Raw genomic sequence first — 56,460 nt, forward strand, 5'->3', positions numbered from 1 at the left:
GGCCGCGGGGCTCGCGCCGCTTCTGGGCAATTCGAGCTTCATCTCGAACGGCGCGATCTGGCGCCACCAGCGCCGCATCATCGACCCCGCTTTCGAGGGTGGCAGGCTGCGTCAGGCCTTTCCGCAGATCCTCGCCGCCTCGGATGCGGCCGTGGCGCGGCTCGGGCCTGCGGCCGACGGAACCCCCTTCGACATCGAGCCCGAGACCGCCCATGTCGCGGCCGATGTGATTTTCCGCACGCTCTTTACCCTGCCGATCGAGGACGAGACCGCCAATGCCGTCTTCTCGGCCTTCCGCACCCATCAGGATGCCCAGCCGATGGTCAATGCGGGCGGGCTTCTGGCGCTGCCGCGCTGGCTGCATTTCCATTCGCGCCGCACCAAGGCAAGCGCCGAGCGCATCCGCGGCCTGATCGCGGGGCTTGTCGAACAGCGGGCGGAGCGGATTGCGGCAGGCGATGCGCCCGACGATCTGGCGACCAAGATCATGACGACGCCCGATCCCGAAACCGGCGCGCTTTTCACCCCGACGGAAATGGTGGACGAGGTCGCGACCTTCTTTCTCGCAGGGCACGAAACCAGCGCCTCGGCCTTGGCTTGGGCACTTTATCTGCTGGCGCGCAGCCCCGAATGGCAGGACCGGCTTGCGGCAGAGCCCGAGGTGCGCGATTTTTCGCGATTGCGCGACATTCCCGCCGCCCGCGCGGTCTTCCGCGAGACATTGCGCCTCTATCCGCCGGTCGCCATGACGGTGCGCACCACCACCCGCCCAGAGACCCTGCGTGACCGCAAGGCCCCCAAAGGCGCGCAGCTCGTGCTCTCGCCGTGGCATCTGCACCGCCATGAACGTCTGTGGGAACAACCCGACGCCTTCGATCCCGCCCGCTGGGAAACCGAGAACGGCAAGACATGCCAGCGCGAGGCCTTCACCCCGTTTTCGGCGGGACCGCGCGCCTGTCCGGGGGCGGGATTTGCGATGATCGAGGGGCCGTTGATCCTGTCTGCGCTCGTGCGCGCCTACCGGATCGAGCAGGGCACGGCAGAGCCCGTGCCGGTTATGCGTCTGACGCTGCGCGGCAAGGACGGGATCAGCCTGAGGCTGACCCCGCGCATTCGCGCCTGAAGCCGGCTTTGTCTTAAAGCCGGTAGATTTCCGAGAATTTCGTCTCGAGGTAATCGAGCAGCGACAATTCGGTGATCGTCGTGCCGATGGCGCGTTCGACCAGATCGCGCGGCTCGTACAGCCCGCCGTGACGCTGGACGTTCTCGCGAAGCCATTCGACGCCCGGTGCGGCATCCCCACGCGCGAGCGAGGCGTCCAGCTCGGGAACCGCTTCGCGCATCGCCGCATTGAGGCAGCCCGCATAGACATTGCCCAAAGCATAGGTCGGGAAATAGCCGAAAAGCCCCACCGCCCAATGGACATCCTGCAAGACGCCATTGGCGGGACGGTCGACAGCAACCCCGAAATCCTTGAGGAATCGGGTGTTCCACGCCTCGGTCAGATCCTCGACGCCCAAACGGCCCGAGACCAGATCGCGCTCCAGATCGAAGCGCAGCATGATGTGGAGGTTGTACTGGATCTCGTCGGCCTCGGTGCGGATATAGCCCGGCGTGACACGGTTCACCGTCGCATAGAAGTCGTCGGCATTGGTGATCGAGAGATCATCGAAAGCATCGGACATGCGCTGATGCAGCCAGCCGGTAAAGGCGCGGCCGCGCCCCATCTGGTTCTCGTAGATCCGGCTTTGGCTTTCGTGCACGCCCATCGAGACCCCGCGGCCAAGCGGCGTGAAGGAGTAATCCTCGTCGATGCCCAGCTCGTAGCTCGAATGGCCGGTCTCGTGGATCGCCGAATAGAGGCAGTTGAACGGATCGGTTTCGACCACGCGGGTCGTGATGCGGCTGTCCTGCCAGCGCCCCGAACTGAAGGGATGGACCGCGAGATCCATGCGCCCGCGGCTCCAGTCATAGCCGAAAGCGGTGGCGCATTGGCGCGCGATCCGCAGCTGGGTCTCCTGCGGGAAATCCCCGCCGAGGGTCTTGGGCTGGAAATCCGCACCCAGAACATCGTCGCGCAAAGCGACGAGGCGCGGACGCATCGCGTCGAAAAGCGCGGCGATCTGGGCCTGTGTCGCGCCCGGCTCGTAATCGTCGAGCAGCGCGTCGTATAGATCGCCGCCATCGGCCAGAGCGGCAGCCTCTTCACGCTTGAGGCTAAGGACGTCATGCAGCGTCGGCAGGAAATCGTCGGGCGCATCATTGGCGCGGGCATCGGCCCAGACGCCCTGCGACAGCGAGGTGACGCGGGCGAGCTCGGTCGCCAGACGCGCGGGTATTTTGGTCGCGCGCTGGTATTCGCGGTCGATCAGATGGACAATCCGCTCTTCGACCGCATTTTGCGGATCGGCGGCATCAATCCATTCCCCCAATCGCGGATCTGTGCGGCGCTCGTGCAGCACAGCCTCGATCGCGGCCATCTCCTCGGCCCTTTGCTCGGTCGCGCCGCGGGGCATGACCGTCTCCTGATCCCAGCCGAGACGCTCGGCAATTGCCGAAAGGGCCTCGGTCTGGCGCTGAAAGGCCAGCAGATGGTTGAAAGCGCTCATCGAATATTCCCCCTGACCGAAGTTTCGTAAGGATAGCACGCATTGAAGCGCGCGCGAATGATCAGCGAGAAGAGCGCGACCGCGCCCACCTGATGGGTCAGCGCCAGATGCAGCGGCGAGGCATGGACGACGTTCATGATCCCCAGAGCGACCTGCAGCAGCACCATCGCCATCATCAGCGCATAGGCGTTGCGCGTCACCGGATGGGGCGACTTGCGCGAGCGCATGAAGACGACCAGCGCGAAGACGAAGACCAGATAGCCCAGCATGCGGTGGATGAACTGCACGAGGCCGGGGTTCTCGAAGAAGTTGTGCCAGAGCGGGCTCAGGTCAAAGGCCGAGGCCGGAAACCATTCGCCGCCCATGGTGGGCCAGCCGGTGAACTGGCGGCCCGCGTCGATCCCCGCGACCAGAGCGCCGTAAAGGATCTGGAGGAAGGTCAGATGCATCAGACCCGTCGACATGCGGAACAGCTTGTCCTCGCGCGCGCGGCGGGCGCGGATCAGCTGCGCCTCGGGGCGCGACAGCAAAAGCCCGTACCAGACGATCAGGCCAAGAATGACGAAGGCGATGCCCAGATGGGTCGCCAGCCGGTAGGAGGCGACGCGCACCAGCTCGGAACCCGCCAACCCCGAGGATACCATCCACCAGCCGATCGCGCCCTGCGCGCCGCCAAGCGCACCAAGTCCCAGCAGCTTGCCGGTCCAGCCTGCCGGAATGCGGCGCGTGACCAAAAAGCCGAAAAAGCCCACGGCCCAGACCAGACCGATCAGGCGGCCCAGCAGGCGGTGCGACCATTCCCAATAATAGATCTGCTTGAACTCCGAGATGGTCATCTCCGCATTGACCTGCTGGAACTGCGGGATTTCCTGATATTTCTGGAATTCCTCCTGCCAGGCGGCGGGATCCATCGGCGGGACCGCTCCGGTCACGGGTTTCCACTCGGTGATCGAAAGGCCCGAGCCCGTCAGGCGCGTCGCGCCGCCAAGCGCGATCATTGCGGCGACCAGCACGAAAAGCACGATCAGCCAGGCGCGGATCGCCTTGCGGGCCCCTTTGGGGGCGGTGTCGATCATGCCGCCGACCGGCGGCTGGCTTACATTCGGGGTCTGGTCGGAAACGTCCTGAAAGACGGGTCGCTTTGCCATTGGGGGTCTCTCTCAAAGATCGCGCCGGAGCCTGGGGCTTGCGGCGCAAAAGGTCAATTGCGGCGGATGAGCTGGCGCAACATGCCGTGGAAGATCTGCGCATCGGCACGGGTCAGCGGCATGCGCGCCCAGAGGTTGCGCAGGGTCAGCTTCATCCCCGGCGCTTTCTCGGCCGGAAAGAAGAAGCCGGCCTCGTCGAGGCGGTTTTCCCAGTGATCGGCGAGTTTCTCGATCTCGATCCGGGTGGCGGGCACTTCGGCATCGGGGCGCCGGCCGTGGGGTGCGGGCTGGTTGGGCAGACGGTCGCGGCTCCATTCGTAGCCGGTCAACAGCACCGCCTGCGCCAGATTGAGCGAGGGAAAATCCGGGTTGACCGGAACGGTGATGATCGCATTGGCGCGGGCGACATCGTCGTTTTCAAGGCCGGCGCGTTCGGGGCCATAGATCAGCGCGACCCGCTCGCCACGCGCGTCGCGCTCATGGGCGTCGGCCATGGCGGTTGCGGGGGTGAGCACCGGCTTGGTCATCTCGCGACCGCGCGCGGTGGTGGCATAGGCGTAATCGATGTCGAACATCGCCTCCGCCAGCGTCGGAAAGACGCGAGCTCGATCAAGCACCTGCCCCGCCGCCCCCGAGGCCATTGCGACCGCCCGCGGATTGGGCCAACCGTCGCGCGGCTCGACCAGGCGCAGCTCGGTCAGGCCGAAGTTCAACATGGCGCGGGCGGCCGCACCGATATTTTCGCCCATCTGCGGGCGCACAAGGATGATGACTGGTTCCATATGCCGCGCCATACGCCTCAACAGCAGCACTGGCAAGCGCGGCAAGCCTGCGCTATCTGCTTGTGACGAGTTTACGACCGGGGTGAAAGCCATGACTGAAGAAACCATTGCACCGCAGCTTTACCTGATCACCCCGGTGGGTGCCGCGCCCGAGACGCTCGGACCGGTTCTGGCCGAGGTGATGGACCGCTTTCCCGTCGCCTGCCTGCGCATTCCCGGTGCGGGCAGCGAGGAGGAACTGGGCCGCATCGCCGATCTGGCCCGAGAAATCGCCCATGCCCGCGACGTGGCGGTGGTGATCGACGATCACGTCGAGCTGGCGGTGCGCCACGGCCTCGATGGCGTCCATCTGACCAAGGGCCCGCGCAACCTGCGCTATGTCCGCGGCGAGCTGGGCGCGGATGCGATCATCGGCGTCTTCTGCGGCAATTCGCGCCACGAGGGCATCAGCGCGGGCGAAGGCGGAGCCGATTACGTCAGCTTCGGCCCCGTCGGTCAATCGGCCCTCGGCCAGGGCGAGCTGGCGGAGCTCGACCTCTTCGGCTGGTGGTCCGAGATGATCGAAGTACCGGTCGTCGCCGAGGGCGCGCTGACGCCCGCCTTGGTCCAAGCGCTCTTCCCCGTCGCCGATTTCATCTCGATCGGCCCCGAGATCTGGTCCGCCGAGGATCCGGTCAAGGCCCTGACCGAGCTTTGGGGCTAAGCCGGTGATGCGGGCAGAGCCGTCCCCTGCGGATGCGCCCTGCCTGCCCGCCTTGCCTGTCGCCCTGCCGCCAAAACACCGCTCCAGCGGCCCCGCCCAGCAAAGGCGGGCCGCTTTTGCTTTCCGCCCCTTCGGGGTTGTCTCTTGCTCTTGACCGAAACCCGCCCTAAAGCCAAACCATGACCCAGCATCAGCGCCTTCTCATCATCGATTTCGGCTCCCAGGTGACGCAGCTTATCGCGCGCCGCCTGCGCGAGCTCAACATTTACTGCGAAATCCACCCGTTCAATACGGTCGATGACGCCTTCCTGCGGGACTTCGCCCCGCAGGCCGTGATCTTGTCCGGCGGACCCGGCTCGGTTCCCGCCGAGGGCAGCCCGCGCGCACCCGCCCATGTCTGGCAAATGGGGGTCCCGCTGCTCGGGATCTGCTACGGCCAGCAGTTGATGATGGACGCGCTCGGCGGCAAGGTCGAAAGCGGCCTTCATGCCGAATACGGCCGCGCCTTTGTCTCGCCCGAAGCCAGCCATAGCGACGACACGATCTTCGCGGGCCTTTTCGACGGCGGCAAAGAAGAAGTCTGGATGAGCCACGGCGACCGCGTGACGCAGATCGCCGAAGGCTTCGAAGTCATCGGCACCTCGCCCAACGCGCCCTATGCCATCGTGGCCGACAAGGCGCGCAACTTCTTCGGCGTCCAGTTCCACCCCGAGGTGCACCACACCCCGAACGGCAAGCGTCTTCTGGAAAACTTCACCAAACTTGCAGGCTTCACCGGCGACTGGACCATGGCCAGCTACCGCGGCGAGGCGATCCGCAAGATCCGCGAGCAGGTCGGCGACAAACGCGTCATCTGCGGCCTGTCGGGCGGCGTCGACAGCTCGGTCGCGGCCGTGCTGATCCATGAAGCGATCGGCGACCAGCTCACCTGCGTTTTCGTCGACCACGGCCTTCTGCGTCTCAACGAGGCGGAAGAGGTCGTGACGATGTTCCGCGACAACTACAATATCCCGCTGATCCATGCCGACGAATCCGAGCTGTTCCTTGGCGCGCTCGAAGGCGTCACCGACCCCGAGGTCAAGCGCAAGACGATCGGCAAGCTCTTCATCGACGTGTTCCAGAAATACGCCAATGAGATCGACGGCGCGGATTTCCTCGCCCAAGGCACGCTTTACCCCGATGTCATCGAAAGCGTCAGCTTCGCGGGCGGCCCTTCGGTCACGATCAAATCGCACCATAACGTCGGCGGACTGCCCGAGAAGATGGGCCTCAAACTGGTCGAGCCGCTGCGCGAGCTCTTCAAGGACGAGGTCCGCGCCTTGGGCCGCGAGCTTGGCCTTCCCGCCAAATTCATCGGCCGCCACCCCTTCCCCGGCCCGGGTCTCGCGATCCGTTGCCCGGGCGAAGTGACCCGCGAAAAGCTCGACATCCTGCGCCAAGCCGATGCGGTCTTCATCGACCAGATCCGCAAACACGGGCTTTACGACGATATCTGGCAAGCCTTTGTCGCCATCCTTCCGGTCCGCACCGTGGGCGTGATGGGTGACGGTCGCACCTATGATTTCGCCTGCGCCCTGCGTGCGGTGACTTCGGTCGACGGCATGACGGCGGATTATTACCCCTTCACCCACGAATTCCTCGGCGAGACCGCGACGCGGATCATCAACGAGGTCAAGGGCATCAACCGCTGCACCTACGACATCACCTCGAAGCCCCCGGGCACGATCGAGTGGGAATAAGCGCCGCGAAAGCAGCCGATCTCCATTAAAAAAGGCCGCCGCAACCTTCGGGTCGCGGCGGCCTTTCTTCATCATGGAAATACCCTTGTCGGGCCAAGGGCGAAACGCAGGCTAGCGCTTGCTGCGCGCGGCCTGGTCGCTGTCGTCGCTGACCGTCAAATGCCGCAGCCCGTGGGTCACATCGGTGCGCACCGCCAGCCGCAGGCCGGGCTCGTCGCCCGCGCGCAAGGACGCGAGAATCATGCGGTGGTGGCGCGGCGGCTCGTTGCGGCGCACGCGGCCGTAAACCGCCCGCATCGTCGGACCGAGCTGAAGCCAGATCGTCTCGAGGATAGCCAGCATCGCCGGCGCCTGCGCCCGCAGATAAAGCATACGGTGGAATTCGAGATTGCTGCGGATATAGCCCACGGCATCATGGCGCTCGGCCGCCTCGCCGATCGCGGTATTGATTGCGGCCATCCGCTCGATCAGCGCGAAATGCGCCCGAGGCAAGGCGCGCGAGGCCAGCTCAGGTTCGATCAGGGCACGCAAGGCCGCGAGCTCCTCGATCCGCTCGACCGAAAGAGCGGGCGTCGTCATCCGCCCCGAGGCCGAGAGCGTCAACGCCCCTTCGGCAACCAACCGCCGCACCGCCTCTCGCGCGGGGGTCATCGACACACGGTATTGCGCGGCAATGCCGCGCAGGGTCAGCGGCTGCCCGGGCGGCAACTGACCGATCATGATCTGGGCGCGCAGGCTGCGGTAAAGCTTTTCATGCGCATGAGGTTCGGAGAGCGTGGTACTGGCCATGTTGGTTTGTGATCACAACCCGCAAGCGCCGTCAATCCCGCATCACGCGCAATGGCGGGCTTACGCCGTGAAGTCCCAGGCCTGAAGCTCGTGCCCGTGCTCGCGCAGCCATCTGCGCTGAGGCGCGTAACCGGGTTTGAGACGCTCGCAACAGGCCCAAAATGCCGCCGAATGATCCATGTGGCGCAGATGGGCGACCTCATGTGCCGCAACGTAATCGAGCACCTCCGGCGGCGCCATCGCCAGACGCCAGGAAAACATCAGCCGCCCGTCATGGGTGCAGCTTCCCCAGCGCGAGCGGGTATCGCGCAAAGACAGCGCCGCGAAGGGCCGCCCGAGCCGGCTTGCATAGCAGTCGCATGCCGCGGCAAGCTCGGTGCGCGCCCGCTGCTTGAGCCAGGCCGCAACCACGACGCCCGCCGGCCGCCCCTCGGGCACCAAAAGCCGCAACCCATCAAGACGCACCAGACGGCCCTGAGAAGGCGTGACGGTCACGGCAAGGCCCGCAACCGGCAGCAAGGCGCCGTGGCGCACCACAGCGACCTCGGGCAGGCTTTCACGCATCCGGCGCAGCCATTCGGCGCGCGACTGGGCAAAGGCGCGCCCCTCGGCCAAGGGCACGCGCTCGGGCAGCGTCAGCACCACGCCCCCGCCCGCCCGTACGACGCGCAAGGTCATCCGCCGCGCCCGCCCCGAGCGCTTGACCGCGACCGGAATATCGCCGTCGACCATGATCGATGCCTGCTCTGCGCCCATGCCCGACCCCCTTCGTTTTTCCGCTCTTTCAGACGAACAAACCAGCCCGCATCTTGTCAACGGCGCGGCGATGGTTATCTCTCGTTTCCGGTCCGGTCGCTCTTTCCCTTCGGGGAGTTGGCTCCGGTCCGAAAAGCCTTTGACACCCTGCGCCAGCTATGGCAGGGGACATCAGATTTACCTATCCCCGGCTGAAAGAGAATGCCATGCCCAAAGAGGAGTGGGGTACGAAACGCCTGTGCCCGCAATGCAACTCGCGCTTTTACGACCTGAATCACGACCCGATGACCTGCCCCGCTTGCGGCGCGGTATTCACTGCCGATGTGCTTCAGGCCGGCCGCAGCCGTGCGCTGATCTCGGAGAAAGCCGCCGCGCGCGATGACGACCAGACCGATGTGGTCGATGATGAAGATCTCGATGACGACACCGACGGCGGAGATCTCGATGATGATCTGCTGGACGATGATACCGACGATGGCGATGTGTCCCTGGACGACATCGCGGATGTCGGAAGCGACGACGAAGACTGATTTGAAGGGGCCCTGCGGGGCCCTTTCTTTTTTCTTAACTTTTCTTCCGGAAAGTGTTTTTTCGCTCTTGCGGCCCCCGATCACTCACCATATACACCGCCTCACACGGAAGACGACGCTGAATGTAGCGAAGACGACCGAGACCTCCGGTGGGGCCATAGCTCAGTTGGTAGAGCGCTTGAATGGCATTCAAGAGGTCAGGGGTTCGATTCCCCTTGGCTCCACCATTTATACATGTGGCAAGTGCCAGATAGTTCTTCCATTAATGACAGAGATTTTTCCATTTTATTGGAAATTTTACATTAGTGGGGAAATTCGAAGCCGGTAGTGAACAGCGCCAGATAGTTGCTCCATTTGGGAGCGCTGGTCTTTCAATTTTGTTGGAAGATCAACCCGAGTGATTAACGGAGCTTGCGCCAACGCTGTGCCTCCGACTTCTAGTCATAAATGACTGCGAGCTTCAGCTGGGGTTAGGTCAACCTGTCCCGTGTGGTCAATGCTAGATGGACACTGAGAGGTTGCCCATCTGTTATCCCCTCCGCTACTGATGGGTAATTAGGGGAATAAGATTCGATGGCGTCTCAAAATAATAGTGGCAGTGATCTTGGGTTCGAAGCAGATTTGTTTAAGGCGGCCGATAAGCTGCGCGGAAATCTGGAACCTTCGGAATACAAGCATGTCGCGCTTGGTCTAATTTTCCTCAAGTATATCTCTGAGGCGTTCGAGCATCACCGCGCCAAGCTGGCGCAAGAAGAGTTCGCCGATCAGGAAGACCCGGAAGAGTATCTCGCGTCCAACGTATTCTGGGTGCCTCCGGAAGCGCGGTGGGAGAATTTGCAGGCCAATGCGAAGCGCCCGCAGATCAATTTCACCGATGTGAACACCGGCAAAGAGCGGGTGGGCGACATCGGCAACCTGATCGACAACGCCATGGACGCCATTGAGCGCGCCAATGCTACCGTGCTCAAGGACGTGTTGCCGAAGGAGTATGGCCGCCCGCAACTCGACAAGACGATGCTGGGCGAACTGATCGACCTATTTTCCAAGGTCGGGATGCACAGCGCAGACGGCAAATCGAAAGACCTGCTCGGCCGCGCCTATGAGTACTTCATCAGCCAATTCGCCGGGGCCGAGGGGCGGCGCGGTGGCGAATTCTTCACCCCGCGCTCCGTCGTGCAGACCATCGTGGAGATGCTCGAACCGCATCATGGCAGGGTTTACGATCCCGCCTGTGGCTCTGGCGGCATGTTCGTACAGTCCGAACGGTTCATTGAAAACCATCAAGGCCGACGCAGCGATATCGCCATCTATGGCCAGGAGCGCAACCACACGACGTGGAAGCTCTGCAAGATGAATCTAGCGGTACGGGGCATCGATGCGGACATCAAATGGAACAACGAAGGATCGTTCCTAAATGATGCTTTCCCCACGCTGAAGTTCGATTATGCGATGGCGAACCCGCCATTCAACATTTCGGATTGGTGGCAGCCCCAGCTTGAGGGTGACGTTCGCTGGAAGTACGGCACACCACCCGCAGGCAACGCCAACTTCGCGTGGTTGCAGCATATCCTCCACCATCTTGCCCCGCGCGGCACGGCGGGCGTGGTGCTGGCTAACGGCTCGATGTCATCCCAGCAATCGGGCGAGGGTGACATTCGCAAGGCGATGATCGAGGGGGATGTGGTGGATTGCATGGTCGCGCTGCCCGGCCAGCTTTTCTACTCCACGCAGATTCCCGCCTGCCTGTGGTTTCTGGCCCGCGACAAGAGCGCGAATGGCCACCGCGACCGGCGCGGAGAAATCCTGTTCATTGATGCCCGCAACTTGGGCCATATGGTGGACCGGACCCGGCGCGAGTTTTCGGAAAGCGACATCGCCACGATCACCGGAACCTACCACAGCTGGCGGGCCAAGCCGGAAGCAGGGCTTGGTAAATATCAGGACATTCCCGGATTTTGCCGATCAGTGAAGTTAGAGGAAATCCGCAAGCACGGACATGTCCTCACGCCGGGACGCTATGTCGGGGCGGAAGATGCAGAGGATGATGGCGTGCCGTTTACAGAGCGCGTCGCTTCTTTAACTGCGATGCTTGAGGGTCAGTTTGACGAGAGTGTGAGGCTGGCTGGGATAATCCGCAAAAAGCTGGTGATGGTGCGCGCTAATGATTGAGACAGCATGCAATTACAAAGCAATAGCTCAAGTGGACCACTGACATGGCAACTGACTTACGCCCACTTCGGTTGGGCGATTACTGTCGCAAGATCGGCAGTGGAGCCACACCGCGTGGAGGTAAGGACGCTTATTTGCCGTCCGGGCCATTTTCGCTGATTCGAAGTCAGAATGTTTATAATGACCGGTTTTCTGTGTCTGGTTTGGCTTACATCTCCCAAGAGCAAGCTAATGCGCTAAAAGCCGTTGAGGTTCTTGCGGGCGACGTTCTCGTCAATATCACCGGCGATAGCGTCGCACGTGTTTGTCAGGTTGACCCGAGCATTTTACCCGCCCGCGTAAATCAGCATGTCGCCATTATTCGACCAGACAATGAAAACATTGACGCTGGATTTCTCCGCTACTGGTTTGTGACGCACGAAACGCAAAATTCTTTGCTGGCACTGGCGTCTGCAGGGGCAACCCGTCCGGCTCTCACCAAGGCCATGCTGGAGAATTTAGAGGTCCCCCGCATTGGCATCTATGACCAACGTGCCATCGCATCTGTTCTTTCAGCACTGGACGATAAGATCGGACTCAACCGGCGGATGAATGAGACGCTGGAGGGAATAGCGCAGGCGATCTTTCGGGATTGGTTTGTGGATTTCGGCCCTGTCCGGCGCAGGGCAACTGGCGAAGCCGATCCAGTGGCGATCATGGGCGGCCTGACCCCAGACCCCACCCGCGCCGCCGAACTCGCCCCCCTCTTCCCCGGCGCCTTCGGCGATGATGGCTTGCCGGTCGGCTGGAAGGCCGGAACGCTTGATCGGCTGGCCTTGGTCAATCCCGAAAGCTGGAAAACCAAGAACCACCCTGCGCAAGTCGAGTATGTCGATTTGTCGAACACCAAATGGGGGACCATTGAAGCTACCGCCATTCTGATGTGGGAGGCGGCACCAAGCCGGGCGAGGCGGATTGCTCGCACTGGCGACACCATTGTAGGGACCGTGCGCCCCGGCAACGGTTCATATGCCTACATTGGCCGCGACGGCTACACGGCGAGCACGGGGTTTGCAGTGCTTCGCCCCAAGCAAGCCATTTTTACAGATGTAGTCTACGTTGCTGCCACGGCAGCGGACAACATCACGAGGCTAGCCAATCTGGCGGACGGGCACGGTGGCGCTTATCCAGCCGTGAATCCTGATGTGGTTGCGGCCACGTCCTTCCCTGTCGTTCCCGACGATTTGTTGGCCGCATTTTCGACCTTGGCCAGCCCATTGCGGGCCAAGGTCGAACAGGCAAAGATTGAAATCCGTACCCTTGCCGAAACCCGCGACTATCTCCTGCCCCGGCTGATGTCCGGCGCGGTTCGTGTCGCGCCCAAGGTTGAGGCCGGTTGATGGCCGATCCGTATTTCCGCTCGCTCCCGCTATTCCCAACCTATGCCGTTGGCGATGTCGGCATCGACGGACTGGTCCCTGCCTGCCGGGTGGAAAGCTGGGAAGCCTTTATCGAGGCGATGCGCTCGCCCGATCACAACAAGGCCAAGGGCGAAATCGTGTATCGCGGGCAGGCCGGGCATAACTGGCATCTCTCCTCCACGCTGGGCCGCGTGTTTGATGGCGGCGCTGTGCCTGCCGAACATCAGGCTAATCTGTTGAGTCAGTTCCGGCTCGCGATGCGCGGGCGTGGGCTGGATGTCAGCAATCTGGACGAGCAGGAAATCTGGGCCTTTGGTCAGCATCACGGCCTGCGCACGCCGCTGATCGACTGGACAAAGTCGCCCTATGTCGCGCTGTTCTTTGCCTTCGATGAGCCAGACGTCGAAGGCGTGGACAATGCCTCCCGTGCAGTGTTCTGCCTGAACATGACCGCCATTCGCGCTGATGAGAGCCTGTCCGAGATCATTTTCGAACCAACGCACCATGAAAACGCGCGGCTGGTTAATCAGGCAGGGCTGTTTACGATCACGCCCAGCGGCAGAGATAATCTCGTGACCGCTATTCTGAATGAATTGACCGAGAACGAGGTGATTGACCCCAGCGACCCGATGGACGTGGCGCGGTTTATCTCGAAAATCCACATCCCGAATGAACATCGCGTTGAGTGCCTGAACACGCTGCGCAAGATGAACATCCATCATGCGAACCTCTTCCCCGATCCCGGCGGTGCATCGAAATACTGCAACGATTGGCTTTCGCGCGTTATCGAGGAAGAGCGGCGTGGTGAGTTGGAAGCTCAGGCGCTGGAACAGCGGCGACTGCAAGCGCAGGCTGAAGTGCAGGAGCGAGAGCGTGAGGTTCTTCCTGTCCCGCTCGATCCACGCGTAATAACAGATGGCGAAATTTCAGTTGAAGTCATCACCGACCTTCTGCAAAGCTCTTTGGGCCATGGTGATGAGTTCCCTGCCGAATTGCTGGCCGGATGGGCTCAAAAAATCATCAACCTGTATGAGCGGACGGCGGGAACTGATTGGCCCGAACGTGATGCCGCGCGGGCGAGCCTTAAGCTCGAATTTCGCAAGTTCTTATTGAGCAACAGTGTGAATAAGTCTGTCGCGGAGACATGCGCGCTGCACCTACTGGATCTATTCGAATCGAACTGGCGGAAAATTAACAATCGACCCCGTCAGCAGAAGGGGGCTGGTTTCTTTAGAATCCTTGAATCTTCGGGAGGCGCAAGTTGAGTATTACCGAAGATATCGTTGAGTTGGCAGCCATCGAAACGCTAGAAGAACTCGGTTGGTCTTACCTCCACGGTTCCGTGATCGCGCCTGATGGCATTGCGCCAGAGCGCCGATCCTTCGGCGATGTCATCCTGACTGGCAGGTTGGAAGCTGCGATTGCCCGGATCAATCCCGATGCGCCAGAGGCCGCACGCGACGAGGCGATGCGCCGTGTCCTGACCGGCGAATTGCCTTCGCTAGTCGAGGAAAACCGGCGCATCCACAAGCTGCTGACCGAAGGCGTCAATGTCGAATTTCGCGGGGGTGACGGTAAGTCCGCCATCACCAAAATCTGGCTGATCGATCTTCGCAACCCGAACGCCAACGACTGGCTGGCAGTGAACCAGTTCGTCGTGGTTGAGAACAGGACCAAACGTCGGCCGGATGTGGTACTGTTCGTCAACGGTCTGCCTCTCGCCGTACTAGAGTTAAAGAACGCCGCTTCGCAGAACGCGACAATTGCCGACGCCTACAACCAATTGCAGACCTATCTGCACCAGACCCCCAGTCTGTTCAACACCAACGCGGTACTGGTGACGTCCGATGGTATGGAAGCCCGGATCGGATCGATCACCGCCGACGCCGAACGTTTTATGCCTTGGCGGACAGTGGACGGCGAGGACTTCGCCCACCGAGGCACGCCAGAGTTGGAAACCTTGCTTCGCGGTGTATTCACCCGCGAAAACCTGCTTGCACTGATCCGCGATTTCATCGTTTTCGGTGACAAGGGCGAAGGTCCGTTCAAGATCATCGCTGGTTATCACCAGTTCCACGGTGCGCAAAAAGCCGTGCGGCAAGCGGTCGAGGCAACCCGACCGGACGGGGATCGCAAGATTGGTGTCATCTGGCACACACAAGGCTCGGGCAAAAGCCTTTTGATGGCGTTCTTTGCCGGACTGGCGGTGAAATCGCAGGCGCTGGAGAACCCAACGCTGGTTGTCCTGACGGATCGAAACGATTTGGACGATCAGCTTTTCGGTACCTTTGGCCTTTGCCGTGATCTGATCCGCCAGAACCCAGAGCAGGCGGATAGCCGCCAGGACTTGAAGCAACTCCTCGACAAGGCAGCGGGCGGCGTTGTGTTCACCACCGTGCAGAAATTTTCGCCGGAGCGCGGGGAAGAGAGTTTTCCGCTGTTGTCGGATCGGCGTAACATCATCGTCATCGCGGACGAAGCCCACCGCAGCCAGTATGGCTTTGAGTCCAAGCTCAATCGGGACACCGGGCTGCGTCGCTATGGCTATGCCCATTACATTAGGCAGGCGATGCCGAACGCTTCGTTCATCGGCTTCACCGGCACCCCGATTGAGGCAGCCGATATCAACACCCCGGCCATCTTCGGCGAATATATCGACATTTACGACATCAGCCGCGCCGTCGAGGACGGCGCGACGGTGCCGATTTTCTATGAAAGCCGCCTTGCCCGCATCGAGTTGAACGAGGACGAAAAGCCCCTCATAGATGCCGAAATCGAGGCGTTGATAGAAGATGCCTCGCTAACCGAAGCCGAGAAGATGAAGGCGAAATGGTCTGCTGTGGAGGCGTTGGTCGGGGCCGACAAGCGGTTGTCACAAGTTGCGGAGGATATGGTCACGCACCTTGAAGCGCGCATTGAGGCGATGAACGGTAAGGCAATGGCGGTTTGTATGAGCCGCCGCATCTGTGTGTCGCTTTATGATCGCATTATTGCCCTTCGCCCGGGATGGCATTCGACCGATGACGACAAGGGAGCGGTCAAGATCGTGATGACCGGGGCGGCTTCCGATCCTCTCGACTGGCAGCAGCATATAGGCGCTAAGAAACGGCGGGACGACCTCGCCAATCGGGCGCGCAACCCTGATGATCCACTGCGGCTCGTGATCGTCTGTGATATGTGGCTGACCGGCTTTGACGCGCCGTGCATGAACACGATGTACATAGACAAGCCGATGCGCGGCCACGGCTTGATGCAGGCGATTGCCCGCGTGAACCGGGTGTTCAAGGACAAGCCCGGTGGGTTGGTGGTGGATTATATCGGCGTTGCGCAGAACCTGCGTAATGCGCTCGGCCAATATACTGATTCCGACCGCGACAAGACCGGGATAGATGAGTCAGCTGCCGTTGCCGCAATGATGGAACGGTACGAGGCCATCTGCGACCTGCTCCATGGTTTTGACTATCTCCCCGGCATCCAAGGCCAGCCACGCGAACGCCTGAGCTGCCTTGCCGGGGCAATCGACTGGGTTCTGAAATGGCAGGAGTCCCAGGCTGCACGGCAGAAAACGGATGAGAATAAGAAGCGGGCGCACCGCCGTTTCATGGACATGATGCTCCAACTGTCGAAAGCCTACGCCCTTGCGTCCGCGAGCGACGAGGCCCGTGCAATCCGCGACGAGGTTGGCTTCTTTCAGGCAATCCGGGCAGCATTGGCTAAAACTACGGCGACTGGAAAGATCAGTGAAAAAGATCGAGTTTTTGCAGTCCAACAACTCGTGGATCGCGCCGTGGCGTCGTCCGAGATCATCGACATCTTGAAAGTAGCCGGTATCCAGTCCCCTGACATCTCCATCCTATCCGACGAATTTCTCATGGAAATCGGTGCAATGGAGAAGAAGAATCTTGCATTGGAAGCCTTAAAAAAGCTGCTCAACGGCGAAATCGCCAGTCGCTCAAAAACTAATCTGGTCGAGAGCAAGGCGTTCTCGAACCGATTGGAGGAATCCGTCGCGCGATATCACGCTGGGGCTATTTCCGCCGTCGAGATGATCCAGGAACTGATCGAACTCGCCAAGGACATGAAGGCCGCTCGCACCCGTGGTGAGGAAATGGGCCTCAGCCAAGAAGAAGTCGCGTTCTACATGGCGCTCGCGGAAAACGAGAGCGCGGTAGAAGCCATGGGCAACGAAAAGCTGCGCATCATCGCCCATGAGCTGCTGGAGCAGTTGCGTAGCAATGTTACTGTCGATTGGCACCAGCGAGAAAGCGCACGAGCCCGCATGCGAGTCTTGGTGAAACGCATTCTAAAAAAATATGGATACCCGCCAGACCTCGCTGACGAAGCTATCCAAACAGTTCTCGCTCAAGCGGAAATTCTACTGAGAGAGATTACAGGCTGAGGTTTCCTCTCTGGCGTTTCGCTTCGACCGTTTCTTTCCCTCGTGCGGGCCACTGTTTCCGCACCCGTTCGCCGTCCTCGATGTTGGACTTTTCGGCCATCTTGAGCAACGCGGCTTAGATGGTGGTGCGGTCTTCGCCTGAACTCAGGTTTCAGGTGCAACTGGCTGCCATCTGCTAAGAGCATTAGCCTAGCCGAAATGGCTGCTGGATTTCGTACTGCTTTTAGAATGCTGAACCAGCATCAGGGGCTGTCTGTCCGTCTTTTACCACCGAAACAAATACGGTTGCATAAACTCACCGCACCTCACCCCTGCAGATCGGGCACATAAATTTGCTTTAGTGGAAGGAGCGTCCGGTATCGTGGTGAAAGCTGAGAGTAATTTTCAAGGATCAGCTCAACGAACTGCTCGCCATCAATCAGGCGCAGCTTAGGTCGGTTGCGCTCAAGCTCCACAGATTGCCGGCTGAACGAACCTAGGCCGATAAATAACCCATATTCGCCTTCACCTAATGTGCCGAGCAGCTGATCTACTTCTGGACGCGGAACTTGGTCGGTCTTGCGTTTGCACTGGACCTTCAGAATGGGCGGTTCAAACCCGAGCTTGTCGCGATGGGCGATCACGTCGACGCCGCCATCGCCTGAACGCTGCGTGACGCGGGCGGTGTACCCCATGCATTCGAGCAAATGCGCGACAAACTCCTCGAACTCATAGCCCGACAGCTTGGTCATGATCTGGCGGATGATGAAATCGCCGGTTGTCAGCTCCGCTTGCTTGGATACGGCGACTGTCGCCGTATCGTCGTCCTCAATCTCTACTGCCGGTTCGTTCACCGGGGCATCGCCTTCAGGTACCGCTATGCCCAGCTTCGTAAGGAATGCGTCAGCACTGCTTTGGATCAGGAACACCGTGATGAACGCGCCAATCTCGTTGAGGACGCTTTGCCCGAACTCATTTCGGGGAAGGTGCAGCAGCCACTCGACGCCCCGGTGATTGGGATAGTCATCGGGGTCGTCAGAAAAATGTTCAAAAGCGCCGGTGAACCTGCCGACATTGACCATGCGGTCGTGTTTCGAAGGATACACGACGATGTCGCCTGCCTTCATCTCGTGGGTGAAGCGAAAAAGGATGCCTGCATCGACAGGCCGTGAGCCGACTTTCTTGTCCGGGTAGTACTGAGCCAGTGCAGCCTTAAGGGCGTCCCGATCCGCATATTGCCTCAGGTCGCCCAAGGCCGACCAGCCGATTGCGACATATCCGCCGTCCACGGGGCGGCTGCCGACATGCTCGCCCATATGGACGCCCCATACCCGTGGATTCTGGTTCAAAGTGGCACCTCAAAATATCCGTTCAATCAACGGCTTCTGGAGCCGTGCCGCAAGCAAAAACATGATGGTAGCCAAACTCGCACTCGCCCCCAGCGGCGAAGTTCACAACAGCCATCTCCGAACGATTTCCTTTTACTGGAAGCTCACGCCATGTGATTTGATCGTGCTGTACCCGACTGGAGGATAGCAATGGCGACCGAAACTCACGCAGACCGCCAAGAATTAGACGATTGGGCAATTTACGGCCCAAAGGACCCAGAAATCAGTCGATTGGTGGCGCGTCTGGTTCTCGACCATGGATTGCGCGTCCGTGACGTCGAAGCACTTATCCTTGTCATCTTGCAGGAAAAGATTGCTGCCGAAGAGGCCCGTTAATCGCGAAATGGCGAGCCGTTCCACGTTACTCGGTACAACCCTGTGTTGTTTCGGGCAGCCAAGAAGATCAAAGCTCCACGCCCTGTCGCGCTGTTCAGGCGCCGAGTAGCATGAAGGTTTTCCATGGCTGTCAGATCCACGTTGCATCCCCAACCGGCATCGGAAGGGGTATGACTTCTGACGCCTGATGAGGAAACCGCCCGAACTGGTGGCCTTTACGACGTGAAACCCGCTCGGTCGGGTGACGATCACCTTCTCCGACGAAAGGCCCGAAAACCAGAGCGTTCAAAGGTCTGCCCCCGCAGTGAGAACCGCGGCGGCGAAGTGGCCCACGAAGGCGTGCAGCGTGAACTCTGCCGTTGATCGCGGACACCGTCCCCACCAAGCACGGCGCGGCGCGAAGGGGTCTCAGCCAAACGCACGTCAGCCCAAGCCACCCATTCAATCTAAAAACATATTGTATCCCAATGTGTTAGTGAACAACCCGCTTGATTCGGCGAATCGCTCCAGTAACAGTAAGCGGGGTGATTCGCGGAGCTCGTGCGAGGCCCTACTAGTCTAAAGCGGAGTGACGATGACCGTTAACCTAGCCCGCCATGCCGACATTCGAAAACGATTGGGAGCGCTCGGCTTGTCCCTCAGCGCTCTCGCACGTGAGGTGGGGGTGACGCCGGAAACGGTCACGATTGTCAGCCAAGGCTACCGTAGGTCGCGGCGCGTCGAGAAGCAAATTGCCGCTGCCTTGGGCACGACGCCAGAGCAACTGTTTCCCGAACGCTATTTGTCAGAGGAGGGCTTAGCCTACCGTCGAATGGGAAAAAGGCCCTCCTGGTGGAACAGGAAGGCCCTTCAGAAATAGGTGTCGATTGGTACCGACCCTTCTTCTTTCCCCCGAGACGCAGAAAAAGTCAACCCGTCGGAGTGGTTCCGGCGGGGTAGGTCCCTGCATACTTATGAGAAGGCGGAAACGCTGCTTCTTCCGCGCCCATCGGCGACGGTCTGGAAGTTCGCACGCTCCGAAACCATGATGAACAACACACTGATCTACCGCAGCCCTGATCCGAGCCGCGCGAGCCGCGATGTCATACGGCGTTCCAGAGCGAGCCTTCGCGGCAGCATGATTGCCAAAGTGCCAGCGTTCCCCTACCCGCGCGTCATACAGTTCGAGAGCATGCTCGAATATCGGTTCCTGTGCATGACGCTCGTGCGTCCCGACATCCACGATATTTTGGAACAGCCCCCTGCGATTCATTACCGGCGTGGGGATGGTAGCGACGCTTCCCATGTTTTCGACTTCGTCGTGACCCTGAGCAGCGGCGAAAGGATCGCCATTGCGATCAAGCCTGCGGATCGGGTGGTCCAGCGCGATTTCGTAACGGAGCTCGGTTGTGTCGCGGCCGCGATGCCCAAACATTTCGCTCACAGGGTCAAGCTGATCACCGATGAACAACTCAACCGGCGAGCAGCCGCAGAGGCCGCGCGGCTGGTCATGCGAAGCCGCCCCCAGCTGACGGAGGTTGCGGCATGACGCTACGCCTCCGACTATCACGCTCTGACCTGCTGAACATCGACAGCGTTCCTTATCGCCCTCTGGAGACGGAGGGAGATATCGTCATCTTGGAACGTGCTGACCAGCCCGGCATCACTCAAGCTTTCACTCATGCAAAAGTCTCTGAACTTTTGAGGTCGTCGGGCGCGCGCTATCAGCCGGGCTACTTCGACTTCGCACGCAGCCGCATGTTGAGAGACAGCCCTGTCGAATTGATCAACGAGCTTGCCCCAAAGGTTCAGTCTAGTCTGCTGTGGAAAAGCGCAATCTGCAAAGCTTTCCTGAAGTTGGCTGACGAGAAACGTGCTGTCCGGACTTACGCGTCAGTCTCGAAGGTGAAAGGGGAGCTAGAGCTGATCGTTCGAGAACAGGAATACAAAGCACCCGGCACTGGCAAGCGCGCGGGGAGCGAGATCATTTCTCGCAAGATGCCTTGTTCCAAAACTATTCTCAAATGGGTGAAACGCTATGAACAGTCGGGCTATAGTGCCCTGGCGCTTCTGCCAAAGACCCGTTGTAGCGGCAATCGCGACGCTCGCTGGTGTCATCGCACCGAGGCCATGGCCTCGGACGTCATCGAAGTCTTCGCGAACACACAACGCCCCTCCAAAAAGCAAGCCGTCACTCAGGTTCAGCGTCGTATCAAGACCGAGAACGGCCGCCGTCTGGGCGATGGGCTGCCACTGCTGACTATACCATCGTCCCGCACCTTGCATCGCCGTCTTAAGGAAGCCGACCCATACTACATCCACGCCCGCCGCTGGGGAATCGACGCCGCCAATCGCAGGTTCAATCTTTCCGAAATAGGCGTGGAGACGCTGTTCCCCGGCGAGCGGGTGGAGATGGATGAAAATCGGCTCGACGTGATCACGTTGCTGACGCTGTCTGGCATGCTGGACCAGTTACCGATTGAGCAAGTCGAACGGCTAAAGGTACGCCGGTGGATCTATGCGGCGAAGGACTGTGCAACAAAATGCATTGTTGCCATGCGCCTTGCAACCACACCAAATGCACAGGATGCCGTTCAGACCCTGCGTGACGTGCTACAAGATCGTACGCCCTATGCCTCGGCTGCCGGTTGCGAAAGTGCGTGGGATCAGGTCTCTGGTATCGGGGCAATCGTTACTGACCAGGGATCGGCTTTCATTTCTGCGGAGTTTCGCTCGGCTGCGGAATCGCTTGGAGTGACGATGCATCTTCCTCCAGCCGGGCTGCCGCAGATGCGTGGCAATATGGAAAGCTTCTTCCGCACCCTCGGGCACAAGCTTATGCCGCTTCTATCGGGGCGCACCTTCTTCAACCCCGTGGAGCGTCGCGACTATCCGTCCGAGCAGTTGGCCTGCCTTGATGATGATGACCTTATCCGCATTCTGCTGACCTTCGTGGTAGACATCTATCACAATGAGCCACACGGGTCCTTGAAGGGGGAAACTCCTGCGAATTGCTGGAAGCGGCTGGCCGAAGAACAAGGATTGCTGCCAGTTCCAGATGGCCTGACCCTTAGAAAGACCTTCGGTCGGCCCCTCACGCGCAAATTGCGCCGCGATGGGGTGCTGTTCGCCGGACTGTCTTACAGCTGTAGCGCGCTGCGTGAGGCATTCTTGCACTCACCCGAGCGTGATGTGGAGATCCGCGCCGATTTGTTTGACCTAGGCTGGATTGCGGTGAAGGTCGGGAACGGGTGGCACCCGGCCAAATGCAACCACCGCGGCTTCGATGGTCTTCGCTACACCGATTGGCAGGAGGCCAGCCGCGCGCTTCGCCTTCAGCATCGCCGTGCAGCGGCGCTGTCCGAAGATGTTGTGCAGCGCGCCATCACTCGGATTTCGGAGACAAATCGCGCAGCAGCGCTGCGAATGCAGCTCACGCCTTACCACATCACCGACGCCGAGATCGCACGAAACGAAAAGGCCCTGCATTTCTCGCTGACGTCATCAGCAGAGAGTTTGGCCATCGCTTCGCGCACGGGAGACCCCCTTACCGACGGCATCGACATCTTTCCACACGATGCGGCGAACTTACCCATCGCCAGTCCGAACGACCAAGTCCTTCCGTCAGCGTCGCTTGGAACCCATCGCATCGCCGCGTGGAAGCTCGACGATGAATGATAAGCGCCAAAGCACAGCCGAAACAATTGCTTCCTTGCGGGCTCAATTCATCCGACATGAGCGGTTTGACCCCCTGCACGCTCGCTTCCAGATGCTGCTGGAAAAGCGCCTTGCCGATCTTTCGGCAGGGCGGACTGCTGACTCTCACGGTATTGCGCTGTCAGGCGCGTCAGGAACAGGCAAGAGCTGCGCTGCATCTCAACTTCTCGCGGGGGCGCGAAGGCGCCTTGCAACGTCCTCGCTGCCGGAAGCAACGCTCATCAGCCTCCGCGTCCCCTCCCCTGCGACACTGAAATTCATGGGGCAAATGATCCTGCGGGCCCTTGGCTACAGCCTCTCGTCAGAACGACAGGCTTGGTACATTTGGGACCTCGTGCGACATCAGCTGAAACTTCGGCAAGTGCTTTTCCTGCATCTGGACGAAGCTCAGGATCTGAGTTCTCGGGGCACGAAGGTCGAGTTGAATGCCGTTGCATCCATGCTGAAGACGCTGATGACCGATCCACATTGGCCGGTGGGCATCCTTCTGTCAGGCACGGAAGAATTGGAACGCATCTTGAACCATGATCCGCAGTTGGCGCGGCGCATGAGTGCAATACATTTCGCGCCTTTGTCGGCAGCGGCGCATGCGCGGGATACGGCGGGTCTCGTCGAAAGTTATGCTACTCGTGCAGGTCTCACCGTAGCACCTGACGCCCAAGGCATCGATATGGCCGAACGACTGATCCACGCTGCCGCATTCCAATTTGGCTTGGTGATCGAAATTATCATCGCGGCATTGGAGGTCGCCCTTCTTGCTGGCAGCGCGGTTCTTTGGGCAAACCATTTCGCCTTGGCTTTCGAGGAGCGCTCTTCCTGCTCGGATGCCTTCAACCCTTTCATTGTTGGCGATTATCATCGGATTGATGCCCGCAAGGTCTTCACTCGGGAGGATAACTGATGTCCTACGCAATGAGTCTTCCACTAGTCGTTGACCCTATCGCAGGCGAAAGTGCGACATCGCTAGCCTCCCGCCTTGCGAAACTGAACGGAGCACCCCGGCTTATCGCCTTCTGCTCGGACTTGGGTATAAGCCATCGTCGCCTTACCAACGGGGAACCCGCCGAGATCGAGCATATTGCGGCTCTGGCCGGACAAGCGCCAGAGCCACTGCTGTTCTGGACGCCTCAGCATTTTGGGCCGGGGTGGTTCAATCTAGGCTGCGCGCGGATTAAGTTCACCGCGTTCTCGCGGTCTCTGACGCGTGCATGCCCTACCTGTCTGCAAGCAGCCGACTTGCGTGATCCAAGTTTTCAGGCTGGCCATCGTGGCCTTTGGCAATTGTCGAGCATTCGGGGCTGTACGATCCATAGCTGCGCTCTGGTCACACTTCCTGCCCCGGCGGCCAACAAGGATCTCTATGATTTCGCTCGTCTTGCGGAGCGATACGTCCCCGCGGCCGCGTATCGCATCCCGGAGGGTGACTGGGAGTTAGAACGCTATCTTATTGATCGCGTAACCAAAGAAGCAGGTCATCGCTGGATCGACACTTTGCCCTTCCATGTGGCCTCCCAGGCGGCAGACAACCTCGGCGTCCTTTTGACGCTTGGCCCCGATACCAGCCGAAGGGGCATCAGCGATCAACAATGGATAGCATCCGGCTCTGCCGGATATCGTGTGCTCGCCGAGGGGCCCAATGCGCTTCTGCACGCATTGAGAGACATGAAGCGCGGCCACGTCAACGATGCCGGACGCTACCTCGCGCGTTATCGCTTCTTTTTCGATTGGCTACGCTACCGTGACGATGATCGAAGCTTCGACAGCCTTCGCGATCTGGTCCGGGAGTTCGTCTGGACGAACTTCCCGGTCGCAAAAGGTGCCAAGGTTCTGGGACAAGAATGCCCTCGCCAGTTTGTACACTCGCTCTCCACCGCCGTCACGAAGACGGGAATCACGAAACGCCAATTGGGCCGCCGACTTTGCGCGTTGGGACTGGCGCGCCAGAGCGGCGGTGAACTGGGTTTCGACATCCATGATTACATCGCAGACGAGGTAATCATAAAGATCGCCTCCGAGTTCTCGGGCGTGGTGAACGCGACGGAGGCAGCCGCCTTTTTAGGGATCAAGTGCTTCATGCTGACACAGCTGACCAGATCCGATCTTATCCGAACGTACGCCTCTGATGAAAAAGCGCTTCCTCTCTATGAGACTTCTACGCTTACCGATTTCATGGCTAGTCTCGAGCGACTTCGCGAACCCGGCCTTCCAGAGAACGGTTGGCTGGAAATCCCAACAGCCGCGCATCGCGCCAAGATCACCACCGCCACGGCGGTTTCGCTGATCTTCCTGCACATGCTCCCGCTACGCTGTCCTCGCCGCGAGATTTCAGGATTTCGGGATCCCCATGTGGATGTGGCAACCTTGCGCGAAGCCATCAGCCTTCCCGAAGAAGGCGCAGTTCATCCAAGGCGCGCGGCGAAGATTCTTGATGTGCCAGCCGCCACCATCGCAGCAATGCTGCAACGCGGGCACTTGGACAGTATTCCCGTTCCTCGGCCTTCACCCGGTCCACCGGTCCTCTACGTTTGCCCCACCGCCGTCACGAGTTTTTCGAATTTCTTCGTGACGAAGAACCAAGCTATGCAGCAGATGAGCGGTCGACATACCCCTGCTGTGATTGAGCAACTTCTGGAGGAATACCGAATTAACTTTAGCACAACGACGGAGCCGATTTACAGAAGCGACGTGCTTGCAGAGATTTGAATAATGAGATCACCGGCCTGATGGTCGGTGTTTTTTTGACCAAGCGCTGGAAGAACTACGTGGCAGAAATGGAAGGGGAAGTGTTCAGTCGAGAAAAATGACGGCTGATTTTACTCCGCTTTTTGCCGTCTGAATGGAACAACTATCTGGCACTGTCCAACATGCTCGGCATGTATAAACATCATTCACAACGAAATGATTACCAACGCGCCTCGCGCCGGAAGCAAGCTGTGATGCTACAGTTTTTGCACCATACGACGCTGAAGCAATGCACGATGCCGCAATCGCTTGGGTGCCATCCCCGGGAAATCAAGTAGCCATCAGCGGCAAAGGTGATGGCGATGGTGCCGCCTTTGCCGTCAAGGCTTCCAGACTTACAGACTTACAGCGCAGAACGGAAAGTGCCGTGGACTATCGGTTCGGTTTGCGCTCGCTCGCTTGCCGACATCCGTCCGTTTTCTTTTGCCGATTCTTTCAAGGAAGAATCGAGCTTTGTCTTGAAATCTTCGCGACGACGAAAAAGCCCAAGCATTCTGACCCCCGAGTCCAAAATCAGACCAGGCTCAAGGCCCATTGATTTCAGTCTTCTGGCGTGATGCAGGCTCCGCAAGGAGCTCTGACCGATGAGCAACCTTTATTGGCTGAGCGACGCGCAAATGGAGCGCCTCAAGCTGTTTGAAGGGGAAACAGTCCCCCAGACTGTTTTCTGATCCTCTCTGGGGCGGAACCGGAACAGGGTTTGAAAACCGTCCCCACCCACAACGGAAACCGCGCCGCAAAGGATTGAAATAAAATAAGGAGATATAGATCTGGCGATCCCGGGAGGATTCGAACCCCCGACCAGCCGCTTAGAAGGCGGCTGCTCTATCCAACTGAGCTACGGGACCGTCGAGGCAGTCTTGGACCAGCTTTGCGGCCAAATCAACCTCCCCTCTGCATCAATCGAGTGCGAGGGTCATGAAAACGCTGTTGGGATCCTCTCCGTAGCCTTCAAAGGGCGGACATTCGCGAAAGCCCGCGCGGGCATAGAGGGCGCGGGCCGCGATGAAGGTCGGCTGGATGCCTGTTTCAAGGCTGAGGCGGGCAAAGCCTTCGGCGCGGGCATGACCGATCAAAGCCTCGAGCATCCGGCGCGAATGGCCGCGGCCGCGATCCTCTGCAAGGACATGCATGGACTTCACCTCGCCATGATCGGGTGCGATGCGCTTGACCGCCCCCATCGCGACCGCGCGGCCGTGGTCGCGGATGGTGTAGAAGCCGATATCGGGGTGCTCAAGCGTCTCGCGCGGCATCATATGGATCGATTCGGGCGGGGTATCGGCATGCATGTCGATGGTGTGGCGCTCGAAAAGCAAAGCCAGATCTTGCGCCAAAGGCGACTCGCGCGTCGTCGTCAAATTCTCGGCCATACCCTGCCCCTTTACCTGATGGCGCCGGTTTTCCAGAGAATGCCGCGCTTGTCGAGGGCCGCGCCCGCATTTCCCGCAACCCGCCCCCTGCCGGTCACGAGGCTTCCAAAAGCCCGAGCAGCGGCGGGGCTTTACAGCGCCTTGGAAACACGCAGACTTTAGCCCAGATCTTACCCTGCGGGCTCTGCCCGCCCCTTTCGCGGCAGGCCCCATGACCGATCTCCCGACCCTCGATGCGCTTCGCCACCGTGACGCCACGGATGTTCTGGCGGCTTTCCGATCCGAATTCGTATTGCCCGAGGGCATGATCTATTTCGACGGCAACTCGCTTGGCCCCGCGCCGAAAGAAGCGCTCTCGGAGCTTGAACAGGCCGCGCGTCAGGAATGGTCGCAAGACCTGATCCGCAGCTGGAACTCGGCGAACTGGTTCCAGCTTCCGCTGGAGCTGGGCGACCGGATCGGGGCGATCATCGGTGCGGCGGCCGGTCAGGTTGCGGTCAGCGACAGTACCTCGATCAATATTTTCAAAGCCCTGAGCGCCGCTCTTTCTCTGCGCCCGGGACGCGGCACGATCCTTGCCGAAGCCTCGAGCTTTCCCACCGATCTCTATATCGCCGAGGGGCTGGTCGCCACGCGGCCGGGCCTGACACTGCGCCTCGAAGGGGTCGACGGCGCACGGATCGAAGAGATGCTGGACGACGATGTGGCGGTCGTTCTGCTCAACCATGTGAATTACCGCAGCGGCAGCCTGCTCGACATGGCGGCGCTGACGGCCAAGATCCACGCGGCGGGTGCGCTGGTCATCTGGGACCTCTGCCATAGCGCGGGCGCGGTGCCCATCGAGCTGGATGGCGCGCATGCCGATTTCGCGGTCGGATGCAGCTATAAATACCTCAATGGCGGCCCGGGCGCGCCGGCCTTTCTCTATGCCGCCACCCGCCATCATGCGGAGCTCAGCCAACCGCTTTCCGGCTGGTGGGGCCATGCCCGCCCCTTCGCCTTCGAGACGCGCTACGACGCCCATCAGGGCATTGCGAAATTTCTCTGCGGCACCCAGCCCATCCTGTCGCTGCGCGCGCTCAAAGGCGCGCTCGCGATGTGGGAGCGGGTCGATATGGCGGCGCTGCGCGCCAAAAGCCAAAGCCTGACCGATCTGTTCATCGCTTTGGTCGAAAACCGCTGCGCGGGCCACGGGCTTGTGCTTCAGACGACGCGCGATCGCGATCTTCGCGGCTCTCAGGTCTCCTTCTCCCATCCCGAGGCCTATCCGGTCATGCAGGCCCTGATCGAGCGCAATGTGATCGGCGACTTCCGCGCCCCCGACGTGCTCCGCTTCGGGTTCACGCCGCTTTATCTGAGCCATGAAGATGTCTGGAACGCGGTCGAGATCCTGCGCGAGGTGCTGGACTCCGGCATCTGGCGCGAGCCGCGTTTTGCCGCCCGCAGCGCGGTGACCTGATCCGAGGATCGCCCCTCAGGCCGCCAGCCGCTCTTGCGCCACTTCGGCGATCAGGCTGGCGGTTTCCTCCATCAGCCGTCCCATGGAAGAGGTCCGCCGCCAAAACAGACCGATGCGGCGGCTGACATTGCCGTCCTCGAAAGGCAGAACCTTCATCTCGTGCTCGCCGCCCTGACCGGCATTGCCGGCAAGGGCCGGCAAAAGGGTGATGCCGACACCCGCCACCACCATCTGGCGCAGGGTCTCGAGGCTTGTGCCGCGAAAGCCGCTGCGCTCGACCGCGCCAGACAGCCTGCAAAGCTCGAGCGCTTGTTCGCGCAGGCAATGGCCCTCCTCGAGGAGCATCAGGCTTTGATCGGCCAAAGCTCCGGGGCCGACCGATTTGGCCGAGGCAAGCGCATGATTGCCCGGCACGGCCAAAAAGAAAGGCTCGCGGAACAAGACCTTGCCGGTCAAATGGCTATCATGGACCGGCAAGGCCAAAAGCGCGGCATCGATCTGGCCCTCGACCAGACGACGCACCAGAAGATCGCTTTTTTCCTCGGTCAAAAGCAGCTCGACATCGGGAAAACCCGCGATGAAGCGCGGCACGATATGAGGCAGAAGATAGGGCGCGAGCGTCGGGAAAACGCCCAAACGTAGCCGCGTCGTGCCGGATTCGCCGTGACGCGCGGCGTCGCCGCGCATCTGCGCCACCTCGTCGAGGATGCGGCGGGCGCGGGCCAAAGCCTCTTGGCCCGCAGCGGTGAAAATCACGTTGCGTGGCACTCGTTCGACCAGCGCCACGCCCAGTTCTTCCTCCAGCTTCTTGAGCTGGGTCGAAACCGTGGGCTGGCTGACACCGCAGATCTCGGCGGCGCGGCGGAAGTTCCGCTGATCCGCCAGCGCCACCAGATATTCCAGCTCACGCAGGTTCATCGCGCTTTACGCCGCCTTTTCTTCGGGGGCCGAGACGCGGATCAGGTGATCAAAGGCCGCAAGCGAGGCCTTCGCCCCCTCGCCCATCGCGATCACGATCTGCTTGTAGGGCGTCGTGGTGCAGTCACCTGCCGCGAAAACACCGGGCATCGAGGTCGCGCCATGGGCATCGACGACGATTTCACCGCGCGGGCTCAGATCGATCGTGCCCTTGAGCCAATCGGTATTCGGCATCAGCCCGATCTGGACGAAGATGCCCTCGAGCGCGATCTCGCGGATCTCGCCGCTGGTGCGGTCCTCGTAGGCCAGACCGGTGACGCGGGTGCCGTCGCCCTTGACTTCGGTGGTTTTGGCATGGGTCAGGATCGTGACGTTTTTCAGGCTGCGCAATTTGCGCTGCAAGACATCATCGGCGCGCAGCTGCTTGTCGAATTCGATCAAGGTGACATGGGCCACCAGCCCCGCCAGATCGATCGCCGCCTCGACGCCCGAGTTCCCGCCGCCGATTACCGCAATGCGCTTGCCCTTGAACAAAGGCCCGTCGCAATGGGGGCAGAAGGCCACGCCTTTGTTGAGGTAATCCTGCTCGCCAGGAACCCCCATCTTGCGCCAGCGCGCGCCGGTAGACAGCACGACCGAAGCCGCAGTCAGTGCAGCACCCGAGGCCATGGTGACTCGGAAGCCGCCCTCGACCGCCTCGAGCTTGGTCGCGGTCTGAAGGTTCATGACCTCGACATCATATTCTCGCACATGGGTTTCCAGCGCCGCGGCCAGTTTCGGCCCTTCGGTATGGGGCACCGAGATAAAATTCTCGATCGCCATCGTATCAAGCACCTGCCCGCCGAAACGCTCGGCCGCGACACCCGTGCGGATGCCCTTGCGCGCGGCATAGACCGCCGCAGCCGCACCGGCCGGCCCGCCACCGACGACCAAAACGTCGAAAGGCGCCTGCGCATTGACGGCATCGGCCGCACGATTCGCGGCACCGGTATCGATCTTGGCAAGGATTTCTTCGGCACTCATGCGGCCCGAAGCAAAGGGCTGGCCGTTGAGATAGATCGCCGGCACCGACATGATCTGGCGCGCTTCGACCTCGGGCTGGAACAGCGCCCCGTCGATCGCGACATGCTCGATCCCCGGGTTGAGAACCGCCATCAGGTTGAGCGCCTGCACCACATCGGGGCAGTTCTGGCAGGACAGCGAGAAATAGGTCTCGAATTTGAAGCTGCCCTCGAGACCGCGGATCTGGTCGAGAACCGCCTGCTCGAGTTTCGGCGGATAGCCACCGACCTGCAACAGCGCCAAAACCAGCGAGGTGAACTCGTGCCCCATCGGCAGACCGGCAAAGGTCAGGCTGATATCCTCGCCGGGCGAGCTCAGAGCAAAGGACGGCACGCGCGCCGCATCGTCGCCGCGCGTGACCGTGATCTTGTCGGAAAGCTCGCGGATTTCCTCCAGCAGCTCCAGCATGTCGCGGGATTTCGCACCATCATCGGCAAAAGCCGTGATCACGACCGGACGGGTCACCCGTTCCAGATAGGCTTTGAGCTGGGTTTTCAGATTGGCGTCGAGCATGTCGTCCTCACGGGTTGCGCGGCGCGGTCTCGCGCCGGTGTGAAGCTCCCCGACCGGTGCCGGAGAGCCGTTCTTCATCAGGAAAATACCCGAAAGAGGCTTCGGCCTCAGATCTTGCCGACGAGGTCGAGCGAGGGTGCCAGCGTCTCTTCGCCCTCTTTCCATTTCGCGGGGCAAACTTCACCGGGATGCGCGCGGACGTATTGTGCGGCTTTGAGCTTGCGCACGAGGTCGGTCGCGTCGCGGCCGATGCCTTCGGCGGTGATTTCCATCGCCTGGATGATGCCGTCCGGATCGACGATGAAGGTCGCGCGATCGGCCAGACCTTCGGCTTCGCGCATCGCGTCGAAGTTGCGGGTCAGGATGCCGACCGGATCGCCGATCATCGCATACTGGATCTTGCCGATCGTCTCCGAGCTGTCGTGCCAGGCTTTGTGGGTGAAGTGGGTGTCGGTCGAAACCGAGAACACCTCGACGCCCATTTTCTGCAGTTCTTCATAATGGTCGGCGACATCGCCCAGCTCGGTCGGGCAGACAAAGGTGAAATCGGCCGGATAGAAGAAGAACACGGCCCATTTGCCCGAGATGTCGGCATCGGTGACTTCAATGAATTTGCCCTGTTTGAAAGCCTGCGCTTTGAAGGGGCGGATTTTGGTGTTGATCAGAGCCATGATCGTGTCCTTTCAGAATGGTTGAACTTGATCTAGGTCCTGCCGGAGCGAATGTAAAATAGATTGAAATGTCACTTCTGATATATAATATCTATCAATCTTTCTGCGCGCGCGAAAAGCCCAGCAATTCCTGCTTTCGCGCATCGCTTGCCCGAAAGGCACCGCGGACGGAATGTTTGAAACCAGACTAAAGTTTGACGGTTTTCTTGTGTTTTTCGGGCGTTACGCGCAGTTTTCGGGACATTCTCTCGCGCCTGCACATGGTCGCGACACAAAAGAGACTACGCCCCTTTCAAAACCACCAGCCCCGGACCCCGCCGTCTACGCGCCCCTTTATGCTGCGCTGCGACATTCCGCCGCGCATCGCCACAGACACCCCCCACCCCCGAAAAGGCAACGGCCCCGAAAGGGGCCGCGCATCCGTCGCAAGGGGTTCAGGTCTGTGGTCTCAGATCCACTTCGCCAAGGGCGGAAGGCTCATCAGGACCGCATTGGGATCATGGCCCGTCGCGAGGCCGAACTTCGTGCCGCGATCATAGACGAGGTTGTATTCGGCATAGAGGCCGCGATGGACCAGCTGCGCCTCGCGGTCGTCCGCGGTCCAATCCTGTTTCGAGCGCGCCTCGGCCAAGGGCAGGAAGGCGGGCAGGAAAGCCTCGCCCACGGCGCGGGTAAAGTCGAAATCGGCGCGCCAGTCGCCGGTGTTGAGATCGTCGTAGAAGATCCCGCCGACGCCGCGCGCGCGGCCGCGATGCGGAATAAAGAAATACTCGTCCGCCCATTCCTTGAAGCGCGGATAATAGCCCGCATCATAGGGGTCGCAGGCATCTTTCAGAACCTGATGGAAAAAGCGCGTATCCGCGTCATATTCGAGGCAGGGGTTGAGGTCGGTGCCGCCGCCGAACCACCAGGCCGAGGGCGTCCAGAACATCCGCGTGTTCATGTGGACGGCCGGTGCGTGGGGGTTTTGCATATGGGCGACAAGGCTGATGCCGCTGGCCCAGAAACGCGGATCCTCGGCCACGCCCGGCACACCGCGCGCGGTCATCGCCGCCTGCGCCTGCGGGGCAAGCTCGCCATGAACCTCGGACCAGTTGACGCCGACCTTCTCGAAAACGCGGCCGCCACGCATCACCGACATGATGCCGCCGCCGCCGTTATTGGGACGCGAAGTCGGGGTGACCTCGAAACGGCCGGCGGGGCCTTCGCCCGCGCTGCGGTCCTCGAGCCCCTCGAAAGCCGCGACGATCTGGTCACGCAGCTCATGAAACCAGGCGGCGGCCTCTTTGCGCTCTTCCATCATCATCATTGCCGTTCTCCACGCATCTTGAATTACCGCGCCAAGTCCGCGACATTGGGCGCGTAGCAACCACTACAGGTCCGCCCCATGTCCCGCAACATTGCCTTCGCCCTTCTTCCGGTTCTGGTGCTGACCGCCTGCGGTACGCCGCAGGAGCAATGCATCCGCCGCAACACTTCGGAATACCGCACGATTTCTTCGCTTCTGGCCGAGGTCGAAGGAAATATCGCGCGCGGCTATGCCTGGCAGGAACGCGAGGTCACCCGCACCGAATGGGATGACTGCCGTGCATGGGTGCGCGGAAAAGGCGGCGAACCCGTGCTGATCTCGCGCCCCTGTCTGCGCGATGTCACCGATACCGAGCGCTACCGCGTGCCGATCGATCCCGCTTCGGAAAAGCGCAAACGCGACAATCTCGTCGAGCGCCGCGCCGCTTTGGCCAAACAGGCCAATGCCGCCGTCAGCGCATGCCGCGCGGCCTATCCCGAGGAAACGACGGCCAAATAGGCCGCCTGCCCTGTCGTGAAAAAGGATCAGTAGACCGGCGGCGTCAGCGCATCGGCGAGGCTGCGGCCGCCGTCGACGCGCAGGATTTGGCCGGTGATGAAGCTCGATGCTTCGCTTGCCAGAAACTGCGCTGCGGGGCCGATCTCTTCGGCTCCCGCGATGCGGCCCAAAGGCGTTGCCGCCACCAGCCGCTCGCGCAGCCCCGGCTCGGCCTTGAGGCTGCTCTGGAGCACATTCGACATGATGCTGGCAAAAGCGATGCCGTTCACGCGGATTTTCTTGGGCGCAAGCGCCATCGCCAGCGAGCGTGTGGCTTGCGCCTGCGCGGCGCTGGCGATCGAATAGGCCATCATCTGCGGTTGCGGACGGTCGGCGGCAAGCGAGGTCAGGTTGATGATCGAGCCGGCCTGAATCTCGGGCTGGTCGATCTCGGCCTGTGCGGTCATGCGCTTTGCAACCATCTGCGACAATTTCAGCGCCGAGCTCATGTTCTGGCGCATCATATCGCCCATCAGCTCCTCCTCGACCGTCAGCGGGTCGCAGAACTGGACGTTGCGATGGGCGTTCACCAAAATGTCGATGCGCTCGAAACTGTCGATCGTCGCCGAGACCAGATTGGCCAAGGTAAGCTTTTGGCCGAGATCGCCCGAAAAGCCGCGCACCTGGTCATGGCCGTGCATGTCGGCCCCCAGCTCCGCCTCGAGCGCGGCCTCGTCGCCATCGGCATAGACGACATTCGCACCCGCCTCGCGGAAGTGGCGCGCGATCGCAAGTCCGATGCCGCGTCCGGCGCCGGTCACGATGGCGGTCTTGCCCTGAAGCGAAGTGTTCACGATTTGCGACCCTTTTTGCGCGCGACGGCACCACGGCCCGCACCGCTGGCGGTCAGGATCTTGAAGCGGGAATCGCCTCCGATCTCGGAAACATCGGCAAAGTTGTCGCGCAGAACCGCCTCGTAGGGCAGATGGCGGTTTGCCACCATCCAAAGGCGCCCCGCCCCCGTCAAAAGCCGCGCGGCGGTCTGGATGAAGCCCGCGCCCAAAGCCGGATCGGCCTTGCGCCCCTCGTGGAACGGCGGGTTCATCACCACGCCGTTGACCGGCTCGGAAAGCGCGAAGGTCAAAGCGTCGGTCCAGTGGAAACGCGCGCGCGGATCAACCACATTGCGCTTGGCGCAATCGAGCGAGGCGGCATCGGCCTCGACCAGATGCAGGACCTCGACACCCGGTCGCGCAAGGATCTGTGCCGAAAGCCAGCCCCAGCCCGCGCCGAGATCGACAACGCGCGTCGGCATTTTCTCGGGGAGATGCGCAACCAGAGCTACCGAAGCCGGATCGGGACCGTCGGCGGAAAAGACGCCCGGAACCGTCGAAAAGCCCGGCGCGACCTCGGTCGCGGTCGCGACCCACTCCTGCGGATACCAGCGATCGGCCGGAATGGTCACGCGGAAGATCTTGCCGTGGGCGCGCGAATGGACCTCTTCGACCGGCAGAAGGCCGCGGATCTCGCGCAGAACGGAATCGATCCCGTCGGTCTTGAGGCCGTCGATCCAGAGCGCCGCCCCTTCGGGCAAAAGTGCCGAGGCCTGCGCCAGCCGTGCCCGCGCCAAGGCGCGCGAACGCGGGATGACGACCAGCGCCTGAGCGAATGCGCCCCGCGGCTCGGTCACGATGTCGTAGCCCCAGCCTTCCAGTGCCTGCACATCGGGGAAAAACCCTTGTACGATCTGGGTTTGGCCGGGGTCGAAGGGCGTCAGATCGAAATCGCGCCCCGCTCCGAGCAAGAGCATACGCCCGACGGGGGGCTGGTCACCGTAGGCTAATTCAATTCGCGATCCGGACACGGTTTTCCTATTCTTTTTCCATCGTGCATTGCAGCGGATGCTGCTGTCGCCGCGCCAGTTCCATGACTTGGGCGACCTTGGTCTCGGCGATCTCGTGCGAGAAAACACCGACGACCGCAACACCCTTGCGGTGCACGGTCAGCATGATCTCGATAGCCTGAGCATGCGTCAGCGAAAAGAGGCGTTCCAGCACATAGACGACGAATTCCATCGGCGTGAAATCGTCGTTGAGCAGCAAAACCTTGTACAAGGGCGGGCGCTGGGTGCGGGTTTTTGTCTTGACCGCTAAATCGACGTCGTCACGGTCGTTGGGAGTGCTCGTCATGATCACTTCTGTCAGGTCAGATGGGTTAAGGGGCATGTCGCAAGATATAGGCGTTTTGCCCGCATATGTAAGCCCCGGGCACGTCAAGCTCTGTTATGGCAAAGACCCGCCCATGTGACAATTGCGGAAAACGGTTGTTTTCGCAGCGGCCATAGCGTGCTATTATGCCTAAATTAAGGAAGGACCCGCATAATGAACGGGTCCTCGCAGGCAGATGAGATCGGACAGTGAGCAGAATCACCACACGCCTCCGTGCGGGACTATTGGTCCTGTTGGCATGTGCTTTGCCCATGGCGGCAAGCGCAGCCCCCTTTGCCGCCTTCGTCATGGACGCAAGGTCGGGTAAAGAAATCTATGCGCAGAATGCGGACACGAGGCTGCATCCTGCATCTTTGACGAAGATGATGACGCTTTATCTTGCCTTCACGGCGATCGAGCGTGGTCAGGTGCGGCTGGATACCAAGTTTCTGGTCTCGCAGCATGCGGCCGGGCAGCAGCCGTCGCGCCTCGGCCTCAAGGCGGGCCAGCGGATCGAGCTGCGCTATCTGATCCGCGCCGCAGCCGTGAAATCGGCCAATGACGCCGCGACCACGATCGGCGAGGGTCTCGGCGGCGGTTCCGAGGCGGTTTTCGCCCGCCAGATGACTGCAATGGCGCGCAATCTCGGGATGAACAACTCGAATTTCCGCAATGCCAACGGCCTCACGGCGGAAGGCCATTATTCCACGGCACGCGACATGAGCACGCTCGGCCGCCGCCTGTTTTACGATTTCCCCCAGTATTATTCGATTTTCTCGCGCCGTTCGGCCGATGCGGGCATTGCCAATGTGACCAGCACCAACCGCCGTTTTCTTGACGAATACGAAGGCGCGGACGGGATCAAGACCGGCTATACCCGCGCGGCAGGATTCAACCTGACGGCTTCGGCGAAACGCGGCAACAAGCGTATCATCGCCACGGTTCTGGGTGGTCAATCGACCGCGCACCGCACGCAGGTGATGAAGCAGCTGCTCGACACCGGCTTCGGAAAGGCCCCCACCCGCGTAAAGGAGGTAAAGCCCGAGCCTCCGCAGTATATGGTTCAACGCGATATTAAGCGCACGATCCAGGTGGCTCGGGCGGAACCGACGCAGGCGGCCCCCGAACCGTTCAAGATCTCGACTTCCGCGCGTCCGGCCGCACGGGCCAGCGCGGCCTCGGTGGTCAGTCCCGGCGCGATCGTCGCGGCGGTCCGCGGCGCGAACACCGAAGCGCAAAGCAATGCGGCCGCAGCAGCGCTTGATGCCAGCGCGCGCCCGCAGCGTCGGCCGGGCTCGACATCTTCTGCCGTGATCGCGACGAAATCCTCGCCGGTCGAGGATGTCGATCTGGCCGAAACCGCGCCGGTTCCGGCGAATACCGGCACCCTTTCGAGCTCGGCCCGTCCGGCGCGCAAAGCCAAGCGCGGCGGCGACGAAGTCAGCAGCCTCGATATCGGCAACCCGTCGCTGATCCCCGCTTCGGCGGCAGGTGCGGCAGCGCCGGGCGCGATCTTCGTGCAAACCAACCAGCCGCAGCCCGAAACCCTGCAGCTGGCGGCCCATAGTCCGGCGCGGCGCGAGGATACGATCATTCTCGCCTCGATGTCGCCCGAGATGGAGGCCGGTGACGCGATGGAAGCAACCGAAGTCGTCTCGCGCATCTCGAGCGGCGGCGGCAAAGCCTATGGCGTCTCGCTCGGCATGTACCGTTCGCAAAGCGAAGCCGAACAGCTTCTGCTGCGCACTTCGCTGCAGGAAAACGCGGCACTCGGCACCGCATTGCGTCGCGTCGGCAATACCAAACGCGGCTTCGAGGCGACCTTTACGGGCATGAACAAGGCCTCGGCCCGCCTCGCCTGCGACCGTCTTCTCGCCCGCCAGCAAGCCTGCACGGTTGTCGGCCCGTAAGCCTTTCGCAAAACCATCTGCCTCGAAAACAAAGGCGCGTCCCAATCGGGGCGCGCCTTTTCCATTGCGGGCCTGACAGACAAGGCCCCTGCCCTTCATGCGCGCGATTAATCCCGAGCATTCCGGGGCTTCGGGCGCTCGTCCCAATCTTGCTGGAGAATGCGCTGTGCGTCCCCCGCCGGATCGTCATATTGCTGGCGCTTGAGCGACCAGATGAAAGCGCAAAGCCCGAGCGCACCCAGCGCTAGGGACACGGGGATGAGGAAACCCAGAACAGCCATCGCTTGCTCCTTTCTTGGTCTTAGCGCAGACGCAACGCGTTCAGCGTCACTGTAATCGAGCTGATCGACATTGCCAAAGCCGCCAACAGCGGTGTCGCATAGCCCATGATCGCGAAGGGCACGGCAATGACATTATAGCCCGCCGAAATCGCGAAGTTTTCCTTGATGCGCAGCCGCGCGCGCCGCGAGACCTCGAGCGCCTCGGCGACAGGCGCAAGGTCGTTGCCGAGAAGCACGATATCCGAGGCGACCCGCGCCGCATCCAGCGCCGATGCCGGCGAAATCGCGACATGGGCCGCAGCCAGCGCAGCCGTGTCGTTGAGCCCGTCGCCAACCATCAGCACATGCGCGCCCCCTTCCTTCAGCGCGGCAATCGCCTGGGCTTTGCCGGTCGGCGTAACGCCGGCCTGCCATTCCTTGATCCCGAGCCGCGCGGCCGTTTCGCCAACCGCGCCGGCGCCATCGCCCGAAAGCAAGATCACGCGACGCCCCGAAGCGCGGATCGCCGCGACACAATCACCGGCACCCGGCCTCAAGCGGTCGCTAAAGCCCAGAACCTGAACCGGCCCCTCTCCGGCGCGGAAAGCCGTCGCCGCCGTGGTCAGACCCGCGCCGGTTTCGAGCCCGAGCCAGTCGGGGCGACCAAGACGGATCACGCCGCCCTCGTGGCGTGCCTCGACCCCGAAACCCGGGTGTTCGCGCACGTCCGTGATCGTGGCAGGCGTGGTGCCGGCCTCCACCAGCGCCGCCGCCAAGGCGCGCGACAAGGGATGGGCCGAGGCCTGCGCCAAAGCCAACGCCGCCGGACGGTCGCTTTCGTCGAGCGGCTCCAGCGAGGACAGCTGCGGCATGCCCATGGTCAATGTGCCGGTCTTGTCGAAAACCACGCAATCGACCTCGGCCAGCCGTTCAAGAGCGGTGCCGTCCTTGATCAGAAGTCCCTTGCGGAACAGCCGCCCCGAAGCCGTCGTCACGACCGCCGGAACCGCAAGTCCCAAGGCGCAGGGACAGGTGATGATCAGGACCGCCGCGGCGATATTGACCGCGACCCGCAGATCGCGCGTGTACCACAGCCATCCGAGAAAGCTCGTGAAAGCGAGGATATGGACGACAGGCGTATAAAATTCCGAGGCTTTTTGCGCGAGCGAGGCATAGCGGCCCCGCGCCGATTCCGCCGCCGAAACCAGCTCGGCGAGCCGCGCCAGCGAGCTGTCGCGCCCGACCGCTGTCACCGCGATCACCAAGGGGCCGGTCAGGTTGACCTCGCCCGCGGACAACAGGCTTCCCGGACCGGCGGGGGCGGGAATGCTCTCTCCGGTCAGAAGCGAACGATCGATCTCGCTGTGGCCGCGCAGGATGCGGCCATCCGCCGGAATGCGTCCGCCCGGCCGCACCAGAACCTCGTCGCCCGCCACCAGATCGGCGACCGCGACGGCTTCCTCGGCACCGTCCCTGATGCGGATGGCGCGGGGCACTTCGAGCGCGGTCAGCTCTTGCGCCGCCGAACGCGCGACCGAGCGCGCGCGATTGTCGAGATAGCGGCCGATCAGCAGGAAGAAGCACAAGGAGGTCACGCCGTCGAAATAGGCATGCTGCCCCGAATTCATCGTCTCGTAGACCGAGATCGCACTGGCGAGGATGAGCGCGAGCGAGATCGGGAAATCCATGCCGAGCCGGCCGTGCTTGAGCCCGCGCCATGCGCTTGCAAAGAAAGGCTTGCCCGCGAAGGCCACCGTCGGAAGCGCGATCGCGCCCGAGATCCAGTGGAACATGTCGCGGGTCGCGGCGTCGGCCCCCGACCAGACCGCGACCGACAAGATCATGACGTTCATCATCGCGAAACCCGCAACGCCAAGGCGCATCAGCAGATCGCGCCCCTCGCGGTCGGCCGCCGTCGCGCCCAATGCGGAGGCGTCAAGTTCGTGCGCCTCGTAGCCGATGCTTTCGACGACGGGGATCAGGTCGGCCGCGACCAGATCGGGCGCGTCGATACTGACGCGCCGCAAGCTCAGGTTCACCCGCGCGCCCCGCACACCTGGGTGGCGCGTCAGAACGCGCTCGACATCCGAAATGCAGGCCGCGCAATGGATACCCGGCAGCGAGAGCAGGATCGCCGAGGCTTTCTCGCCACGTTTGGCCAGATCGAGCGCAAGCGGCGCCGCATCGCAGGCGGGGCAAGCCGACAGGCGGGGCTGGAAGCCGTGGGCCGAAAGATCCGCCATCTTACTCGGCCCCTTCCGTCACGGTCGCGCCCTGATAATGGTCAAGGCGCTGGCGAAAGAGCGTGCCGTCCGGCGCTTTCGCGGAGAGATGGATGTTCCAGCGTCCCTCGCCAAGCGCGAGCGGCGTGCTGAACGTCCCGCGGTGATAGGTGAAATAGGGCGTCTGGTCGTCGCGCACATGGGTCGGACGGCCGATCGTCACCGCCAAGTCCTCGACCGGCGCGGGATTGCCCGCTGCATCGGTGATCGTGATCGACAGGATGCCGTCCGCGTAATCGGGGGTGACGGTCCAGTGCAAAGCGTCTTGCGCGGCGCGGTCGCGGTCGAAGCTTTGCGAGGCGACATAGCTGTTTTTCACCTCGAGCCCCGGAAAAGTCGAGACCGCCTGAAACGCCATGGTCAGATTGACCGCAATGATCACGCCAAAGGCCAGAACGGTGATCGCCAAGACATGTTTTCCGGTCAGTTCACGGCTCATTTCTTGTCCTTTCCGTGGAAAATCGTGCCCACCGGCACACGGGCTTGATCGGTCAGATCCTCGACCCAGAGGGTGATGTCGCTGCGCTCGGTCCGCGCCAGTGCGGCTTGCGGCGGCGCGGTCAGGTAGATGCGCTGGGTATGGGTCGTATCGGCGGATACGGCCACCGTATCGCCCTCCACCCCTTCGAGGCCGAGGACGACATCGCCCATCACCGCACCGGAAGCATCCGTCGCCGTGATTTTGAAATCATGCGCATCGCCGCCCTTGTTTCGCAGGCGCATCTCGTAGGTATTGCGGATCGAGCCGTCGGACATGGTCACGAAAAGCGGGTTCCTGACCGGCGTCACGTTGAGATCGAAGGGCGAGCGCAGGAAGAGCGCCACGACGAGCGCAACCCCGATCCCCGCCCAAAGCGTGAAGTAAAGCAGCGTGCGCGGCCGCAGGACATGGCGCAAAAGCGGCTTGGGCGGCTGGCCCGCGCGCTCGTTGGTTTCGTCCTGCAGCGCCATATAGTCGATCAGCCCGCGCGGCTTGCCGATCTTGTCCATGACCTCGTCGCAGGCGTCGATGCACAAAGCGCAGGTGATGCATTCGAGCTGCTGGCCGTCGCGGATGTCGATCCCCATCGGGCAGACGTTGACGCAGGCCATGCAATCGATGCAGTCGCCCTTGAGGCCGCCGTCCGAACGGGTCGGCTCGTCCTTGTGGATCTTGCCGCGCGGCTCTCCGCGCCAGTCGCGATAGGCGACGGTAAGGGTATTCTCATCCATCATCGCGGCCTGAATGCGCGGCCAGGGGCAGGCATAGATGCAGATCTGCTCGCGCATGAAACCGCCGAAGACAAAGGTCGTCGCGGTCAGGATGGCAATGGTCGTATAGGCGACGGGATGGGCATTGCCGGTCAAAAGATTGCGCAAAAGCGTCGGCGCGTCGGTGAAGTAAAAGACCCAAGCGCCGCCGGTCAGAACCGCGATCAACAGCCAGACGACCCATTTCGTCAGCCGCAGCCGCCATTTGCGGGCGTCCCATTTGGCGTTCCACAGACGCACGCGGGCGTTGCGGTCACCCTCGATCCAGCGCTCGGTCTGGATGAAGAGATCGGTCCAGACCGTCTGCGGACAGGCATAGCCGCACCAGACCCGACCGTAAGCCGAGGTGAACAGGAACAGTCCCAGCCCCGCCATGATCAGCAGGCCCGCAATGAAATAGAATTCATGCGGCCATATCTCGACCATGAAAAAGAAGAAACGCCGGTTCGCGATATCGACGAGGACCGCCTGATCGGGCAGGTTCGGCCCGCGATCCCAGCGGATCCACGGCGTGATGTAATAGATTGCAAGGGCGATCCCCATGATCGCCCATTTCAGGTTCCGGAACGTTCCGCTGACCCGCCGAGGAAAAATCGGTTCGCGCGCCTGGTAAAGAACCGGCGGCTCGATTTCGGGGGATGACATACTGGCTCTCCTTGTTCGCAGCTTCACCCTAGGGGCGAGAAAGGCCCAGCGCCTTGACCTGCATCAGATTTGCTGGCGCGACTTTAGGCCTTCGTCCTGCGCTCCGGCATGGGCCGGATTGTCGCATCCGCAACACAACCATCTGCAAAATAAAGAAAAAACGACGCCAACCCCCTGAAACGCGCGAACAGGACGGGGGTTGGCGCCTCTCTGAGGCGTCGCCGCCGCAGATCGTTTTGTCTGGTGCTGCGAGGTATTACTCGCCGCCACCCAGACTATGGACATAGCTCGAGACCGCACGGATATCGGCCTCGGAGAGGCGCTCGTGCCAGGCGGGCATCACGCCGAAAGGACCGCTCGAGACGATGCGCGTCAGCGTGGCCTTGTCGCCCCCGTAAAGCCAAATCGCGTCGGTCAGGTTCGGCGCGCCCTGCGCACGGTCGCCCGTGCCGTCTTCGGCATGACAGGCGGCGCAGTTGTCGGCATAGATCACCTGCCCTGCTGCGGCAGCCTTTGCGTCATGCGGCTGGCCAGCAAGCTGGAGAACATAGTCCACTACCTCGCCGATCTGCGCCTTGTCGAGCATCCCGTCGGTGCCGAAGCGCGGCATTTCCGAATAGCGCGTCTCGGGGTCCGAGGGGCTGCGGATGCCGTGGCGCACGGTCGTGTAGATCTCTTCGGCCGAACCGCCCCAGAGCCAGTCGTTGTCGAGCAGGTTCGCATAGCCCACAGCCCCCGCCGCACCCGAGCCGTGACATTGTGCGCACCATGTGCGGAAGATCGCGGCGCCGGCATTGGCGGTGTAATTGGCGAGTTCGGGATCCTTGGCGATCTCTTCGACGGGCGTTTCGACCAGACGGGCCTGAACGGGAGCATTGGCCGCGTTGAACTTGTCGATCTCGGCCGCGACTTCCTTGCGCGGGGTATAGTCCAGAACGCCCTTGGTATTGCCCGAGATCAGCGGGATTGCCGGATAGGCGATGACATAGAACAAGGCCCAGACCACGGTCGCATAGAACACCCAGAGCCACCAGCGCGGCAGCGGGTTGTCGTATTCGCGGATCCCGTCCCATTCGTGGCCGGTCGAGGGGACCTCGACCTTTTCGCGGCGGCCCTTGGCATCGCGCACGACACGGGTTTCGCGCGGACTGTTGTTGTCCGCATGGGTATTGTCATGACCGGCCATTACTTGACCTCCATCTCGCCCGCCGGAGCGGGGTTCTTTTCATTGCGGAAGATGCTTTCGGCGGCATCCTGATGCAGGCTGCGAGAGCCGGGGCGCCAAGCGAACAAGGCGACCCCGATGAAGAACAGCGTAAGCATCAAGAGCACCCAGCTGTCGGCCAGTTGACGCAGGAAGCTGTAGGTATCCATGATCGCCCCCTTACCGTGCCGGATCCGGCTGGAAGGTCGAGAAATCGACCATCGTGCCCATGACCTGCAGATAGGCGATCAGCGCATCCATCTCCGAAATGCCGGGACGGCGGTCGAAGTTGCGCTGCTCGGCACCCGGATAACGCTCCTCGAGGCCCGAGGCGTCGCGGTCGGGATCGGCTTGTGCGCGGAAATCCTCGATCGCGGCATCGATCATCGCCTCGTCATAGGGAACACCCACGCGACTGTCGGCCAACAGACGGTCCTTCATGTTCGAAGGCTCGATCATGCGGTTGGTCAGGAAGCCGTATTTCGGCATGATCGATTCCGGCACCACCGATTGCGGATCGGTCAGGTGGTCGAAATGCCATTCGTCCGAGTAACGCCCGCCGACCCGCGCCAGATCGGGACCGGTCCGTTTGGAGCCCCATTGGAACGGATGGTCGTACATCGATTCCGCCGCAAGGCTGTAATGGCCGTAACGCTCGACCTCGTCGCGCATCGGGCGGATCATCTGGCTATGGCAGACATAGCAGCCCTCGCGGACATAGATGTCGCGGCCCTTGAGTTCGAGCGGGGTGTAGGGGCGAACCCCCTCCACCTTCTCGATGGTATTCTCCAGATAGAAGAGCGGCGCGATCTGCACGAGGCCGCCGATGGTGACGACAAGGAAGGAAAAGACCAGCAGCAGCGTGGCGTTCTTTTCGAGGATCTTGTGCTTTTCAAGAAGTGCCATGATCCGTCTCCTTATTCGGCCGGGACAGCGATGATGGTGGAATGCGCCTTGGGCTGTTTGGCGACGGTGGCCCAGAGGTTATAGGCCATGATCAGACCGCCCAGCAGGTAAAGCGTGCCGCCCAGACCGCGCACCACGTTCATGGCGAATTTGGCCTGAACAGTGTCGGCGAATGCGTTCACGAGGAAACCTTGGGCATCGACTTCGCGCCACATCAGGCCTTCCATGATCCCAGAAACCCACATCGAGGCCGCGTAGAGCACCAGACCGATCGTCGCGAGCCAGAAGTGCCAGCTGACCAGTTGCAGCGAGTACAGCTTGTCGCGGCCCCACAGGCGCGGCGTCAGATAGTAAAGCGCGCCGAAGGTGATCATGCCGTTCCAGCCGAGTGCGCCGGAATGGACGTGACCGATGGTCCAGTCGGTGTAATGCGACAGCGAGTTGACGGCTTTGATCGACATCATCGGACCCTCGAAGGTCGCCATGCCGTAAAAGCCCACCGCGACAACCATCATGCGGATGATCGGATCGGTGCGCAGTTTGTCCCATGCGCCCGAAAGCGTCATCAGACCGTTGATCATGCCGCCCCAGCTGGGCATCCACAGCATGATCGAGAAAACCATGCCCAAGGTCGCGGCCCATTCGGGAAGCGCGGTGTAATGCAGGTGGTGGGGGCCGGCCCAGATATACATGAAGATCAGGGCCCAGAAGTGGATGATCGACAGTTTGTAGCTGTAAACGGGACGCTCGGCCTGTTTGGGGATGAAGTAGTACATCATCCCGAGGAAGCCCGCCGTCAGGAAGAAACCGACCGCGTTATGGCCGTACCACCACTGCGTCATCGCATCCTGCACGCCGCCGAACAGCTGTACCGATTTCGAGCCGAAGACCGAAACGGGGACCGAGAGGTTGTTGATGATGTGGAGCATCGCGATGGTCACGATGAATGCGAGGTAGAACCAGTTCGCCACATAGATATGCGGCTCGCGACGCTTCATGATCGTGCCGAGGAAGACCGCAAGATAGGCCACCCAGACGACAACCAGCCACCAGTCGACGTACCATTCGGGCTCTGCATATTCCTTGGACTGCGTCGCGCCGAGGATATAGCCCGTCGCTGCCAGCACGATGAAAAGGTTGTAGCCCCAGAAGACGAACCAAGCGGTATTGCCGCCCCACAGCCGCGCGGCGGTGGTGCGCTGGACGACATAGAACGAGGTCGCGATCAAGGCGTTGCCGCCAAAAGCGAAGATCACCGCCGAAGTGTGAAGGGGGCGCAGCTTGCCGAAGTTGGTATAGCCCTGGGCGAAGTCGCTCAGGTTCAGCGCGGGGAAAGCCAGCTGGAATGCGATGACCACGCCGACCAGAAAGCCCACGACCCCCCAGAAGGTGGTGGCGATCACGCCGGCACGGATGACACCATCCAGATATTCGGTTTCAGGATGCGGATCGAGGCCGGGCTGCTCGTTCCCGCTCTGGCGCAAAGCGTGAATGAAGGCGATCGCTGCAACCAGCATCACGATTATCGCGTTGACCAGATAGGCCGGATCGTCGGGGCGCGCGTAATTGGCGGCGATCGCGGCCAGAACCGCAATCGCACCGAATACGATCAGCTTGATGGTGTCCCACATGAATTCAAAGTCCCTTCGTCAATGGTCGGATGCCCCCGCCCCCTTCGAGGCGCGCAAAACACTTCCGACCATCGCAGCTACGTGTGGTTTTGCGTTCGGGGCTTTGATCTGGGTCAAGCTCTTGCGAAAAGATAGTGTGGCGAAATGGCGCGCCGTCCACATCCGCGGGTTGATCGAGATCAACGCAAGCACCCCGTTCTGTGGCATGATGGGGTTTGAAAAGGCGCAATGCCGTTTCTGATTTTCTTAAAATTGCGCAGAAAATCAGAGAGATAATTGTAACGAGGCAATCTGAAAGGACTTGTCATGGGCTATAAATCGATCCTGACCATCCTGACCGAAACCAGCCAGCGGGCGCAGCTTGATGCCGCCATCGCCATAGCGCGACGAGAAGACGCACATCTCGACGTGTTCTGTCTTGGCGTCGATCACACCCAAAACGGCTATTTCTACGCGGGCGCCTCGGCCTATGTCTTCCAGGAGGCGATCGACAAGGCGATGGCCGCGGCCGGAGAGCTCGAAGACAAGGTGCGCGCCTATCTCGAGGGCAAGGACCTGCGATGGTCGGTCGATTCCGCCGTGGCCCAGCTCGGCGGGCTATCGACGCTGATCGGGATGCGGGCGCGCTTTTCCGATCTCGTGGTCCTGGGACGCCCCTATGATCGCGAGATCAACCCCGACGGCGAGGCCCTGACCGAAGCCGCCCTGTTCGAGGGCAGCGCCCCCGTCCTCATCGTCCCGGGCGAGATCAGCGAGACCTTCGGCACCCGCATTCTGGTTGCATGGAACCAGTCGAACGAGGCGCTCGTCGCCGCCCGCCGCGCGCTACCGTTCCTGCAGGCCGCCGAAGAGGTAGAGGTGACGGTCGTCGATCCCTCGCCCCATAGTGCCGAAGGGGCCGAGCCCGGCAATACCTTCTGCCAGATGCTGACCCGTCAGGGCGTCAAAGCCGATGTCGCGGTTCTGGCCCGCACCCTGCCCAAGATCAGCGAGATCATTGCCCGCCGCGCCACCGAGATCGGCGCCGATATGATCGTGATGGGGGCTTACGGCCATTCGCGCTTCCGTCAGGCCATTCTCGGGGGCGCGACGCGCAACATGCTCGAGACCGCGAATATTCCGGTCTTCCTCGCCCGTTGAGCGCAACTCGCCCGTTGAGCGCAAACGGAAAGCCGGCGGGCCGAAGGTTCGGCCTGCCTTGATCCGGCCGGAAACGGGAGAAAATGCGGCGGGCCGCAGAGACCGGATCAGCAGCGATCAGATCAGCGGGCCGCCATCGGCATCGTCACCGCTTTCCTCGACCAGAAGGTGGTAGGAGGGGATGATGATGTGGCGCTTGCCGTCCATCTCGATCACGCCATCCTTGCGCAAAGCCGTCATCTGGCGGCTCACCGTCTCCAGCGTCAGACCCAAATAATCCGCCATCGCCTCGCGCGTCAGCGGCAGCGAGATCGCCAGCCGGCCGTTGGGTTTGACCTTGGTCAGCGCCGCCTCGCGGCGGCACAGGATCGCGAGGAAAGAGGCGATCTTTTCGCGCGCCGATTTGCGCCCGAGCAGCAAAAGCCATTCGCGCGCGGCATCAAGCTCGTCCAGCGTCATCTCCAGAAGCCGCGTCGAAAGCCGCGGCGTGCGGTTGAGCAGGTTTTCAAAGGGCCGGCGCTGGAAGCAGCACAAAAGCAGATCGGTCGTCGCGGTGACCGTATAGCTCGCCTTTTGCCGCCCCGGACGGCCAAGAAAATCGCTGGGAAGCAGAAGACCCACCATCTGGGTGCGTCCGTCCTCGAGCGTCTGGGTCAGTGTCGCCACGCCGGAGACGACAGAAGCCACGAATTCCATCGGATCGCCCGACCAGGTCACCACCTGTCCGGCCTCGTAATTGCGGTAAAGCTTCGCCGCCTCGAGCTCGGCCAGCTCGTCGCTTTCGCAATGCGCACAGACTGCCCGATTGCGGATCGGGCATTTGTCGCAAGCAACTTGCGTCGTCAAAAGAACTGCGTCTTGGGGCATGGCTATTGACCTGGGTCAAGGACTCTTCGCGTGCAAGTAGAAAATATAGACGCATGAGCACGAAATCGCAACTTGAGCATTTGGGACTCTTTGACGCGCGGGTTCCGCGCTACACAAGCTATCCCACCGCACCCCATTTCACCCCTGCCGTGGACGAGACGACCTATCGCGGCTGGATCAGTTCCATTACCGGCCACGAAAGCATTTCCCTTTATCTTCACGTCCCCTTTTGCCGCCGTCTGTGCTGGTTTTGCGCCTGCCGCACGCAGGGTACCCAAAGCGACGCGCCGGTCAGGGCCTATGTCGAGACCCTGCTCGCCGAGCTCGAAATGCTGCGCAAGGCCCTGCCCGAGGGCATCCGTCTGTCGCGGCTCCATTGGGGGGGCGGCACGCCGACGCTGCTGGCGCCCGACCTCGTCACGCGGCTTGCGGATGCGGTCCTTGCCGCCTTTCCTCTGGCCGAAGGTGCCGAGTTCTCGGTCGAGATCGACCCCAACGAAATCGACGCCCCCCGTATGGAGGCTTTGGCCGCGGCAGGCCTGACGCGGGCCAGCATCGGCGTGCAGGACTTCGACCCCGAGATCCAGAAGACCATAGGTCGCGAGCAGAGCTTTGAAGTCACCGCCCGCGCCGTCGATCTGGTCCGCGCCCACGGCATCGCCAGCCTCAATGCCGATATCCTCTTCGGTCTGCCCGGTCAGGATCACGAAAAAATCGCGCAAACCGTCCAGAAATTGCTGGCTCTTTCGCCCGATCGGGTCGCGCTTTACGGCTATGCCCATGTGCCTTGGGTGGCACGGCGTCAGGTCATGATCCCGCCCGAGAGCCTGCCCGCGCCCCGCGACCGGCTCGCCTTGTTCGAGGTTGCCCGCGCACTTTTCGTGGCCGACGGCTATGTCGAAATCGGCATCGACCATTTCGCGCGACCGGGAGACGGGCTGGCGCAGGCACAACGGGACAAGCGGCTGCGGCGCAATTTTCAGGGCTATACCGATGATGCCGCGCAGGTGTTGATCGGGCTTGGCGCCTCGTCGATCTCGCGCTTTCCGCAAGGCTATGCGCAAAATGCGCCCGCAACCGGTGCCCATTCGGGGGCAATCCGCGAAGGGCGCTTTTCCGTCAGCCGCGGACATGTCTTCACGCCAGAGGATCTGTGGCGGGCACGGATGATCGAGGCGTTGATGTGCGATTTCGCGGTCGATTTCGCGGCGCTGCGCCGCGACTTCGGACTGGACGACAGCGCGATCGCGGCCGCTGTCGCGCCCATCTCCGCGCGGTTTCGCGACATGGTGGAGCTGTCGCGCGACCGGCTCGAGATCACGCCCGAAGGACGGCCGCTGGTGCGCATGATTGCCCAGATGCTGGACCGCTACGACGCACCCGCGCTCAGCCATTCGACCGCGATCTGAGAAACGAAACCGGCCCCGCCACTCGCCCCAAGGTTGCGGGTGGCAGGGCCGTCACACGGGCGTGCCCGACAAACAAGGGGTCGCGCAGGACCCGCGTTTGACGGAGCGCGGCTTAGTGGGCCGAGGCCCAGTTTTCGCCCTGCCCCGCCTCGACGATCAGCGGCACGGAGAGTTTCACCGCCGGATCGGGGGCGTTCTCCATAATGTCGCGCGCAACCTTGATCAGTTGGTCAACCGCGCCTTCGTCGGCCTCGAAGACAAGTTCGTCATGGACCTGCAAAAGCATCTTGGCGGGGATGTCCTTGATCGCCTCGGGCATCCGGATCATGGCGCGGCGGATGATATCGGCGGCGGCCCCCTGAATGGGGGCGTTGATCGCCGCGCGTTTCGCTCCGCCCGCAGCCGGTCCCGACTGGTTGATGCCGGGCGTCATGATGCGGCGACCGAACAGCGTGCGGACATAGCCGTCACGTTTTGCATCCTCGACGGTCTTGTCCATATAGGCGCGGATTTCGGGGAACCGCTCGAAATAGGTGTCGATGAAGGCCTGTGCCTCGGCGCGCGGAATGCGCAGGTTGCGCGCAAGGCCGAAGCCCGAAATTCCGTAGATCACCCCGAAGTTGATCGCTTTGGCGCGGCGGCGGATCATCGGATCCATCCCCTCGACCGGAACGCCGAACATCTGGCTCGCGGTCATGGCATGGATGTCGATCCCGTCGCGGAAAGCCTGCTTCAGCGCGGGAATATCGGCGACATGGGCAAGAATGCGCAGCTCGATCTGGCTATAGTCGAGGCTGACGATCTTGCGGCCCTCGGGCGCGATGAAGGCCTCGCGGATGCGGCGGCCCTCATCGGTCCGGACGGGGATGTTTTGCAGGTTCGGCTCGGTCGAGGCCAAACGTCCGGTCTGCGCCCCCGTGATCGAGTAAGAAGTGTGGACGCGCTTGGTATCGGGGTTGATATGCGTCTGGAGCGCATCGGTATAGGTCGATTTCAGCTTGGAAATCTGGCGCCAGTCCAGCACCCGCGCGGGCAGCTCGTGGCCTTCCGCCGCAAGATCTTCCAGCACGTCGGCGCTGGTCGAATAGGCACCGGTCTTGCCCTGTTTGCCGCCCTGAAGGCCCATCTTGTCGAACAGGATCTCGCCCAGCTGTTTGGGAGAGCCGACATTGAAGCTTTGTCCGGCAAGTCCGTGGATCTCGTCCTCGAGCTGGGCCATTTTCTGCGCGAAAGCATTCGACATCCGCGCGAGATGCTCGGTATTGACCCTGATTCCGGCCATTTCCATTTCGGCCAGCACGGGGATCATCGGCAATTCGAGGCGGCGGTAGGGGCCGGTCACCGCATTCGGCGCAAGCTGGGGCCGGAAGTGATGCCAGAGCCGCCAGGTCACCTCGGCATCCTCGCCCGCATAGGCCACGGCCTGCTCGACCGGCACCTGCGCAAAGGTGATCTGGCTTTTGCCCGAACCGATCAGATCCTTGATCGGGATGGTTTTGTGGTCGAGATGGGCCTCGGCCAAAGCATCCATGCCGTGACCGATACCACCGCCCGCATTGAGCGCAAAGGACATCAGCATCGTATCCTCGAGCGGCGCCATATTGATCGGCACGCCGCCCAAATAGGCAACGCCGTGGCGCGCGAGGATCTTCCAGTCGTATTTGATGTTCTGCCCGATCTTGAGCACCGCCGGATCCTCGAGCATCGGCTTGAGCAGGCGCAAGGCCTCGGCGACGGGCATCTGGCCCGCGACGAGCTGGCCCGAGCTGAACAGGTCTTCGGTGCCCTCGACATGGCCGAGCGGGAGATAGGCGGCGCGACCGGGGCCGGTGCAAAGCGAGATCCCGACCAGACCGGCGACCATCTCGTCAAGGCCGGTGGTTTCGGTGTCGATCGCGACCGAACCGAGCAGGGTGATCTCGTCGATCCACAGCTGCAGCGTCGCCGCATCGCGGATCGTGACGTAGTGGTCCGTCTTGATCGCGGGCATTTCCCTGGGCGCTGCGGCGGATGTCCCCTCGGCCGCGGGTGCGACTTTGGCGGGGGTGATCCTGACAGCCGGCGCCTCGGCACCGAAACGCTCGGCGACGCGGTTGACGAGGGTTCGGAATTCCATTTCAGACAGAAAATCAAGCAATTCCTGATGGTTGGGCTCGCGAACCTCGAGAGATTCCAGTGTCGCTTCGACCGGCGTATGGGTATCCAGCTCGACCAGACGTTTCGAGATGCGGATCAGATCGGCATTATCGAGCAAGACCTGCCGGCGCTTGGGCTGCTTGATTTCGCCCGCGCGGGCCAGAAGCGTTTCGAGATCGCCGTATTCGTTGATCAAAAGCGCTGCCGTCTTGATCCCGATCCCCGGCGCGCCCGGCACGTTGTCGACGGAATCGCCCGCAAGCGCCTGAATATCGACGACACGGTCGGGGCCGACGCCGAATTTCTCGAAGACTTCGTCGGGACCGATGGTTTTGTTCTTCATCGGATCGAGCATGTCGATGCCGCCGCCGATCAGCTGCATCAGATCCTTGTCAGAGCTGATGATCGTCGCCGAGCCACCCGCCTCGCGCGCCTGACGCGCCAGCGTGGCGATAATGTCGTCGGCCTCGTAGCCCTCTTGTTCGATGAAGGCGATGTTGAAGGCGCGTGTCGCCTCGCGGGTCAGCGGGAATTGCGGGCGCAGATCCTCGGGGAGCTCGGGGCGGTTCGCCTTGTATTCGGGGTAGATATCGTTGCGGAAGGTGCGCGAGGAATGGTCGAAAATCACCGCCGCATGTGTCGGCGCATCCGCCCCGCCCGCATCCTGGATGTATTTCCACAGCATGTTGCAAAAACCCGCGACCGCCCCGATCGGCAGGCCGTCGGATTTGCGCGTCAGGGGCGGCAGCGCGTGATAGGCGCGAAAGATAAAGGCCGAGCCGTCGATCAGGTGAAGATGGCAGCCCTTGCCGAATTTGGTCTCGGCGCTGGTGTCATTGCTCTGGGTCATGCGCGGTCCTTTCGATTGGCCCTTCTTCTGCCATGACGGGGGCCAAGGGCCAAGCCCTGCTTGCCCCATCGCTTGAAATGCGAACGGCCCGCGCATTACGCAGGCCGTCGGGACATTCGGACATTCGGGGGACGGATGCCCCGCCCTGATGCGCGGCCTCAGGCCTTAGTGGTCGTCATGCGCATGGGCGCGGTCGATTTCGAAACGCTTGTCGCAATAGCCGCATTCGACAAAGCCCTTGTCTTGCGGAATGACCAGCCAGACGCGCGGATGTCCCGACCCCATGCTTTCATCACCGTCACAGGCAATTTTCCAGGTGGTGACGATCTGGGTTTCAGGAGCCGGAAGAGTCATGGCGATTCCTTGAGCTTTGACACGAAAGGGGGTTTAAACCGTTCGAGATCATAATCACAGCCGGATGCCGATGCCAGCCCCCCTTCGCCCCCCCGCCATCGAGATTTCGAATCTGACGAAAACCTATGCCGCCTCGGGGAGCAATCCGCCGAAACAGGCGCTGAAAGGTCTGAACCTCCAGATCCCCTCGGGCAGCATCTTCGGGCTGCTGGGGCCGAACGGCGCGGGAAAATCGACCACGATCAACATCATGGCCGGTCTCGTGAACAAGACGGCGGGCAAGGTCGTGATCCACGGCTTTGATCAGGATGTGAACCCGCGCCAATCGCGCGCCTCTATCGGGGTCATGCCGCAAGAGCTCAACATCGACCCGTTTTTTACGCCCCGCGCCAGCCTCGAAGTGCAGGCGGGGCTTTACGGCGTCCCGAAATCCGAGCGCTGGACCGACGAGCTGCTTGAACTCGTCGGGCTGACCGAACAGGCCGGAAGCTATTCGCGCCACCTTTCGGGCGGGATGAAGCGGCGGCTTTTGCTGGCCAAGGCACTGGTCCACAAGCCGCGCATTCTGGTTCTCGACGAGCCGACCGCGGGGGTCGACATCGGCTTGCGCGACATGCTTTGGGCCAATGTGCGCAAGCTCAACCAACGCGGCATGACGATCATCCTGACAACGCATTACCTCGAGGAGGCCGAGGATATGTGCGACCAGATCGCGATCATCGACCGCGGCGAGCTGATCCTGAACGAGGATACCGCGACGCTGCTGGGCCGTGCGGATTCCAAAACGCTGGTGATGGATACCGGCGAGGACCGCCGCATCCCCACCCTGCCCGAGGGCGTGCGCGCCGAGCGTCGCGCCGACGGACGGCTGGCGCTGAGCTATGCGCCCTCGAAGCTGCGGGCCGATGCGATGATCGATGCGGTGCGGGCGGAAAGCCTGCCGATTCTCGATGTGGCGATCGAAAGCCCCGATCTCGAGGATGTTTTCCTGCGCCTCACCGCCAGAAACTGAGCACCCGAAACCAAACGAAAAAGGCCGCGCCCGAAAGGGCGGCCCTTTCTTTTGCCCCCCATTCCGGCGCGGTGCAGGGATCAGTGCGCGAGCATCGGGCCCATGACATGGCCGCCGAGGATATGGAGGTGGAAATGCGGCACCTCCTGCACCCCATGCGGGCCGGTATTGGCGATGGCGCGGAACCCCTCGCCCCCATCCAGCGAGACGCCGAGATCCTTCGAAACCTTGGCGGCCGTGCGCATGAAGTCGACCAGCTCGGCCTCGGAAGCATTGGCGGCGAAATCGTCAAAGCTGACATAGGCCCCCTTGGGGATCACCAGCACATGGACCGGCGCCTGCGGGCGGATGTCGCGGAAAACCAGCGTATGCTCGGTTTCAACAACCGTATCATTGGGGATCTCGCCGCGCAGGATACGGGCGAAAATGTTCTGGTCATCATAGCTGGGCATCTGCTGTCTCCGGTCAGTCGCTGAACAAATGGTCGATTTGGGCAAGCGCGAGCGCCGCCTCTGGTTCGAGGTCGAAAGCCTGCGCCAATGCCGCGGCATTGGCCTCGGGGGCGGCGGTGGGCGAGATCGTGTAGAAGCGCGGGAATTCCATGTCGCGCAGGCGGTTCGCCTCGTATTCGAGATCGCGCCGCACGATCGGCAGCAGACGCTCCACCACGTCCGGCTGGGCCGACGCGCCGGCAAGACCCACCCGCGCGATATGGCCGCGCAGATAATCCTGATGGAAATCGGTCTCGATCATCAGGATGCGGGTGTCGGTCTTTTCGGCCATGAAGTCCTGGATCAACGGCAGGGCCGAGCTGTCGAGACAGAAGGCCAGCCGGTTGGTGCCGAACTGGTCGAACAGCAGCTTGATCACGGCGCGGCGGTGGCGCTCGCGTTTCGAGACGGTATTCTCCACCCCGCCCATATCGGGCAGATGGGCCTGATCCTCGTTGAAGAGGTAGTCGACCGCCGGAATATCGGTCTGCTCGCGCAGGCCCTGCGTCAAGCGTTTGGCGACATGCCATTTCTTCGAGACGATCAGCAGCAGGCTTTTGTCGCGGCCAAGCGCGGTGTCATCTTCCCAGAACCGCGGCGAGAAGCGGCGACCGACGCGGCCGCGTCCGGTCAGGAAGCGGAAAACCCCCGCCCCCTCGTTCGAGGTCGGAAAATGGACCCCCTCGTCGGCCCAAAGCGCCCCCAACCGCTCGCGCAGTTCCAGCGCCTCGGCACTGATCTTGCGCGCAAAGATGTAATCCTGACGCAGCAGCAGGTCGTACTGGTCGTTATAAAACGTCACCGGCATGCCGTAATCGGTGAAAATCAGATAGGTCAGCGTGCGGTTGCGCAGCTCGTTGCGCGGCACGACATGAGGCACGATGGTCTGGAAGAAGGTCTCGTCGGGGATCCAGGTCGTCGCGAAAAACCGCATGACATCGCGGCGCGAATCGCAAAAGGCGAGAACCTTTTCGATGGTTTGGCGCCGCAGACACCACCATTGCGATCCGATCATCACCTGAAGATCCGACGGCACCTCGCGCGTCAGCATGAGCTTTTGCTGAATGGCGAGCGAGGCGTAATAAAGCTTGGGCTGGGTGCGTTCGTTGAACCAGTAGCGGTAAATCAGGCGCTCTTCCTTGAGGCCGGTCTTGATCCAGTCCGAGGCGAAGAAATCATTATGCTCGATATAATCGCAATCATTCGAATCAAGAAAATCATGCGCATATTCGGCGGTTTTTACCGGCAGGCAATCGCCCGAGAGCATGTAGAAATGGCTGGCATTGGGAAAAGCGGCGACGGCGGCACGCACCGCTTCGAGGGTTGCCGCGACCAGCGACCACTCGCCCCAACCACAGCGGTAGCGGCGATTCGCGAAAGTCACCGAAGGGTTGTCCGAAAGCGCCGACCAAATCTCGGCGAAATCCGCCGGATCGGAGTTTCCGTCGAAATGGATCGACACGAAATCGCCCGAAGCAGTCAGACGCCGTGCTTGGGCGATGACACCGGGTGCATCCTTGTGGCAGAGCATGATGAATGCGATTCGTGCCATCGTTACGCCTCTGCCGGCTGCGCGCGTCTTGACCTTAACATTACCAAGTTTATTCCTGATTTAATTGATTTCCGTCTCTAACGATTTTAGCACGTAGAGCAAGTTGCGACGGCTGCAAGATGCAGCCTTAGAAAGAAGGGCGTTTAAAATGGAATTTCCCGGCACCTGGATGACCGAGAGTCAAAGCATGGTTTATCGGGTCGTGCCGAAATGCGCCTGCTCGTCGATCGGCCAGATCATGTATTACTCCGACAACGGTACATATTACGACGGCGACATCCACGATTCCACCTCGGGGATGCACAAATGGTCGCAAGCCGAGAGCCGTGCCCCGATCGAGCAAGGCATCCGCGCCCGTCAGGGTGTAACCTTCACCTGTGTGCGCAACCCCTATTCGCGCATCCTGTCCTCGTTCTTCGACAAGATCGCCGGCATCCAGCGAAACGGCAAACGCTATCGCGGCAATCTCGTGCCGCAGCTGATCCAGCGCTACGGGATCGAAGTCGGCTCGCCCGACGACAATTTCGATTTCGACCAGATCAAGAGCTTCCGCCGCTTCTTGCTGTTCGCGCGCGACACCATCCGCTTCCGCCGCCCGATGGACCCCGACATCCACTGGTCGGCCATGTCCGGCCATATCTCGACCTTCATCGTGAACGGCGGCCGCTACGACCAGATCTTCTTCACCGAGAAGTTCAACGACGGCATGCAGAAAGTGCTGGATGCGGCAGAAACGCCGGTCGCGATCCGTGCCGACGAAGTTCCGAAGTTCAACGAATCGGAAGGCCACGGCCCCAAACGCGCGCATAAGGTCAGCGATTATTTCGACGACCTGTCGCGTCACCTCGTCTGGGAGATCTACAAGCGCGACTTCAAATTGTTCCGCTACGACTTCGACGACCCCGACAACAAAATGCCCCTCGGCGAGGTCGATCTCGACGAGGTTCACGCCAAGCTCAGCCGCTGAACGGCGCGGCAAGTCGGTGTTTGTGCAAGATTACCCCTTGCACCTTGCACAAATCCGACTATTTTGCCGCGTTCATTCGACCGGCGGGGCAGCCCAGGCCGCGTAGCCCCTTTAGACTTGCGGGCACCGCCATCCTGGCCTATTGGCTCACATCGATCAGAAACGAAAAACTTGGGGCAATCCTAATCTCGGGAACGCCCCCCGAACCACCCGAGGTTGAGACATGGCCGTCCCTCAGAACCGAGTTACCCGCTCCCGTCGTAACATGCGTCGTTCGCACGACGCATTGGTCGCAGGCAACCCGAACGAATGCACCAATTGTGGCGAACTGAAGCGCCCGCACCACGTTTGCCCGTCCTGCGGACATTATGCAGATCGTGAAGTCGTTGCTCAGGCGAACGAAGTCGATCTGGACGACGACGCGGCATAAGCGGCGATACCG

At 61.5% G+C, this 56,460-nt stretch carries 50 protein-coding genes and 2 tRNA genes (1 of these 52 cut by a window edge); 24 read left to right on the forward strand and 28 right to left on the reverse strand.

The genetic code is table 11. From position 1 onward, the window contains the following. A protein-coding gene (locus tag ACFFUC_RS10300; RefSeq protein ID WP_377685955.1) for a cytochrome P450 crosses the window boundary here: on the forward strand, window positions 1-1,123 show its 3' portion. The gene continues 224 nt to the left of window position 1, outside the view; 1,123 of the gene's 1,347 nt are visible here — the last part of the coding sequence; its start codon lies off the left edge, out of view; it ends in the stop codon at window positions 1,121-1,123. A gap of 13 nt (window positions 1,124-1,136) precedes the next feature. On the opposite strand, the gene ACFFUC_RS10305 is transcribed toward ACFFUC_RS10300, so the two are convergent. From ACFFUC_RS10305 to ACFFUC_RS10315, 3 genes are read right to left on the reverse strand one after another with little or no spacing between them, the layout of a single operon-like run. After that, complete coding sequence (locus ACFFUC_RS10305; protein WP_377685957.1) at window positions 1,137-2,609, reverse strand: carboxypeptidase M32; 1,473 nt, start codon at window positions 2,607-2,609, stop codon at window positions 1,137-1,139. Continuing rightward, entirely contained in the window at window positions 2,606-3,757 is a 1,152-nt protein-coding gene (ctaA, locus tag ACFFUC_RS10310; protein ID WP_377685959.1) for a heme A synthase, read from the reverse strand. Before ctaA ends, ACFFUC_RS10305 begins: the two co-directional genes overlap by 4 nt. Window positions 3,758-3,810: 53 nt before the next feature. Next, complete coding sequence (locus ACFFUC_RS10315) at window positions 3,811-4,551, reverse strand: RNA methyltransferase (protein ID WP_377685961.1); 741 nt, start codon at window positions 4,549-4,551, stop codon at window positions 3,811-3,813. 79 nt (window positions 4,552-4,630) lie between these two features. Between ACFFUC_RS10315 and ACFFUC_RS10320 the strand changes: the two genes are divergently transcribed. Next, window positions 4,631-5,242, forward strand: a complete 612-nt coding sequence (locus ACFFUC_RS10320; RefSeq protein WP_377685963.1) for a thiamine phosphate synthase — start codon at window positions 4,631-4,633, stop codon at window positions 5,240-5,242. A gap of 179 nt (window positions 5,243-5,421) precedes the next feature. Then, complete coding sequence (gene guaA / locus ACFFUC_RS10325; RefSeq protein ID WP_377685965.1) at window positions 5,422-6,981, forward strand: glutamine-hydrolyzing GMP synthase; 1,560 nt, start codon at window positions 5,422-5,424, stop codon at window positions 6,979-6,981. 111 nt (window positions 6,982-7,092) lie between these two features. Here the strand turns inward: guaA and ACFFUC_RS10330 are convergent, their stop codons facing one another. After that, a complete protein-coding gene (locus tag ACFFUC_RS10330) occupies window positions 7,093-7,770 on the reverse strand; it encodes a GntR family transcriptional regulator (RefSeq protein ID WP_377685967.1) in 678 nt (225 codons plus the stop codon). A gap of 60 nt (window positions 7,771-7,830) precedes the next feature. Beyond that, window positions 7,831-8,526, reverse strand: a complete 696-nt coding sequence (locus tag ACFFUC_RS10335) for a M48 family metallopeptidase (protein WP_377685969.1) — start codon at window positions 8,524-8,526, stop codon at window positions 7,831-7,833. A 206-nt stretch (window positions 8,527-8,732) separates the two neighbouring features. On the opposite strand from ACFFUC_RS10335, the gene ACFFUC_RS10340 reads away from it, so the two are divergent. From ACFFUC_RS10340 to ACFFUC_RS10365, 6 genes are all read left to right on the forward strand, one after another. Next, the gene (locus ACFFUC_RS10340) at window positions 8,733-9,056 is read left to right on the forward strand and encodes a TIGR02300 family protein (protein ID WP_377685971.1); all 324 of its coding nucleotides are present in this window, start codon (window positions 8,733-8,735) and stop codon (window positions 9,054-9,056) included. 151 nt (window positions 9,057-9,207) lie between these two features. Further along, window positions 9,208-9,283, forward strand: a tRNA-Ala gene (locus ACFFUC_RS10345). Window positions 9,284-9,629: 346 nt separating this feature from the next. Then, window positions 9,630-11,225, forward strand: a complete 1,596-nt coding sequence (locus tag ACFFUC_RS10350) for a class I SAM-dependent DNA methyltransferase (protein WP_377685973.1) — start codon at window positions 9,630-9,632, stop codon at window positions 11,223-11,225. 44 nt (window positions 11,226-11,269) lie between these two features. Continuing rightward, window positions 11,270-12,604, forward strand: coding sequence for a restriction endonuclease subunit S (locus ACFFUC_RS10355; protein ID WP_377685974.1), 1,335 nt, complete (start codon window positions 11,270-11,272; stop codon window positions 12,602-12,604). After that, complete coding sequence (locus ACFFUC_RS10360) at window positions 12,604-13,890, forward strand: FRG domain-containing protein (RefSeq protein ID WP_377685976.1); 1,287 nt, start codon at window positions 12,604-12,606, stop codon at window positions 13,888-13,890. Before ACFFUC_RS10355 ends, ACFFUC_RS10360 begins: the two co-directional genes overlap by 1 nt. Then, a complete protein-coding gene (locus ACFFUC_RS10365; RefSeq protein ID WP_377685977.1) occupies window positions 13,887-17,024 on the forward strand; it encodes a type I restriction endonuclease subunit R in 3,138 nt (1,045 codons plus the stop codon). The genes ACFFUC_RS10360 and ACFFUC_RS10365 overlap by 4 nt, the downstream gene beginning before the upstream one ends. Before the next feature lie 305 nt (window positions 17,025-17,329). On the opposite strand, the gene ACFFUC_RS10370 is transcribed toward ACFFUC_RS10365, so the two are convergent. Beyond that, entirely contained in the window at window positions 17,330-18,319 is a 990-nt protein-coding gene (locus ACFFUC_RS10370) for a restriction endonuclease (protein ID WP_377685979.1), read from the reverse strand. Window positions 18,320-18,541: 222 nt separating this feature from the next. On the opposite strand from ACFFUC_RS10370, the gene ACFFUC_RS10375 reads away from it, so the two are divergent. The 6 genes from ACFFUC_RS10375 to ACFFUC_RS10400 all read left to right on the forward strand — a co-directional run bounded on the left by ACFFUC_RS10375 (window position 18,542) and on the right by ACFFUC_RS10400 (window position 25,126). After that, window positions 18,542-18,727, forward strand: coding sequence for a hypothetical protein (locus ACFFUC_RS10375; RefSeq protein ID WP_377685981.1), 186 nt, complete (start codon window positions 18,542-18,544; stop codon window positions 18,725-18,727). Window positions 18,728-19,301: 574 nt separating this feature from the next. Next, complete coding sequence (locus tag ACFFUC_RS10380) at window positions 19,302-19,586, forward strand: helix-turn-helix domain-containing protein (RefSeq protein WP_377685982.1); 285 nt, start codon at window positions 19,302-19,304, stop codon at window positions 19,584-19,586. Next, window positions 19,587-20,255: a hypothetical protein gene (locus ACFFUC_RS10385; protein WP_377685984.1), complete on the forward strand. Its 669-nt coding sequence runs from the start codon at window positions 19,587-19,589 to the stop codon at window positions 20,253-20,255. Further along, on the forward strand, window positions 20,252-22,384 hold the full coding sequence (locus ACFFUC_RS10390; protein ID WP_377685986.1) for a TnsB C-terminal domain-containing protein: 2,133 nt from the start codon (window positions 20,252-20,254) through the stop codon (window positions 22,382-22,384). The genes ACFFUC_RS10385 and ACFFUC_RS10390 overlap by 4 nt, the downstream gene beginning before the upstream one ends. After that, window positions 22,377-23,324, forward strand: a complete 948-nt coding sequence (locus ACFFUC_RS10395) for a TniB family NTP-binding protein (protein ID WP_377685988.1) — start codon at window positions 22,377-22,379, stop codon at window positions 23,322-23,324. Before ACFFUC_RS10390 ends, ACFFUC_RS10395 begins: the two co-directional genes overlap by 8 nt. Next, on the forward strand, window positions 23,324-25,126 hold the full coding sequence (locus tag ACFFUC_RS10400; protein WP_377685990.1) for a TniQ family protein: 1,803 nt from the start codon (window positions 23,324-23,326) through the stop codon (window positions 25,124-25,126). The genes ACFFUC_RS10395 and ACFFUC_RS10400 overlap by 1 nt, the downstream gene beginning before the upstream one ends. A gap of 810 nt (window positions 25,127-25,936) precedes the next feature. On the opposite strand, the gene ACFFUC_RS10405 is transcribed toward ACFFUC_RS10400, so the two are convergent. Continuing rightward, a tRNA-Arg gene (locus ACFFUC_RS10405) sits at window positions 25,937-26,013 on the reverse strand. Between the two features lie 51 nt (window positions 26,014-26,064). Then, complete coding sequence (locus tag ACFFUC_RS10410) at window positions 26,065-26,535, reverse strand: GNAT family N-acetyltransferase (RefSeq protein WP_377685992.1); 471 nt, start codon at window positions 26,533-26,535, stop codon at window positions 26,065-26,067. 211 nt (window positions 26,536-26,746) lie between these two features. Here ACFFUC_RS10410 and kynU point away from each other — a divergent pair, with 211 nt between their 5' ends. Next, window positions 26,747-27,994, forward strand: a complete 1,248-nt coding sequence (kynU, locus tag ACFFUC_RS10415; RefSeq protein ID WP_377685994.1) for a kynureninase — start codon at window positions 26,747-26,749, stop codon at window positions 27,992-27,994. Window positions 27,995-28,009: 15 nt separating this feature from the next. Here kynU and ACFFUC_RS10420 read toward each other — a convergent pair whose 3' ends face one another. From ACFFUC_RS10420 to hemF, 4 genes are all read right to left on the reverse strand, one after another. Further along, entirely contained in the window at window positions 28,010-28,912 is a 903-nt protein-coding gene (locus tag ACFFUC_RS10420) for a LysR substrate-binding domain-containing protein (RefSeq protein ID WP_377685996.1), read from the reverse strand. A gap of 6 nt (window positions 28,913-28,918) precedes the next feature. Then, window positions 28,919-30,565: an alkyl hydroperoxide reductase subunit F gene (gene ahpF / locus ACFFUC_RS10425; protein ID WP_446686706.1), complete on the reverse strand. Its 1,647-nt coding sequence runs from the start codon at window positions 30,563-30,565 to the stop codon at window positions 28,919-28,921. Between the two features lie 29 nt (window positions 30,566-30,594). Continuing rightward, window positions 30,595-31,158 carry an alkyl hydroperoxide reductase subunit C gene (ahpC, locus tag ACFFUC_RS10430; protein ID WP_377685998.1) on the reverse strand — a complete coding sequence of 188 codons (564 nt, stop codon included), beginning with the start codon at window positions 31,156-31,158 and terminating at the stop codon, window positions 30,595-30,597. A gap of 448 nt (window positions 31,159-31,606) precedes the next feature. Further along, window positions 31,607-32,467, reverse strand: coding sequence for an oxygen-dependent coproporphyrinogen oxidase (gene hemF, locus ACFFUC_RS10435; RefSeq protein ID WP_377685999.1), 861 nt, complete (start codon window positions 32,465-32,467; stop codon window positions 31,607-31,609). A gap of 78 nt (window positions 32,468-32,545) precedes the next feature. Here hemF and ACFFUC_RS10440 point away from each other — a divergent pair, with 78 nt between their 5' ends. After that, window positions 32,546-32,965 (forward strand): hypothetical protein, encoded by a 420-nt coding sequence (locus tag ACFFUC_RS10440; RefSeq protein WP_377686001.1) that lies wholly within the window; start codon window positions 32,546-32,548, stop codon window positions 32,963-32,965. A gap of 26 nt (window positions 32,966-32,991) precedes the next feature. Here the strand turns inward: ACFFUC_RS10440 and ACFFUC_RS10445 are convergent, their stop codons facing one another. Genes ACFFUC_RS10445 through clpS form a run of 3 tightly spaced genes read right to left on the reverse strand, consistent with a single transcriptional unit; the run spans window position 32,992 to window position 35,133 of the window. Further along, window positions 32,992-33,798: an SDR family NAD(P)-dependent oxidoreductase gene (locus ACFFUC_RS10445; protein WP_377686002.1), complete on the reverse strand. Its 807-nt coding sequence runs from the start codon at window positions 33,796-33,798 to the stop codon at window positions 32,992-32,994. Continuing rightward, the gene (locus ACFFUC_RS10450) at window positions 33,795-34,808 is read right to left on the reverse strand and encodes a class I SAM-dependent methyltransferase (protein WP_377686004.1); all 1,014 of its coding nucleotides are present in this window, start codon (window positions 34,806-34,808) and stop codon (window positions 33,795-33,797) included. Before ACFFUC_RS10450 ends, ACFFUC_RS10445 begins: the two co-directional genes overlap by 4 nt. A gap of 7 nt (window positions 34,809-34,815) precedes the next feature. Then, on the reverse strand, window positions 34,816-35,133 hold the full coding sequence (clpS, locus tag ACFFUC_RS10455) for an ATP-dependent Clp protease adapter ClpS (RefSeq protein ID WP_377686006.1): 318 nt from the start codon (window positions 35,131-35,133) through the stop codon (window positions 34,816-34,818). Window positions 35,134-35,423: 290 nt separating this feature from the next. Here clpS and ACFFUC_RS10460 point away from each other — a divergent pair, with 290 nt between their 5' ends. After that, window positions 35,424-37,061, forward strand: a complete 1,638-nt coding sequence (locus ACFFUC_RS10460; protein WP_377686008.1) for a D-alanyl-D-alanine carboxypeptidase family protein — start codon at window positions 35,424-35,426, stop codon at window positions 37,059-37,061. 107 nt (window positions 37,062-37,168) lie between these two features. Here the strand turns inward: ACFFUC_RS10460 and ccoS are convergent, their stop codons facing one another. The 8 genes from ccoS to ccoN form a co-directional block, all read right to left on the reverse strand. Next, the gene (gene ccoS / locus ACFFUC_RS10465) at window positions 37,169-37,342 is read right to left on the reverse strand and encodes a cbb3-type cytochrome oxidase assembly protein CcoS (RefSeq protein WP_377686009.1); all 174 of its coding nucleotides are present in this window, start codon (window positions 37,340-37,342) and stop codon (window positions 37,169-37,171) included. Between the two features lie 20 nt (window positions 37,343-37,362). Further along, on the reverse strand, window positions 37,363-39,564 hold the full coding sequence (locus ACFFUC_RS10470; RefSeq protein WP_377686011.1) for a heavy metal translocating P-type ATPase: 2,202 nt from the start codon (window positions 39,562-39,564) through the stop codon (window positions 37,363-37,365). Window position 39,565: 1 nt separating this feature from the next. Continuing rightward, window positions 39,566-40,042: a FixH family protein gene (locus ACFFUC_RS10475; RefSeq protein WP_377686012.1), complete on the reverse strand. Its 477-nt coding sequence runs from the start codon at window positions 40,040-40,042 to the stop codon at window positions 39,566-39,568. Next, the gene (gene ccoG, locus ACFFUC_RS10480; RefSeq protein WP_377686013.1) at window positions 40,039-41,499 is read right to left on the reverse strand and encodes a cytochrome c oxidase accessory protein CcoG; all 1,461 of its coding nucleotides are present in this window, start codon (window positions 41,497-41,499) and stop codon (window positions 40,039-40,041) included. Before ccoG ends, ACFFUC_RS10475 begins: the two co-directional genes overlap by 4 nt. A gap of 256 nt (window positions 41,500-41,755) precedes the next feature. Beyond that, window positions 41,756-42,685, reverse strand: coding sequence for a cytochrome-c oxidase, cbb3-type subunit III (ccoP, locus tag ACFFUC_RS10485; protein ID WP_377686015.1), 930 nt, complete (start codon window positions 42,683-42,685; stop codon window positions 41,756-41,758). Next, window positions 42,685-42,873 carry a cbb3-type cytochrome c oxidase subunit 3 gene (locus ACFFUC_RS10490; protein WP_377686017.1) on the reverse strand — a complete coding sequence of 63 codons (189 nt, stop codon included), beginning with the start codon at window positions 42,871-42,873 and terminating at the stop codon, window positions 42,685-42,687. Before ACFFUC_RS10490 ends, ccoP begins: the two co-directional genes overlap by 1 nt. Before the next feature lie 10 nt (window positions 42,874-42,883). Further along, window positions 42,884-43,609, reverse strand: coding sequence for a cytochrome-c oxidase, cbb3-type subunit II (gene ccoO / locus ACFFUC_RS10495; protein ID WP_377686019.1), 726 nt, complete (start codon window positions 43,607-43,609; stop codon window positions 42,884-42,886). A gap of 11 nt (window positions 43,610-43,620) precedes the next feature. After that, a complete protein-coding gene (ccoN, locus tag ACFFUC_RS10500) occupies window positions 43,621-45,240 on the reverse strand; it encodes a cytochrome-c oxidase, cbb3-type subunit I (RefSeq protein WP_377686021.1) in 1,620 nt (539 codons plus the stop codon). On the opposite strand from ccoN, the gene ACFFUC_RS10505 reads away from it, so the two are divergent. After that, window positions 45,239-45,481, forward strand: a complete 243-nt coding sequence (locus ACFFUC_RS10505; RefSeq protein ID WP_377686023.1) for a hypothetical protein — start codon at window positions 45,239-45,241, stop codon at window positions 45,479-45,481. The two genes, ccoN and ACFFUC_RS10505, sit on opposite strands and share 2 nt — an antisense overlap. 65 nt (window positions 45,482-45,546) lie before the next feature. Next, window positions 45,547-46,380, forward strand: coding sequence for a universal stress protein (locus tag ACFFUC_RS10510; RefSeq protein WP_377686025.1), 834 nt, complete (start codon window positions 45,547-45,549; stop codon window positions 46,378-46,380). 117 nt (window positions 46,381-46,497) lie between these two features. On the opposite strand, the gene fnrL is transcribed toward ACFFUC_RS10510, so the two are convergent. Then, a complete protein-coding gene (gene fnrL, locus ACFFUC_RS10515; RefSeq protein WP_377686026.1) occupies window positions 46,498-47,247 on the reverse strand; it encodes a transcriptional regulator FnrL in 750 nt (249 codons plus the stop codon). A 53-nt stretch (window positions 47,248-47,300) separates the two neighbouring features. Between fnrL and hemN the strand changes: the two genes are divergently transcribed. Further along, window positions 47,301-48,656 (forward strand): oxygen-independent coproporphyrinogen III oxidase, encoded by a 1,356-nt coding sequence (gene hemN, locus ACFFUC_RS10520; RefSeq protein WP_377686028.1) that lies wholly within the window; start codon window positions 47,301-47,303, stop codon window positions 48,654-48,656. A 112-nt stretch (window positions 48,657-48,768) separates the two neighbouring features. Here hemN and polA read toward each other — a convergent pair whose 3' ends face one another. Further along, a complete protein-coding gene (gene polA / locus ACFFUC_RS10525) occupies window positions 48,769-51,642 on the reverse strand; it encodes a DNA polymerase I (RefSeq protein WP_377686030.1) in 2,874 nt (957 codons plus the stop codon). A 165-nt stretch (window positions 51,643-51,807) separates the two neighbouring features. Continuing rightward, window positions 51,808-51,996, reverse strand: a complete 189-nt coding sequence (locus tag ACFFUC_RS10530) for a zinc-finger domain-containing protein (protein WP_377686032.1) — start codon at window positions 51,994-51,996, stop codon at window positions 51,808-51,810. Window positions 51,997-52,066: 70 nt separating this feature from the next. Between ACFFUC_RS10530 and ACFFUC_RS10535 the strand changes: the two genes are divergently transcribed. Beyond that, window positions 52,067-53,008, forward strand: a complete 942-nt coding sequence (locus tag ACFFUC_RS10535; RefSeq protein WP_377686034.1) for an ABC transporter ATP-binding protein — start codon at window positions 52,067-52,069, stop codon at window positions 53,006-53,008. A gap of 80 nt (window positions 53,009-53,088) precedes the next feature. Here ACFFUC_RS10535 and ACFFUC_RS10540 read toward each other — a convergent pair whose 3' ends face one another. After that, entirely contained in the window at window positions 53,089-53,460 is a 372-nt protein-coding gene (locus ACFFUC_RS10540) for a histidine triad nucleotide-binding protein (protein WP_377686036.1), read from the reverse strand. 13 nt (window positions 53,461-53,473) lie between these two features. Next, window positions 53,474-55,051 (reverse strand): DUF5928 domain-containing protein, encoded by a 1,578-nt coding sequence (locus ACFFUC_RS10545; RefSeq protein WP_377686038.1) that lies wholly within the window; start codon window positions 55,049-55,051, stop codon window positions 53,474-53,476. Between the two features lie 148 nt (window positions 55,052-55,199). Here ACFFUC_RS10545 and ACFFUC_RS10550 point away from each other — a divergent pair, with 148 nt between their 5' ends. Further along, window positions 55,200-56,018 carry a sulfotransferase family protein gene (locus tag ACFFUC_RS10550; RefSeq protein WP_377686040.1) on the forward strand — a complete coding sequence of 273 codons (819 nt, stop codon included), beginning with the start codon at window positions 55,200-55,202 and terminating at the stop codon, window positions 56,016-56,018. A gap of 223 nt (window positions 56,019-56,241) precedes the next feature. After that, window positions 56,242-56,448, forward strand: coding sequence for a 50S ribosomal protein L32 (rpmF, locus tag ACFFUC_RS10555; RefSeq protein ID WP_145398788.1), 207 nt, complete (start codon window positions 56,242-56,244; stop codon window positions 56,446-56,448). Window positions 56,449-56,460 lie beyond the last annotated feature (12 nt).

It is taken from the genome of Paracoccus cavernae, assembly GCF_042430175.1.
Taxonomy (GTDB): Bacteria; Pseudomonadota; Alphaproteobacteria; order Rhodobacterales; family Rhodobacteraceae; genus Paracoccus; species Paracoccus cavernae.

What these genes read in the sequence shown, in the direction of transcription:
- ACFFUC_RS10305 (WP_377685957.1), bottom strand. Translation starts at nt 2,609, where the DNA reads ATGAGCGCTTTCAACCATCTGCTGGCCTTTCAGCGCCAGACCGAGGCC.
- ctaA (WP_377685959.1), bottom strand. Translation starts at nt 3,757, where the DNA reads ATGGCAAAGCGACCCGTCTTTCAGGACGTTTCCGACCAGACCCCGAAT.
- ACFFUC_RS10315 (WP_377685961.1), bottom strand. Translation starts at nt 4,551, where the DNA reads ATGGCGCGGCATATGGAACCAGTCATCATCCTTGTGCGCCCGCAGATG.
- ACFFUC_RS10320 (WP_377685963.1), top strand. Translation starts at nt 4,631, where the DNA reads ATGACTGAAGAAACCATTGCACCGCAGCTTTACCTGATCACCCCGGTG.
- guaA (WP_377685965.1), top strand. Translation starts at nt 5,422, where the DNA reads ATGACCCAGCATCAGCGCCTTCTCATCATCGATTTCGGCTCCCAGGTG.
- ACFFUC_RS10330 (WP_377685967.1), bottom strand. Translation starts at nt 7,770, where the DNA reads ATGGCCAGTACCACGCTCTCCGAACCTCATGCGCATGAAAAGCTTTAC.
- ACFFUC_RS10335 (WP_377685969.1), bottom strand. Translation starts at nt 8,526, where the DNA reads ATGGGCGCAGAGCAGGCATCGATCATGGTCGACGGCGATATTCCGGTC.
- ACFFUC_RS10340 (WP_377685971.1), top strand. Translation starts at nt 8,733, where the DNA reads ATGCCCAAAGAGGAGTGGGGTACGAAACGCCTGTGCCCGCAATGCAAC.
- ACFFUC_RS10350 (WP_377685973.1), top strand. Translation starts at nt 9,630, where the DNA reads ATGGCGTCTCAAAATAATAGTGGCAGTGATCTTGGGTTCGAAGCAGAT.
- ACFFUC_RS10355 (WP_377685974.1), top strand. Translation starts at nt 11,270, where the DNA reads ATGGCAACTGACTTACGCCCACTTCGGTTGGGCGATTACTGTCGCAAG.
- ACFFUC_RS10360 (WP_377685976.1), top strand. Translation starts at nt 12,604, where the DNA reads ATGGCCGATCCGTATTTCCGCTCGCTCCCGCTATTCCCAACCTATGCC.
- ACFFUC_RS10370 (WP_377685979.1), bottom strand. Translation starts at nt 18,319, where the DNA reads ATGGGCGAGCATGTCGGCAGCCGCCCCGTGGACGGCGGATATGTCGCA.
- ACFFUC_RS10375 (WP_377685981.1), top strand. Translation starts at nt 18,542, where the DNA reads ATGGCGACCGAAACTCACGCAGACCGCCAAGAATTAGACGATTGGGCA.
- ACFFUC_RS10380 (WP_377685982.1), top strand. Translation starts at nt 19,302, where the DNA reads ATGACCGTTAACCTAGCCCGCCATGCCGACATTCGAAAACGATTGGGA.
- ACFFUC_RS10390 (WP_377685986.1), top strand. Translation starts at nt 20,252, where the DNA reads ATGACGCTACGCCTCCGACTATCACGCTCTGACCTGCTGAACATCGAC.
- ACFFUC_RS10395 (WP_377685988.1), top strand. Translation starts at nt 22,377, where the DNA reads ATGAATGATAAGCGCCAAAGCACAGCCGAAACAATTGCTTCCTTGCGG.
- ACFFUC_RS10400 (WP_377685990.1), top strand. Translation starts at nt 23,324, where the DNA reads ATGTCCTACGCAATGAGTCTTCCACTAGTCGTTGACCCTATCGCAGGC.
- ACFFUC_RS10410 (WP_377685992.1), bottom strand. Translation starts at nt 26,535, where the DNA reads ATGGCCGAGAATTTGACGACGACGCGCGAGTCGCCTTTGGCGCAAGAT.
- kynU (WP_377685994.1), top strand. Translation starts at nt 26,747, where the DNA reads ATGACCGATCTCCCGACCCTCGATGCGCTTCGCCACCGTGACGCCACG.
- ACFFUC_RS10420 (WP_377685996.1), bottom strand. Translation starts at nt 28,912, where the DNA reads ATGAACCTGCGTGAGCTGGAATATCTGGTGGCGCTGGCGGATCAGCGG.
- ahpF (WP_446686706.1), bottom strand. Translation starts at nt 30,565, where the DNA reads ATGAAGAACGGCTCTCCGGCACCGGTCGGGGAGCTTCACACCGGCGCG.
- ahpC (WP_377685998.1), bottom strand. Translation starts at nt 31,158, where the DNA reads ATGGCTCTGATCAACACCAAAATCCGCCCCTTCAAAGCGCAGGCTTTC.
- hemF (WP_377685999.1), bottom strand. Translation starts at nt 32,467, where the DNA reads ATGATGATGATGGAAGAGCGCAAAGAGGCCGCCGCCTGGTTTCATGAG.
- ACFFUC_RS10440 (WP_377686001.1), top strand. Translation starts at nt 32,546, where the DNA reads ATGTCCCGCAACATTGCCTTCGCCCTTCTTCCGGTTCTGGTGCTGACC.
- clpS (WP_377686006.1), bottom strand. Translation starts at nt 35,133, where the DNA reads ATGACGAGCACTCCCAACGACCGTGACGACGTCGATTTAGCGGTCAAG.
- ACFFUC_RS10460 (WP_377686008.1), top strand. Translation starts at nt 35,424, where the DNA reads ATGGCGGCAAGCGCAGCCCCCTTTGCCGCCTTCGTCATGGACGCAAGG.
- ccoS (WP_377686009.1), bottom strand. Translation starts at nt 37,342, where the DNA reads ATGGCTGTTCTGGGTTTCCTCATCCCCGTGTCCCTAGCGCTGGGTGCG.
- ACFFUC_RS10470 (WP_377686011.1), bottom strand. Translation starts at nt 39,564, where the DNA reads ATGGCGGATCTTTCGGCCCACGGCTTCCAGCCCCGCCTGTCGGCTTGC.
- ACFFUC_RS10475 (WP_377686012.1), bottom strand. Translation starts at nt 40,042, where the DNA reads ATGAGCCGTGAACTGACCGGAAAACATGTCTTGGCGATCACCGTTCTG.
- ccoG (WP_377686013.1), bottom strand. Translation starts at nt 41,499, where the DNA reads ATGTCATCCCCCGAAATCGAGCCGCCGGTTCTTTACCAGGCGCGCGAA.
- ccoP (WP_377686015.1), bottom strand. Translation starts at nt 42,685, where the DNA reads ATGGCCGGTCATGACAATACCCATGCGGACAACAACAGTCCGCGCGAA.
- ACFFUC_RS10490 (WP_377686017.1), bottom strand. Translation starts at nt 42,873, where the DNA reads ATGGATACCTACAGCTTCCTGCGTCAACTGGCCGACAGCTGGGTGCTC.
- ccoO (WP_377686019.1), bottom strand. Translation starts at nt 43,609, where the DNA reads ATGGCACTTCTTGAAAAGCACAAGATCCTCGAAAAGAACGCCACGCTG.
- ACFFUC_RS10505 (WP_377686023.1), top strand. Translation starts at nt 45,239, where the DNA reads ATGAATTCAAAGTCCCTTCGTCAATGGTCGGATGCCCCCGCCCCCTTC.
- ccoN (WP_377686021.1), bottom strand. Translation starts at nt 45,240, where the DNA reads ATGTGGGACACCATCAAGCTGATCGTATTCGGTGCGATTGCGGTTCTG.
- ACFFUC_RS10510 (WP_377686025.1), top strand. Translation starts at nt 45,547, where the DNA reads ATGGGCTATAAATCGATCCTGACCATCCTGACCGAAACCAGCCAGCGG.
- fnrL (WP_377686026.1), bottom strand. Translation starts at nt 47,247, where the DNA reads ATGCCCCAAGACGCAGTTCTTTTGACGACGCAAGTTGCTTGCGACAAA.
- hemN (WP_377686028.1), top strand. Translation starts at nt 47,301, where the DNA reads ATGAGCACGAAATCGCAACTTGAGCATTTGGGACTCTTTGACGCGCGG.
- polA (WP_377686030.1), bottom strand. Translation starts at nt 51,642, where the DNA reads ATGACCCAGAGCAATGACACCAGCGCCGAGACCAAATTCGGCAAGGGC.
- ACFFUC_RS10530 (WP_377686032.1), bottom strand. Translation starts at nt 51,996, where the DNA reads ATGACTCTTCCGGCTCCTGAAACCCAGATCGTCACCACCTGGAAAATT.
- ACFFUC_RS10535 (WP_377686034.1), top strand. Translation starts at nt 52,067, where the DNA reads ATGCCAGCCCCCCTTCGCCCCCCCGCCATCGAGATTTCGAATCTGACG.
- ACFFUC_RS10540 (WP_377686036.1), bottom strand. Translation starts at nt 53,460, where the DNA reads ATGCCCAGCTATGATGACCAGAACATTTTCGCCCGTATCCTGCGCGGC.
- ACFFUC_RS10545 (WP_377686038.1), bottom strand. Translation starts at nt 55,051, where the DNA reads ATGGCACGAATCGCATTCATCATGCTCTGCCACAAGGATGCACCCGGT.
- ACFFUC_RS10550 (WP_377686040.1), top strand. Translation starts at nt 55,200, where the DNA reads ATGGAATTTCCCGGCACCTGGATGACCGAGAGTCAAAGCATGGTTTAT.
- rpmF (WP_145398788.1), top strand. Translation starts at nt 56,242, where the DNA reads ATGGCCGTCCCTCAGAACCGAGTTACCCGCTCCCGTCGTAACATGCGT.